At 65.3% G+C, this 57,671-nt stretch carries 47 protein-coding genes, 1 tRNA gene and 1 pseudogene (1 of these 49 running past the window's edge); 24 read left to right on the top strand and 25 right to left on the bottom strand.

The genetic code is table 11. The features are described from left to right. Window positions 1-218, top strand: a pseudogene (locus V8688_RS01095) (keto-deoxy-phosphogluconate aldolase); the annotation flags it as partial. A 196-nt stretch (window positions 219-414) separates the two neighbouring features. Here V8688_RS01095 and V8688_RS01100 read toward each other — a convergent pair. Further along, on the bottom strand, window positions 415-582 hold the full coding sequence (locus V8688_RS01100; protein WP_342799935.1) for a hypothetical protein: 168 nt from the start codon (window positions 580-582) through the stop codon (window positions 415-417). Here V8688_RS01100 and V8688_RS01105 point away from each other — a divergent pair. Continuing rightward, entirely contained in the window at window positions 581-751 is a 171-nt protein-coding gene (locus tag V8688_RS01105; RefSeq protein WP_342799936.1) for a hypothetical protein, read from the top strand. The genes V8688_RS01100 and V8688_RS01105 overlap by 2 nt on opposite strands. Before the next feature lie 105 nt (window positions 752-856). Here the strand turns inward: V8688_RS01105 and V8688_RS01110 are convergent, their stop codons facing one another. The 4 genes from V8688_RS01110 to V8688_RS01125 all read right to left on the bottom strand — a co-directional run bounded on the left by V8688_RS01110 (window position 857) and on the right by V8688_RS01125 (window position 4,615). Next, window positions 857-1,048: a DUF1508 domain-containing protein gene (locus V8688_RS01110; RefSeq protein ID WP_342799937.1), complete on the bottom strand. Its 192-nt coding sequence runs from the start codon at window positions 1,046-1,048 to the stop codon at window positions 857-859. An 831-nt stretch (window positions 1,049-1,879) separates the two neighbouring features. Continuing rightward, window positions 1,880-2,785, bottom strand: a complete 906-nt coding sequence (locus V8688_RS01115; protein WP_342799938.1) for a LysR family transcriptional regulator — start codon at window positions 2,783-2,785, stop codon at window positions 1,880-1,882. A gap of 67 nt (window positions 2,786-2,852) precedes the next feature. Next, on the bottom strand, window positions 2,853-3,788 hold the full coding sequence (locus V8688_RS01120) for a dihydrodipicolinate synthase family protein (RefSeq protein WP_280216606.1): 936 nt from the start codon (window positions 3,786-3,788) through the stop codon (window positions 2,853-2,855). A 41-nt stretch (window positions 3,789-3,829) separates the two neighbouring features. Next, the gene (locus V8688_RS01125; RefSeq protein ID WP_280216605.1) at window positions 3,830-4,615 is read right to left on the bottom strand and encodes an SDR family oxidoreductase; all 786 of its coding nucleotides are present in this window, start codon (window positions 4,613-4,615) and stop codon (window positions 3,830-3,832) included. A gap of 268 nt (window positions 4,616-4,883) precedes the next feature. Here V8688_RS01125 and V8688_RS01130 point away from each other — a divergent pair, with 268 nt between their 5' ends. Together V8688_RS01130 and V8688_RS01135 are read left to right on the top strand one after the other, a co-directional pair. Then, window positions 4,884-5,945: a zinc-binding dehydrogenase gene (locus V8688_RS01130; RefSeq protein ID WP_342800000.1), complete on the top strand. Its 1,062-nt coding sequence runs from the start codon at window positions 4,884-4,886 to the stop codon at window positions 5,943-5,945. A gap of 19 nt (window positions 5,946-5,964) precedes the next feature. Beyond that, window positions 5,965-7,071, top strand: a complete 1,107-nt coding sequence (locus tag V8688_RS01135; RefSeq protein WP_342799939.1) for a DUF3500 domain-containing protein — start codon at window positions 5,965-5,967, stop codon at window positions 7,069-7,071. A gap of 459 nt (window positions 7,072-7,530) precedes the next feature. Here V8688_RS01135 and V8688_RS01140 read toward each other — a convergent pair whose 3' ends face one another. Continuing rightward, a complete protein-coding gene (locus V8688_RS01140) occupies window positions 7,531-8,568 on the bottom strand; it encodes an amidohydrolase family protein (protein WP_280216611.1) in 1,038 nt (345 codons plus the stop codon). Window positions 8,569-8,642: 74 nt separating this feature from the next. After that, window positions 8,643-9,713: a porin PorA family protein gene (locus tag V8688_RS01145; RefSeq protein ID WP_342799940.1), complete on the bottom strand. Its 1,071-nt coding sequence runs from the start codon at window positions 9,711-9,713 to the stop codon at window positions 8,643-8,645. A 209-nt stretch (window positions 9,714-9,922) separates the two neighbouring features. On the opposite strand from V8688_RS01145, the gene V8688_RS01150 reads away from it, so the two are divergent. Continuing rightward, entirely contained in the window at window positions 9,923-10,822 is a 900-nt protein-coding gene (locus tag V8688_RS01150; protein ID WP_280216601.1) for an NAD(P)H-binding protein, read from the top strand. Window positions 10,823-11,377: 555 nt separating this feature from the next. On the opposite strand, the gene V8688_RS01155 is transcribed toward V8688_RS01150, so the two are convergent. Continuing rightward, on the bottom strand, window positions 11,378-12,754 hold the full coding sequence (locus V8688_RS01155) for an MFS transporter (RefSeq protein ID WP_342799941.1): 1,377 nt from the start codon (window positions 12,752-12,754) through the stop codon (window positions 11,378-11,380). Window positions 12,755-13,120: 366 nt separating this feature from the next. On the opposite strand from V8688_RS01155, the gene V8688_RS01160 reads away from it, so the two are divergent. The 9 genes from V8688_RS01160 to V8688_RS01200 all read left to right on the top strand — a co-directional run bounded on the left by V8688_RS01160 (window position 13,121) and on the right by V8688_RS01200 (window position 22,850). Beyond that, the gene (locus V8688_RS01160) at window positions 13,121-14,254 is read left to right on the top strand and encodes a VOC family protein (RefSeq protein ID WP_342799942.1); all 1,134 of its coding nucleotides are present in this window, start codon (window positions 13,121-13,123) and stop codon (window positions 14,252-14,254) included. Then, the gene (locus V8688_RS01165) at window positions 14,251-15,186 is read left to right on the top strand and encodes a fumarylacetoacetate hydrolase family protein (protein WP_342799943.1); all 936 of its coding nucleotides are present in this window, start codon (window positions 14,251-14,253) and stop codon (window positions 15,184-15,186) included. Before V8688_RS01160 ends, V8688_RS01165 begins: the two co-directional genes overlap by 4 nt. Further along, complete coding sequence (locus tag V8688_RS01170; RefSeq protein WP_342799944.1) at window positions 15,183-17,087, top strand: acyl-CoA synthetase; 1,905 nt, start codon at window positions 15,183-15,185, stop codon at window positions 17,085-17,087. The genes V8688_RS01165 and V8688_RS01170 overlap by 4 nt, the downstream gene beginning before the upstream one ends. Beyond that, entirely contained in the window at window positions 17,084-17,440 is a 357-nt protein-coding gene (locus V8688_RS01175; RefSeq protein ID WP_342799945.1) for a DoxX family protein, read from the top strand. Before V8688_RS01170 ends, V8688_RS01175 begins: the two co-directional genes overlap by 4 nt. Beyond that, the gene (locus V8688_RS01180) at window positions 17,437-19,017 is read left to right on the top strand and encodes a bifunctional 3-(3-hydroxy-phenyl)propionate/3-hydroxycinnamic acid hydroxylase (protein WP_342799946.1); all 1,581 of its coding nucleotides are present in this window, start codon (window positions 17,437-17,439) and stop codon (window positions 19,015-19,017) included. The genes V8688_RS01175 and V8688_RS01180 overlap by 4 nt, the downstream gene beginning before the upstream one ends. After that, window positions 18,971-20,185 carry a cytochrome P450 gene (locus V8688_RS01185; protein WP_342799947.1) on the top strand — a complete coding sequence of 405 codons (1,215 nt, stop codon included), beginning with the start codon at window positions 18,971-18,973 and terminating at the stop codon, window positions 20,183-20,185. The genes V8688_RS01180 and V8688_RS01185 overlap by 47 nt, the downstream gene beginning before the upstream one ends. Window positions 20,186-20,201: 16 nt before the next feature. Further along, a complete protein-coding gene (locus V8688_RS01190; RefSeq protein WP_280216593.1) occupies window positions 20,202-20,399 on the top strand; it encodes a ferredoxin in 198 nt (65 codons plus the stop codon). Continuing rightward, complete coding sequence (locus tag V8688_RS01195; RefSeq protein WP_342799948.1) at window positions 20,396-21,532, top strand: FAD-dependent oxidoreductase; 1,137 nt, start codon at window positions 20,396-20,398, stop codon at window positions 21,530-21,532. The genes V8688_RS01190 and V8688_RS01195 overlap by 4 nt, the downstream gene beginning before the upstream one ends. A 292-nt stretch (window positions 21,533-21,824) precedes the next feature. Next, window positions 21,825-22,850: an MlaD family protein gene (locus tag V8688_RS01200; protein ID WP_342799949.1), complete on the top strand. Its 1,026-nt coding sequence runs from the start codon at window positions 21,825-21,827 to the stop codon at window positions 22,848-22,850. A 613-nt stretch (window positions 22,851-23,463) separates the two neighbouring features. Here V8688_RS01200 and V8688_RS01205 read toward each other — a convergent pair. Then, the gene (locus V8688_RS01205) at window positions 23,464-24,996 is read right to left on the bottom strand and encodes an MFS transporter (RefSeq protein WP_280221550.1); all 1,533 of its coding nucleotides are present in this window, start codon (window positions 24,994-24,996) and stop codon (window positions 23,464-23,466) included. A 333-nt stretch (window positions 24,997-25,329) separates the two neighbouring features. On the opposite strand from V8688_RS01205, the gene V8688_RS01210 reads away from it, so the two are divergent. Continuing rightward, window positions 25,330-25,989: a TetR/AcrR family transcriptional regulator gene (locus tag V8688_RS01210; protein ID WP_280221551.1), complete on the top strand. Its 660-nt coding sequence runs from the start codon at window positions 25,330-25,332 to the stop codon at window positions 25,987-25,989. 160 nt (window positions 25,990-26,149) lie between these two features. Here V8688_RS01210 and V8688_RS01215 read toward each other — a convergent pair whose 3' ends face one another. The 7 genes from V8688_RS01215 to V8688_RS01245 form a co-directional block, all read right to left on the bottom strand. Continuing rightward, window positions 26,150-27,460: an ABC transporter permease gene (locus V8688_RS01215; RefSeq protein WP_280221552.1), complete on the bottom strand. Its 1,311-nt coding sequence runs from the start codon at window positions 27,458-27,460 to the stop codon at window positions 26,150-26,152. Between the two features lie 331 nt (window positions 27,461-27,791). Continuing rightward, a complete protein-coding gene (locus tag V8688_RS01220; RefSeq protein ID WP_342799950.1) occupies window positions 27,792-28,379 on the bottom strand; it encodes a helix-turn-helix domain-containing protein in 588 nt (195 codons plus the stop codon). A 378-nt stretch (window positions 28,380-28,757) separates the two neighbouring features. Next, window positions 28,758-29,234 (bottom strand): hypothetical protein, encoded by a 477-nt coding sequence (locus V8688_RS01225; protein WP_342799951.1) that lies wholly within the window; start codon window positions 29,232-29,234, stop codon window positions 28,758-28,760. Window positions 29,235-29,478: 244 nt separating this feature from the next. Next, window positions 29,479-30,357, bottom strand: a complete 879-nt coding sequence (locus V8688_RS01230) for a fumarylacetoacetate hydrolase family protein (protein WP_280221555.1) — start codon at window positions 30,355-30,357, stop codon at window positions 29,479-29,481. A 375-nt stretch (window positions 30,358-30,732) separates the two neighbouring features. Continuing rightward, complete coding sequence (locus V8688_RS01235) at window positions 30,733-32,295, bottom strand: FAD-dependent oxidoreductase (RefSeq protein WP_342799952.1); 1,563 nt, start codon at window positions 32,293-32,295, stop codon at window positions 30,733-30,735. Further along, complete coding sequence (locus V8688_RS01240; RefSeq protein WP_342799953.1) at window positions 32,292-33,188, bottom strand: alpha/beta hydrolase; 897 nt, start codon at window positions 33,186-33,188, stop codon at window positions 32,292-32,294. The genes V8688_RS01235 and V8688_RS01240 overlap by 4 nt, the downstream gene beginning before the upstream one ends. After that, complete coding sequence (locus V8688_RS01245) at window positions 33,185-34,039, bottom strand: alpha/beta hydrolase (protein WP_342799954.1); 855 nt, start codon at window positions 34,037-34,039, stop codon at window positions 33,185-33,187. Before V8688_RS01245 ends, V8688_RS01240 begins: the two co-directional genes overlap by 4 nt. A 552-nt stretch (window positions 34,040-34,591) precedes the next feature. Here V8688_RS01245 and V8688_RS01250 point away from each other — a divergent pair. Further along, window positions 34,592-35,362 (top strand): TetR/AcrR family transcriptional regulator C-terminal domain-containing protein, encoded by a 771-nt coding sequence (locus tag V8688_RS01250; RefSeq protein ID WP_342799955.1) that lies wholly within the window; start codon window positions 34,592-34,594, stop codon window positions 35,360-35,362. 426 nt (window positions 35,363-35,788) lie between these two features. Beyond that, complete coding sequence (locus tag V8688_RS01255; RefSeq protein ID WP_342800001.1) at window positions 35,789-37,084, top strand: MFS transporter; 1,296 nt, start codon at window positions 35,789-35,791, stop codon at window positions 37,082-37,084. 473 nt (window positions 37,085-37,557) lie between these two features. Here the strand turns inward: V8688_RS01255 and V8688_RS01260 are convergent, their stop codons facing one another. Continuing rightward, window positions 37,558-38,961 (bottom strand): amidohydrolase family protein, encoded by a 1,404-nt coding sequence (locus tag V8688_RS01260; protein ID WP_342799956.1) that lies wholly within the window; start codon window positions 38,959-38,961, stop codon window positions 37,558-37,560. Between the two features lie 577 nt (window positions 38,962-39,538). Here V8688_RS01260 and V8688_RS01265 point away from each other — a divergent pair. The 3 genes from V8688_RS01265 (at window position 39,539) to V8688_RS01275 (ending at window position 45,321) form a co-directional block, all read left to right on the top strand. Continuing rightward, a complete protein-coding gene (locus V8688_RS01265; protein WP_342799957.1) occupies window positions 39,539-41,521 on the top strand; it encodes an ATP-binding protein in 1,983 nt (660 codons plus the stop codon). 552 nt (window positions 41,522-42,073) lie between these two features. Beyond that, window positions 42,074-43,306 (top strand): helix-turn-helix domain-containing protein, encoded by a 1,233-nt coding sequence (locus tag V8688_RS01270; RefSeq protein WP_342799958.1) that lies wholly within the window; start codon window positions 42,074-42,076, stop codon window positions 43,304-43,306. 185 nt (window positions 43,307-43,491) lie between these two features. Further along, complete coding sequence (locus V8688_RS01275) at window positions 43,492-45,321, top strand: acyl-CoA dehydrogenase (RefSeq protein WP_342799959.1); 1,830 nt, start codon at window positions 43,492-43,494, stop codon at window positions 45,319-45,321. 452 nt (window positions 45,322-45,773) lie between these two features. Here V8688_RS01275 and pntB read toward each other — a convergent pair whose 3' ends face one another. Genes pntB through V8688_RS01295 form a run of 4 tightly spaced genes read right to left on the bottom strand, consistent with a single transcriptional unit; the run spans window position 45,774 to window position 49,477 of the window. Next, the gene (gene pntB / locus V8688_RS01280; protein WP_280221563.1) at window positions 45,774-47,195 is read right to left on the bottom strand and encodes a Re/Si-specific NAD(P)(+) transhydrogenase subunit beta; all 1,422 of its coding nucleotides are present in this window, start codon (window positions 47,193-47,195) and stop codon (window positions 45,774-45,776) included. A gap of 28 nt (window positions 47,196-47,223) precedes the next feature. After that, window positions 47,224-48,747 carry a Re/Si-specific NAD(P)(+) transhydrogenase subunit alpha gene (locus tag V8688_RS01285; RefSeq protein WP_342799960.1) on the bottom strand — a complete coding sequence of 508 codons (1,524 nt, stop codon included), beginning with the start codon at window positions 48,745-48,747 and terminating at the stop codon, window positions 47,224-47,226. Next, complete coding sequence (locus V8688_RS01290; RefSeq protein ID WP_342799961.1) at window positions 48,744-49,232, bottom strand: acyl-CoA dehydrogenase family protein; 489 nt, start codon at window positions 49,230-49,232, stop codon at window positions 48,744-48,746. The genes V8688_RS01285 and V8688_RS01290 overlap by 4 nt, the downstream gene beginning before the upstream one ends. Continuing rightward, entirely contained in the window at window positions 49,229-49,477 is a 249-nt protein-coding gene (locus tag V8688_RS01295; RefSeq protein ID WP_342799962.1) for an acyl-CoA dehydrogenase family protein, read from the bottom strand. The genes V8688_RS01290 and V8688_RS01295 overlap by 4 nt, the downstream gene beginning before the upstream one ends. On the opposite strand from V8688_RS01295, the gene V8688_RS01300 reads away from it, so the two are divergent. Beyond that, window positions 49,470-49,592, top strand: coding sequence for a hypothetical protein (locus V8688_RS01300; protein ID WP_342799963.1), 123 nt, complete (start codon window positions 49,470-49,472; stop codon window positions 49,590-49,592). The two genes, V8688_RS01295 and V8688_RS01300, sit on opposite strands and share 8 nt — an antisense overlap. A gap of 404 nt (window positions 49,593-49,996) precedes the next feature. Here the strand turns inward: V8688_RS01300 and V8688_RS01305 are convergent, their stop codons facing one another. The 3 genes from V8688_RS01305 to V8688_RS01315 form a co-directional block, all read right to left on the bottom strand. Continuing rightward, window positions 49,997-50,146 (bottom strand): hypothetical protein, encoded by a 150-nt coding sequence (locus V8688_RS01305; RefSeq protein ID WP_280221566.1) that lies wholly within the window; start codon window positions 50,144-50,146, stop codon window positions 49,997-49,999. A 1,178-nt stretch (window positions 50,147-51,324) separates the two neighbouring features. Continuing rightward, window positions 51,325-51,401, bottom strand: a tRNA-Pro gene (locus V8688_RS01310). 377 nt (window positions 51,402-51,778) lie between these two features. Further along, window positions 51,779-53,017: a helix-turn-helix domain-containing protein gene (locus V8688_RS01315; RefSeq protein ID WP_342799964.1), complete on the bottom strand. Its 1,239-nt coding sequence runs from the start codon at window positions 53,015-53,017 to the stop codon at window positions 51,779-51,781. A gap of 158 nt (window positions 53,018-53,175) precedes the next feature. Between V8688_RS01315 and V8688_RS01320 the strand changes: the two genes are divergently transcribed. The 3 genes from V8688_RS01320 (at window position 53,176) to V8688_RS01330 (ending at window position 56,394) form a co-directional block, all read left to right on the top strand. Then, window positions 53,176-54,684 (top strand): NAD(P)/FAD-dependent oxidoreductase, encoded by a 1,509-nt coding sequence (locus tag V8688_RS01320; protein ID WP_342799965.1) that lies wholly within the window; start codon window positions 53,176-53,178, stop codon window positions 54,682-54,684. A gap of 71 nt (window positions 54,685-54,755) precedes the next feature. Then, window positions 54,756-55,304: a nitroreductase family protein gene (locus V8688_RS01325; RefSeq protein ID WP_342799966.1), complete on the top strand. Its 549-nt coding sequence runs from the start codon at window positions 54,756-54,758 to the stop codon at window positions 55,302-55,304. A 574-nt stretch (window positions 55,305-55,878) separates the two neighbouring features. Further along, window positions 55,879-56,394, top strand: a complete 516-nt coding sequence (locus tag V8688_RS01330) for an AAA family ATPase (protein WP_342799967.1) — start codon at window positions 55,879-55,881, stop codon at window positions 56,392-56,394. 206 nt (window positions 56,395-56,600) lie between these two features. Here V8688_RS01330 and V8688_RS01335 read toward each other — a convergent pair whose 3' ends face one another. Then, a protein-coding gene (locus tag V8688_RS01335; protein WP_342799968.1) for a cytochrome P450 crosses the window boundary here: on the bottom strand, window positions 56,601-57,671 show its 3' portion. It continues 105 nt past the right edge of the window; the window shows 1,071 of its 1,176 coding nt (coding positions 106-1,176); the start codon falls outside the window, past its right edge; its stop codon occupies window positions 56,601-56,603.

Below are 57,671 nucleotides of genomic sequence, written 5' to 3' on the forward strand. Positions count from 1 at the left end.
GGAACCAGGTAATTCGCTCTCCGGCTCAGCGGGGGAACCTCAGCCCGACCGGAGGTATCACACCGGCCACCGTCGAGTCCTATCTTGCGCTGCCGAACGTCTGCTGCGTCGGCGGTTCCTGGCTCACCCCAGCACCGGCCATCGAAGCTGGGGATTTCGACTCGATCCGCACGCTCGCCGCCGCAGCGTCGTCATTGCGCGGGTCGAATTCCGGCTGACCGAGACACTTGGCTGGCAGGGCGGTGTGATCCTCGGATGGTCGTGGATGCGGCGCGATCACAATGGCCGCAGCCCAGACTCTTCCTGAGCACCCACCGTTGAGGCCGCGGCTACGGAGTAGACCCCGATCACTGAAAAATGCACTGAAGGATTGGATGACGTACTGAACGATTGGATGACGTCCCACAGCCCAGTTCAACTCCCGCCGCCCGGCAACGGTGCCGGGAATTCGCCCGCGGCAGCCGTCGCGGGTTCGGTCGACAGCAAGCGATCAATGTCTTCCTCGAAGACACCTTCGAACTGCGGGTGTTCGCCAGTTCTCTGAAAACCCAACAGGTCCAAGCGGCTCTCGGCTTCGCCCATGCCTCGGTCGAATACACCCGCACCCCCCGGATCCCGCGACATCGCCCGCGACCGGGGCTGGAATTGGTCGACCTTCATCACCTGGCTCGTCGCCCGCCCCGACTACGCCCGGCTCGTCGCCGAACTCGCCCGGCTCGGCATCGACGGACACCTCGCCCGCGCGTCCTGACGGCACCACGGCTGCCTCACAACCCAGCCTCCGACCCACCTCGCCTATCCCCGGAAAAGACTGAGCCCTGACCGACATCCGGCCAGGGCTCAGTCCTTGCACAGACTACGTCGCGGCCTCGGTGAGGTCGACGATCGTTGCCCCGGCCGCGTTGCTCCGCACCGAGGCGATCCCCTTCTTTGCCGCGTCTTTGCTCGCATAGCCCTGACTGTGGGCGATCACTTCGCCGTTGCCAGCATTGAGACTCCATCGGACTTTGCCCGCGGCGTCGGTGAACAGTTCGAACTTGCCTGCCATGACTACCTCGTTCCACACCTCGAGAACGTGCCTGACAACTCCCGAGCGCAAACGCCTACCTGCGCCAGACCTGCACGGACACGCACCCCACCGCACCCGAACCCGCCGACGGCGATCGTGGTCTGCAAACCCCGATACGCGCCGCACAGGCAGACACCGACGGACACCAGCGGACACCTCCGTCGCCGGCGGAACCACACACCGGCCTGGTGCGTCGATTCTGAGTATGGGAAGACTCGATCGACAGGCCTTGCGCGACGCCGAGCTCGATCCCGACGATCCGGCCGTGTGGGCACACTTCTCTCGGCGTCCATCGGCCGGCGGAACGCACTTCGGGGAGTATTTGCAGCTCAGCAGCATTCCCGCGGGATCTAGCAGATCACTACTTGTATTGCTCAGCGAAGAGCCAACCATGGCAGCCTGACGCGGTCAAAGTTCGGCGCACAAGAAGACCCCTCCGACCGAGGTCAGAGGGGGGTTTCTTCTGTCGGGCTGACAGGATTTGAACCTGCGACCACCTGGCGAACGTTCCGGCTCTCTCGAACATGCTCAAAGCTACTCAATGCCAGCTAGCATCAACATCTTTCGCGAACCCGCCGTGCTCGACGGTTTTCCTGAATTCGCGTTGATTCCGGTCAAACTGTGGGGTTTCTGTGGGGCCGCCAACGTTCTACCTTGCCGGCGAACCGGGCGAGCGTTCCCCACAGTGAATCTGACCCTCGTTACCTCGTCCCTTGCGACGGCGATTCCCTCGGTGCCGTACCTCCATTGCAGCGAACACGCCTCGGCAACGAGACGCTTCGCGGAACTGGATGCCCTCCGGCGACTCGGTCAGCAGCGCAAGGCGCGCGCGGGCACATCGCCCTCCCTGGTCAGTGGAAGTTCGATCTCGCTCAGGAGCTCACGATAGCGTCGAGCCAGTGCAGGCGGATCTTGCCGGCTGTAGGCAACGATCTCGCGGAAGACCCCCGCCCCGACGCGGCGTGTGTGCTCACTCCAGCCACCGGGCACGGCATTGGCGGGGGCGAGAGTGACGCCGAGGCCTTCCACAGCGAAAGACAGTCCTGCTGCGACCTGGCCGGTGCGCGCGACCGCATGGGCGACGAAACCCATACTCGCGCAGAGCCAATCGATGATCTCGCTCATGCCCTGCTCGGGCTCGTACAGCACCCATGGGGCGCTGGCCAGTTCCCGGGCATCCACACGGGCACCGGGGGCGTGGACTTGCGGGCCGACGACGACCAGCTCTTCGAATCCCAGCGACACGATCGGTCCGTCCCAGTCCTGAGGTCGAGGTCCCACCGTCAGATCGCCGTGCCCCGCGCGGGTGGCAGCCTCGAGGTCACGGCGATGGGAATAGTCGTGTAACCGCAGCACCGCGTCCGGGAATCGTGTGTGCCAGCGTGCAGCGCTCGGCGGCAGGATTCCCGCAGCCACCGAGCGCACCGTGAGTACATGGACGTCCCCGCCGGCGCCCGCGAGCACCTGCGCGACCGCCTGCTCCGCGGTGGCGACCTCGGCCAGTATCTTGCGCGCCAAAGGAATCAGAACCCGGCCCGCAGGCGTCAACGACAGCCCGTGGCGGCCTCGCTCGAGCAGCGGAGCGCCCAACTCCTTTTCCAGAGTGCGGATCTGTTGGGACAGCGAGGGCTGCGACACGAACAACTCGCCTGCGGCCGCGCTGAACGAGCCACTGTCCCAAATCGAGACAAGATATTCCAGCTGACGCAACTGCATGCCTGGTGCGGGCTCCTCTCATCGGCGACGCCCCGGGAGTGTGGCATCGATCGTGCCCGACGGGAGCTCAGCTGACGAGCTTGACGCGCTTGTCGCGCCGAGCCAGTCGTTCCAGCAAGAAGTCGACCTCGGCGCGCGCGGAGGTCGAGAGGACAGGCCGCGGCGCACGCTGAGTGTCGCTTGTCAGCAGCCCGCGTCGGGTCATCACATACTTCCGTACCGCCAGGCCGATGCCGGGCTGCTGCTCGTAACGCAACAACGGAAGGTGGGCGTCGAACAGGTCGTGGGCAGCCTCGCGATGGCCTGCGGCCGTCAGAGCGACGACATCGACGAGCAGTTCGGGCACACAGTAGCCGGTCATGGCGCCATCGGCACCGCGTTCGGTCTCGAAGTCCAGAAAGAGACCACCGTTACCGCACAGGATCGACAACCGTGGCATCGCCGATTCTTGTTCGAGGCGGCGCAGAGCCGAGATCTTTTCCAAGCCTGGCCAGTCTTCGTGCTTGAGCATCACGCAGGACGACACCGTCGTAGCGATGCGCGCGATCACCGCTGGGGTCATGACCACCGAGAACGAGAGCGGATAGTCCTGCAATACCAGAGGCACCGACTCCCCCAGTGCCTCCGCCACACCCTGGTAGTAACTCACGATCTGATCGTCGGTACGCAGCGTATTCGGTGGAGCGACCATGACACCGGCAGCGCCGGCCGCCATGACCTGGTCACTGAGAGCACGCATGGGGGCGTATCCCGGGGCCGAGACCCCGACGACGACTGGTAAGGCGGTCTTGTCCAAGACGAACGAGACCAGCGCACTGGATTCGGCGTGGGACAGCTTCGGAGCCTCACCCATCTGGCCCAGCACGGTCACACCGCTCACCCCGGCCGATTCGTAGAACTCGAGCAGCCGGCCGAGCGAAGCATAGTCGATCTCACCGTCGCTGTGGAACGGTGTCGGCGCGATCGCGAAGACGCCGGCGGTATCGCGAGTCAGAACAGCCATGAGTAAATCCTTCTGTGCCAGAGGTGATGTCGAACAGAGACTCAGATGCCCGCGATCAGTCCGCCATCGACGCGCAGCACCGATCCGTTGATGTAGGCGGCGGGAACGCCGGCCAGAAAGGTCACCGCGGCCGCGTACTCACCCGGATCGCCGTAGCGCCCAGCAGGGATCGTGGCCACGCTCTCGGCGTAGACCTGCTCGACGGTTTTGGTTTCCCGTTCGGCTTTGGCTCGGTCGAGGAAGTCGGTGCGCCCGGTGCCGATCCGCCCGGGCACGATCACATTCGCGGTCACGCCGTCAGCGGCAACTTCCCGAGCGAGAGTTTTCGACCAGCCCAGCAAGCTCGAACGCAGAGTGTTGGACAGTCCCAGGTTCGGAATCGGAGCCAGCACACCAGAACTCGTACTGGTGATCACCCGCCCCCAGCCACGGGCTCGCATCCCCTGCACGAGATGGTCGGTGATCGCAATGACCGGAAGCACCATCGACGCGAAGTAGCGTTGCCACACCTGCGCGGACTGGCCGGTGACAGGAGCCGGCGGCGGACCACCCGTGTTGTTGACCAGGATGTCGACTGGACCCAACTCGTTCTCGATCACATCGGCGTTGGCTTCGATCACCGACAGATCACTCAGATCCCATCCCAACGCCACCCCGGCCCCGCCAGCGCGAGCGACCGCTTCGACAGTACGTTCGGCGGCGCCGCGGTCGATGTCGGCCACCGCGACCGCGACCCCCTCGGCAGCCAGCGCCGCCGCGACCGCACTCCCGATGCCGCCTCCGCCACCGAGAACCAAGGCCGTGCGACCCGAAATTCCCAGATCCATTCGTGAATTCTCCTGTTTCGCATCGAACCGCGATCGGCGGGTCCGATATTTCGATCGAAAGTAGCACCGAGTACACCGACTCAGCCAGATCGAATATCCGAAGCCGCCGATAGATGTTTCTTATACACCCTGTTCACAGCAGGCTCAATGAACGAATGCAGACAATTTCCATGGATCTCGACATTTAGACACAGGACTACCCGGGGCCATATATTTGCGTAATTCATCGACTAGACCAGGAGGCCTACAGATGTCGGTTCCGAAAACAATGCTGGCAGCGGTGCTGGGCGAGGCAGGCGTGATCACCACACGCGAACTGCCCGTTCCGCACATCGCGGCCGACGAGGTGCTGGTCCGTGTGCACCGCGCCTCGCTCTGCGGCACCGATGTCAAGATTCGTAGCCGCAAGTTCTTTCCCGACGGTGGGCCGATGCCGTACACCTTCGTCCCGGGTCACGAGTACGCCGGAGTCGTCGCCGCCGTCGGCGACAGTGTGGACGAATTCGTCGTCGGGGACCGTGTCGTCACCGAAGCCCACCGAGGCTGCATGCGCTGCGCCAATTGCCTGTGCGGGGCATACACCGACTGCCTGAACTACGGCAACCGCGACAAAGGTCACAGCACCCAGGGAATGACGGTCAACGGCGGCTTCGCGCAATACGTCGCCAACCCGGTCTCCACGCTGACCAAACTGCCCGAGAACGTCGATTTCGACGCTGCCGTCGTACTCACTACGGTGGGGACGGTCATGCATGCGTTCGACGTGCTGGACTCGCTGATCGTCGGCGCCAGCGTCGCGATCATCGGTCCCGGCCCGATCGGACTGCTCGGCGTTCAGGTCGCCCGCGAGCTCGGCGCTCAGCCGGTCATGCTGATCGGCACCCGCCCCGGCCGCTTGGACATCGGAGCCGAATTCGGCGCCGACACTATACTCAACACCAGCCAGGTCGATGTTGTTGCCGCTGTGCGTGCGGCCACCGGCGGGCACGGCGCCGACATCGTTCTCGAATGCTCCGGCGCTCCGGCCGCGGTCGACACCGCCCTGGCCATGACCAAACGTTCCGGCACCGTCGTGCTCGTCGGCTTCTTCGACCAACCCGTCACCGCGAACCTCAATCACGCGGTCATGAACGGCATCTCGCTGCGTTCTGTCCGCGGCGAAGGTGCCGGGTCGGTCGCACGCGCAGTGTCGCTGGCCGGCCAGGGGCGCCTGCGCACAGAAGAACTGGTGACACACCATTTTCCACTCGAGGCCATCGCGGAAGCCTTCGAGACCTACACCGCTCGCACCGACAACGCCATCAAGGTCATGCTCGATGTCACCGACTGAGCGCGACGTGGCAGTCGCGATGGCGGCGGCCGCCGACGCTTGGCTCAGCTCGCTCACCCCCGGGCAGCGTGACACCGCGCAGTTCGGCTCCGCCCTGACGCCCGACTCCGAGTCCGAACGTCTTCGCTGGTTCTACACCCCCACCGACCACGGCGGCCTGTCGTTGCGCGAGCAGAGCCCCAGCCAGCAAAGCCTGGCCATGCAACTACTGGCCACCGGGCTCTCCGCCGCCGGCTACGCTACCGTCGCCACCGTCATGGGACTCGAGAACATCCTGGACCATGTCGAAGGCTGGGGAGTGCACTGGGGACGCGAACGCGGACGCGACCCGCAGCTCTTCTGGCTGCGGGTATTCGGTCAGCCCGGCGACACCGTCTGGGGATGGCGACTCGGCGGACACCACATTTCGATCAACAACCTCATCGTCGGTGGACGCACCGTCGCCACCACACCCAACTTCCTGGGTGCCGACCCTGCTACCACTGTGCTCCTCGGCTCGACCCTGCGTCCACTGGCGGGACTGGAGGAAGTGGCCAGAGAACTGGCGAGGTCGTTGAGCGGCGAACAATGGCGAAGGGGACTGCTGCATGCCTCGGCGATCTCCGACATCGTCTCGGGCAATCGAGCGCGGATCAGCCACGGCGACACCATGATGCACATGCAAGACCTCTGGCGCGGCCAATTCGACGACCCCGCACTCACCGCACTCGTCGACGACATCGACCGCCGCGCGGAAAGCGCGAGCGGCTACAGTCAGACCGACCACGATACGTTGGCAATTACTCAGGTACCCAAGGGAATTCGCGCGAGCGAACTCGACTCCGCGCAACGCACACTCCTGCGCGCGCTGATCGGGCTCTACACCGGCCGCGCACCCGAGCCCATCGCACATCGCCACAGTGCCTATTACGCCCGCGACACCGTTCTGGATGAAGTCCATTTCGGATGGGCCGGTGCCACCACGGCAGGGCAGCCGCACTACTACCGCATCCAAGGTCCGCGTCTGCTCATCGAGTACGACAACACCCAACGCCACGCCAACCACGCACACTCGGTCTGGCGCGACCCGGTCGGCGACTTCGGCCTGGACACCCTCGCCGAACACCATCGGCACCTCCCCCACTGATCAACCCGCATCAGCCCGTCTCATGCCCGGGGGCCGACGAGCACGAGACGGGCTGGTGCCCTATGTTTCTGGGCGCACCGGGGCGAGGTTTCCGCGGACCGGACGTCGACAGCCGGACGGATCATCCCGAGCGGGTGAAACGGAACGCGGAGGCGACGGCCCATGTGGTCGTAGCGTGTGCCACCACGGCCAAGCGCTCAGGATCGCGACTGACAGCGTTGCCCTGAAACGAAACCAGTAGGCTGGTGGCGACGGGTGGGATGCTGCTGGGCCTGCTCCAAAAGCTCGACGAGTCCAGACGCGGACGGGGCGGCACTCGCCGACCAGATGATCGATCGAGTCCCCAGCGTGTTCGGCATGAACAAGCGTTCCGCGCACCACCTCAGCTCCGGCCCATTGCTCGAACTCCCCGTCGGCCCAACCTGCTCCTGGCGACCGGGCACTGGCATCCTGCTCGGGTCAGGTCCTCTTCGAGGCTACCCGCGCGATCGCTTCGAAGGCGCGATCGCGCAGTTCACGACGCGCCCGAGTCAACAACGGCGCCGTCGGCACCGCGAACGAATCTCCGCCGAAGCGAGAGAACAGCGCGGCGGCATTACCGTGATGGATCGCTTCAAGAGTGTCCGGGCTGACGCCGCCGAACTCGCGCATGCCCGCATCGAACCAGGCCACCGCCGCCTGTGGCGCGAAGGGCCAGTCACTGCCGTAGAGCACGTGACCAGGATCGGCGAAGGCCAGCAAGCTCGGCAACGCCGCCGCGCTCGAGGACAACGCGGTGTCGAAGTAGAAGCCGGCGAACTCCTCGAGCACTTCGATGGGATTTCGGCCGGTCTCACTGAATATCGCCAGCGCCATCCTGTGCGCGGCGTAGGGAACGAACCCGCCACCGTGACCGAGAATGAACCGGATATTGGGGTAGCGTCGGCGAACTTCGTTGCGAACGAGCAGATAGGCGGCGCGACTCGTGTCGAGCAGAAAGTCGGTGGCGAACGGAGGAACGCCGTCCACCGGCGGACCCGGCACGTCGGCCGGATGCACGAATACGATGGCCGCACGCTCATCGAGTACCCGAAACAGCGCATCTTGGCCGCGCTGCCCGATGTAGACACCCCGCGAGTTGCTCAGTAGCACCACACCGTCGGCGCCGAGGGTGTCCAGGGCCCGCGTCGCCTCCGCGGCCGCCGCAGCCACGTCCGGCAACGGCACTGTCGCGAAGAACCCGAATCGGTCCGGCTCCTGATCAGCGATAGCACCGGAGAAGTCGTTGACCGCGCGGGCCAGCTCCGCGGCGTCCTCCGGATCGGCCAGGAAGCTGGTACCCGGCGTCGAAACGGACAGCACAGACGCCCCCATTCCGAATTCGTTCATCACCTCTCGAGCCGAGTCCAGGGACCAAGGTGGAACCTCCCGACCACTGGGAGCGCTGATACCCTTCCCGATCAGCGCCTCCCGGTACACGGGCGGAATTAGATGCTGATGTACGTCTATCCGAACCATTGGCATCACTTCCTGATTCTTCGTTGCCGAGGCGCCCACAAAGTCATACCCACCGGCGTAGGCGCCGGAGTCGTTCAGGCTGGATTGTGCTGGCGTCGACGGCGACTGCGCGGGGCGAGTATGGCGTAGGCGAGGACGGTCGCACCGAGGAAGGCGAGACCGGCAGGGACGACATCGCGAACGGTTGTGACGGTACGACCCAACGCCCTGACTGTGTCCACGACATCGCTGACGCCTTCCGGGGTGCTCTGCACCGACAATCGCATCAGCGGCAGCATCGGAATGGTGGAGTATCCCGTGTTGATTGCGAGCAACGTGGTTTGGTCCTGAGCCAGGAACAGTGGGGCGCTGAGTTGTTCGTCGAGCACGACGGTGTAGACGGTGTGCGAGACGTACGCGAGCATGACCTCGTTGGGCAATTCCGGCAGAATCGTCTGCACCTGGTCGCGGTATTCCAGGGGTAGCCGTGGCGCGATGGCCTGGAGAGCCAGCAAGGGCATAGTGCTGCCGTCCCCGACCGTGGTCATGTTGGCGATCGCGGTGCGCATCGGCGCGAGAATCGTGGAGTTGACGATAGGGGCGTGAAGTAGGCCTTCGAACTGAAAGCCATTGCGGCCCTGTACATCACGGTCCCGGACGTGTTCCAGACGAACAGTGCGGTCGGTGAGAGGGTCGTACATCGCAAAGGGGGACCGATCCGAGCCGATCGATCGAGCCAACACGACACCGCGGCGTTGGTTGGTGACCTCGACCCCGTCCGGAGCCGCCTTCTGGCGGAACGTGGCGCGGTCGATCGCATAGCGGAACTCCGTCTTCAACTCCCCGTCAGGCCGTTGGATTCGGGTGGTCGCATGCAACACCGCGGTGTCGCCGTGGACGGCTTCGACCGCCAGACCGCGCTCTACACGCGCAGGCGCAGGCGGACCCAACGTCATCGTTGCCGGGGCGAGGGTTTCAACGGCGCCATGCATCGACATCGAGGACTCGAAGTCGTCCGGCAGTTTCGACAGTTGTGAATAGAGGACGAACCGGATACCTCCGGCCGCGATGAGCGCGACCGCCGCCAGGACGACCACCATGATGCGGCGCCAAGGCCATCGGCGAGTCTGACGATGGGGAAAAGCGACAGTGTCTTCAGCCTTCATTGTCCTGCTCCGAGAGGTGGCCGCAAGCCGGATCTTCGACCTCGTCCGGCGCATTCCTGGTCGAGAGGAGCGCGTGTTGACGACACCTGCGGGGTGAGTGCGGCCCAGGGTGACCTGCACCACAATGACCGTACCACGGTATCGGCTACTATGTAGCCAATTCTAGGGCGGATTCAGGCGAAGCCGCTCCTGCTGAAGGGCGGAATCAGTTGAACGAGCCGACCAAGACCATTGCCGCGATCGGATGCTCGGGTCGAGTGGCTGAAATCTTCGTGCGTGGGTTGCTGGCCGAAGGGGTTCGCGTACGCCTTTTGGCCCGCGACGCCGAGATCCTGGCGCATCGATACCCCGAGGCGACCATCGTCGCGGGCAGCATGATGAATCCCGAGGACGTCGCGTGCGCAGTCGAAGGCGCCGACGCGGCATTGGTCCTGACCCCGATTGCGCGGCGCAACGATCCGGCTACCGAGTCCAAGGCGGCGAACGCGGTCATCTCTGGCGCCCGGACCGCAAAACTGAAGCACATGATCTATACATCCGCGCTCGGCGCCGGTCGCGCTTCCGGCGTCGGCGTTCTCGAGGCCAAGTACGAGGTCGAACGGTTGCTGGCATCGAGCGGCATCGGATATAGCGTACTGCGGTGCGGATCGTACATGGAGGATGTTTTCGACCCCAGGCTGGATATGCTCGAGAGAGGCCGGTTCTTTCTGCCTATCAATAAATCTCGCCGCATCAGCTATGTGAGTCAGAAGGATGTCGCACCGTTCATCGTGCACGAACTGGTCGGCAAGGGTCGTGTGATCAACGGAGTCGTCGACTTCGTCGAGCCGCGAAGTTACACCGTCCACGAGGTCGAGCGATTACTGACGGTAGCGGCGGGTCGGACGGTCACGGCGCCACCGAGGTTCCCGTTCTACTACCTGTCGCTCGCCGCGCTTCCGCTCTTCCGCTGGCGTGGACATCGACTCTCATCGATTATTCCGTTGGTTCGCCACTGGGACACCCATGGTTCCGTCGCGTCCGACAGTACGGTGGCGGTCTACTCGCCATCGTTCCGCATGACAACACTGAGCGAGCATCTCGCCGGGCTATTTCAGCGTCCGCGGTAGCTCTCACCTGGACTCGATCGGCGTCGCCCGCGCCGATCGAGGCAAGAGACAGGGAGTACCGGCATCTCCATTCCGGTCGTCGGCGTCGAATCCACTGGCAAGCCGACACCCCCGATGAATCTTCTGGCAACAACGGTTGCGTACAACGCCATTGAGAGTCGCCGGTCGGCGGCAGCCCGGTGAGTTCGAGGATCTGCGCATGGCGATTGCCGATCGTATTGTTCGCGGCCCGGACCGGGCCTGGCCAACTGGTGATCCAGGGCGAGATCGTCAAGGCGTACCGGGGTGGCGCTTTACGAAGTCGGATCGCGACATCGAGTAGTTCGCGGGCGATGCTCGCAGCGCCGAAGATGCCTTGCACTGGGACTCGACAGCGACGCCGGCGACCGGGCGACGCGGAGGTCGATATACAGGAGGCCACCACGAAGACCACGGTTCGACATCCAGCGAGCGGCTGTCAACCACGTCGGTTTCGAGTCCACGCCCACGGTTGCGCAGAGCAGGGGTTGGCGCGCAAGCGGTGATTGTGGCGCGGCAGGTCGGCGGGTAGGAAAGTCACCGATGTCGACCAGTGGCGCGCCTGTTCCCGGGAGAGACGTAGCTCCGCAGCAGGCCGAGCCCTGCCAGGACACCCGCCGAGGAGATCGCGGCATAGCCGAGCACTATGCCCCATTGCGCGCTTCGTGGCTGACTGACCACCTGATCTGCTGTCGATGAGACGAATCCGCTCATGCCGAGAACGAAGCCGTAGGCACCCGCGCCCACAGCACCTCCGATCGTCTCGCCGGCTGACCACAGCCCTGCGAGAACCCCCGCACGGCGATGGCCGGACTCGACCGCGTCGGCGGCCAAGATATCAGCGAGCATTGCCTGCGGCAGGATTTGCGCTCCGGCGAAGCCGATTCCGGCGATCAAGATGGCCACACAAGCCACCTCGAACCGCACCGACTGCTCAACGCGAGGCAGCGCGGCAACGGCGACGGTGCCCGCGCCGAGGATCGAAAGCGCCACCGTCAGACAGGATGCTTTGCTCCAGGCAACCGCGGCGCGGCGCCACGCCGGCATCGTCAGCAGCACCGGCCCCACCGCACACAGGAACAGCGGTGCGAGCGCACCGTCCGACCCGAGGAGCTGGATCGCCAAATACGGCAGCCCGGCCAGCGTCACGGAGACAACCACCTCGATCAGCACGAACACGCCCAGCAGCACCCGAAACGGCCGGTTCCGCCAGGCCGTGCTCAATGCTTCACGCAGCGAAGTCACCTTCAGTGCCTCGGCCGCCACCGCAGCGCGGGTCGATCGACGAGCACTGTAGATCGCGCCACTCGCTCCGATGAAAATCAGACAACCCATGACGAGCGCCATCACAAAGTAGCCCTGACGTCCCCCGCTCTCGCTCCCGGTGAGCGCGGATGCCACCGCGGCTACGACGATCATCGCCACGGCCTGCCAGGCGGTGCGCCACACCATCATGGACGTGCGTTCCGCAGAGCTTCCTCCGAGCTCGGCGGGCAGAACACTGTAAGGGATCACGAAGGCCGAAAAGCCGAGCCCCGCCACAACCAGCGCGGCCCCCACCCACAACGCGGCGCCGTTGCCACTGATCGGGGAGAAGAAGATGGCCACAAATCCCGGCGCGAGCACCACAGTTCCCGCGATCATCCACGGTCTGCGAGGGCCGAGTCGCGACACGGTCGAGTCGGACAATCTCCCGATGAGAGGGTTGTAGACAAGATCGAGCAGCTTGGGTACGAGGACAACGAATCCCGCCACTCCGGCAGCAACACCGAGGACGTTGGTCAGGTAGTGCAGGAGGACCAGACCAGGCACCATGCCATATGTTGCTGTCGCCAGGGAGCCCAGGCCGTACGCCACTCGAATGCTCGGTGTGAGGGAGTACCCCGACGAGGCAGCAGCGGCGGTCAGCGTCACGTTCCGCCCCCGCTGCCCTCGAGCACGACCGTCGGGATCCGGCCAGATGTGTAGTTGACGGTGGGCATGTCCCTCCTGCTGCCATGTCGATGCTCGTACGCGCGTTGCTCATGACTCGCTGAACGTCGCGCCGTCGCGCGTGGCCGGCCGTTCAGCCTTCCCGGCGTCGTCCGCACGACGCGGGTACACGCCGTTTACGGTAACAGTGTTGCCGAATTATCTTCGCCGGTCAAACCCCCATGCGTAGGCCGCGCTGTCGATCATTGCCCCGGAGAACTTCTATTCACTTCTGAATAGTTCATCAAACACTATTGACTGACGGTTGCGTCGTGAGTGACGATATCCTCAGTTAGGAAGGAGTGATCCATGGTCGACCTGCACGATCCACACCAGGACCTGCACAGCGAGGCCGGCGCTCTCCCCGGTGAACACCCAGGGAGGGCGCGGAACCCGGTGATCAAAGTGCGCGATCTCGCATGGCTGGAGTTCGAGAAGCCAGATCTCGACGGTGCCGAGCGCTTCGCGCACGCCTTCGGTTTCCGCACCGCCGGCCGCAGCGCGACCGAACTCCATCTGCGCGGCACCGACGCCGGAGCACCATGTGTGCTGATCCGCCGCGGCGGACGATCGCGATTCCTCGGACCGGCCTTCCTGGCCACAGAGTCCGCCGACTTGCACCGGCTGGCCTCATACACCGGATCAACGGTGACAGCACTGCCGGACAGCCTCGGTGGGCTGACCGTCGACCTCAGCGACCCCAGCGGGCTCGCGGTGCGGATCGTCTCCCAACCTCATACGCTCCCCGCTCTGCCCGCGCAGCAGCCACGAACGCTCAACATCGGGCACGATCTCGAACGGGTCAACCACACCCAGCGCCCGCCCCGCACCCCGGCCGGGATCCAGCGCCTCGGGCACGTTGTCGTCCAGACAACGCGCTACCGACAAACTCTCGACTGGTACCTGGACAACCTGGGTCTGATCGTCAGTGACTTCCAGTACTACGCAGGCCAACGCGACCGTGGTCCGGTGATGAGCTTCATCCGCTGCGATCGCGGCGAGACACCCACCGATCATCACACGCTCGCCCTGACGCTCGGCCCGAGAAATCGGTATGTCCACTCGGCGTATCAAGTCTCGGACCTCGACGCTCTCGCCGCGGGCGGGGAGTACCTTCTCGACCTCGGATACCGCCGATCCTGGGGCATCGGCAGACACGTCCAGGGCAGCCAGATCTTCGACTACTGGCGCGACCCCGACGGATTCCTGGTCGAGCACTTCACCGACGGCGACATGTTCGATCACACCGTCGAACCCGGCTGGGCACCGATGACGGCTTCCGGACTATCCCAATGGGGGCCGCCGGCGACCACCGACTTCCTCGGGCTGAGCCCGGGCCGCGAGTCGGTATACGAGGCACGGGCCCTACTCGACGCTTTGCGCGATGACAACGAATTCGATCTCCACCGCCTACGCGGCCTGTTGAAAGTAGCCAGCTCATGAGCATTTCCGTGCTCCGCACCAGCGACGCATGGTGGGTGCAGACACCCGTCGGCGCCGCCCGTATCGATACGCACGCGACAACCACCAAAGAGCTACTCGCCGACCGTATGGCCGTCGAGGCCGCCCGAGCGTCATCCGACCTCGTTCCGGTCGAGAGCCTTTCGCTGATCTCGCCGGTGACCACGCCCTGCCGAGTCGTTGCGCAGATGACCAATTTCGTCTCGCACGTGAAGGATTCCGGCGGTGATCCGGCGACCGTCCCACTGACCTTCTTCCGGAAGGCATCCGGATCCATCAGCGGCCCCACCGACGACATCGAGCGGCCTGCGCACGTGCGCTTGCTGGATTACGAGGTCGAGATCGGATTGGTCATCGGCCGCGAAGTGCCGGTGGGCACCACCATCGATGCCGACAATCTGGCCGAGTTCGTCGCCGGCCTCGTCGTCACCAACGACGTTTCCGCGCGTGACATCCAGCTGCCGAAAACCCAGTTCTACGAGGCCAAATCGTATCCGACATTCACCCCGGTCGGCCCCGCACTCGTTCTCGTCGACGCCGAGGAGCTCAAGCGGTTCACCGACCTTCGGCTGCGGCTGTGGGTCAACGGTGAGGTCAGGCAAGACATGACCGTCGCCGACATGATCTACAAGCCCGCCGAAGCACTCCAGTCGCTCACTCGCTTTCAACGCCTCGACGCCGGAGATCTCGTCCTCACCGGAACCCCGGTCGGCACCGCGATCAGCGCGCCGCCCAAGCCGGTCGAGCTCATCGGATCGCTTCTCCCGACGGCGTTGAAGTGGCGGCTGTTCTTCAAGGGCCAAGCCAAGAACCCGAAGTATTTGCAAGACGGTGACGTCGTCGAAGTCTCCGTCGCCACCGACGACAACGCGATCGATCTTGGCCGTCAGCGCACCACAGTGAGGTACAAGTGATCACCGACAACGCAGCGGCGACCGCGGAATTGTGGCCACAATACGCCGAACCGGGCGACCTGCTGGCCATCGAATCCATCCCACTGGCCGAGCGCGGCCTGCCACAGTCGACATACGCGCTGCTCGCTCGCGCCGCACGCTTGTGGCCCGAACGAGTCGCACTCACCGTTCTGCCCGAAGCGGCCCGCTGGCAGGAACCCTTCCAGCACACATTCGGAGAGCTGCTCGCCGATGTCCATCGGTATGCGAACCTGCTGCGTCGACTCGGTGTCGGTCGCGGTGACGCGGTCGCGCTGATGGCTCCCAACTGTGCCGAGCTCGTTCCCGCCACACTCGCCGCGCAGTTGGCCGGAATCGCCGCCCCGATCAATGCCGCTCTCTCGGGCACACATATCGAGGAACTTCTGCGTCGCTCCGGCGCGCGAGTTCTCATCGCCGCCGGACCTGACCTGTCCCCCGAGACTTGGGAGACCGCAGCGGCATTGGCGACCGATGGTCTCGTCGACGTCGTGCTCGTATTGCGCCCGACCGGCTTCGCCGCGATCCAGCCACTGCCCGTGCTCGAGGCAGCACACCTCGGATACCTGGATGTGCTGGCCTCCGACGAGATCTCGACCGGCTTCTCCGGCGAGCCCCCTCGATCCGAGGACTTGGCGAGCCTGTTCCACACCGGTGGCACCACCGGCCTACCCAAGCTCGCGGCACACACCCACGGCGGTGAAGTAGCCAATTCCTGGATGATCGCCGCCAACTCGCTGCTCGACACCGACGACGTTGTCTTCGCGGCTCTCCCGCTCTTCCACGTCAACGCATTGGTGGTCACCGTGCTCGCGCCGCTGTTCAAAGGGCAGCAGGTGGTCTGGGCAGGACCGCTCGGGTACCGAGACTTCGGTTTGTACGCCAACTTCTGGAAGATTGTCGCGCACTATGGCATTGCCGCCATGAGCGCAGTCCCCACCGTGTACGCGGTACTCGCCAACTGCCCTCTCGACGCCGATATCAGAAGTCTTCGCTACGCAATGGTCGGTGCCTCGCCACTCCCGCCGGCAGTCCGTGACAACTTCGAGCGCCATACCGGAGTAACGCTGGTGGAAGGGTACGGGCTCACCGAGGCGACCTGTGCCACCGCACGCAGCTTTCCCGACCTGCCACGTCCTGGGGCCGTCGGCCAGCGTATGCCTTACCAGCAGGTGAAGGTGGTTCGTGTCGGCGACGATGGCTCGTACGAGGACCTTCCCCCGGAAGCGACCGGTGTCCTGTGCGTCAGCGGCCCGACGGTGTTCGCCGGATACGTCGTCGGCCGCACCGACGACGGACATGTGCTCGACAGTCTCGGCAGCGTGGTGGACGGCTGGCTCGAAACCGGCGATCTGGCGCACATCGACAGCGACGGCTTCATCCACCTGCACGGGCGCGCGAAGGACCTGATCATTCGCGGTGGGCACAACATCGACCCTTCGACCATCGAAGACGCGCTGCTGTCGCATCCCGCCGTCACCGCGGCGGGTGCGGTAGGCCGTCCTGACCCGCATTCCGGCGAGGTACCGATCGCGTACGTGGTCCTCAGCACCGGTGCCACCACCACCGAATCCGAACTTCTGGAGTGGGCGTGTGAGCGGGTCCCCGAACCCGCCGCCGCGCCGAAGGCCGTGGTTGTGCTCGACGCATTGCCTGTCACCGACGTCGGAAAGCCCTACAAGCTGGGATTGCGTGCCGACGCGACGCGACGCGCGGTCGCCGAAGCCCTCTGTCACATCGACGGAGTACGCGCCGTCAGCGCGGCGATCACCGACGGCGAGGTGGTCACGACCATCGAAACCGATCGCGACGCCGATCACGCCGCGGTCGAGACGGCGTTGAGCTCGTTCGCCCTGACATGGAAGGCAGTGAGCCAGGCATGAGCATCCCGACAACTGCGCTGACAGTGGTATTGACTGCGGAATTCACGATATTCGGCATCCTGAAACTCACCGCTGCGAAGCAAATGCGAGACCGGGCCGCCCATGTCGGTATGTCGGTGATGACGTACCGATTGATCGGGGCACTTGAAGTCGTAGGTGCTGCCGGGTTGGTGATCGGGACGGTCTGGTCACCGGTGGGGTTGGCCGCGGGTATCGGTCTGGTTCTGCTGATGGTCGGTGCCATCACGACACACCTGCGAGTACATGACAAGCTCGTGGAGGCGGTCCCCGCGATCATGACGCTCGTCCTTGCGATCAGCTATGTCGCACTCGTCCTGACGGTGGATCGATGACCACCCACGACGCGCCGGTGATCATTGTCGGGGCCGGCCCCACCGGCCTTACCACCGCGCTCCTGCTCGCCCAGTACGGAATCGAAAGTGTGGTGCTGGAACGGTGGGAGACCGTGTACCCGCGGCCACGCGCGGTGCACCTCGACGGTGAGACCCGCCGGATCCTTGCACGTTTGGGCATCGACGACCAGTTCGCCGCAATCTCCCGCCCCGCGCTGGGGCTACGGCTACTCGACCGGCACATGCGGGTGCTGGCTCAATTCGACCGCGACCCCGTCGGTGGTCGAAGCGGCTATCCGGAAGCCAACCTGTTCGATCAGCCAGTCCTCGAAAGCATCCTGTGGGCAACTGTACTTCAGCAGCCCGGAATCACCATCCGCGGCAACGTCGACGTCAACGCGGTCACCGCTGACGATGACGGAGTGCGAGTCGATTTCACCGACCGGGCATCCACCGTTCCCGAGTCGATGACAGCAAGTTTCGTACTCGGCTGCGATGGCGCCAACAGCGTGGTTCGAGCCGGCATCGGCAGTGCGATGAAGGACCTCGGGTTCGAACAAACCTGGCTCGTGATCGATATAGCCACTGATGTCGAACTCGGCGAATGGGAAGGCGTGCATCAGGTTTGCGACCCGTTTCGCGCCGCGACCTTCATGCGGATCGGCGGGACACGATACCGGTGGGAGTTCCGCCTGCGACCCGGTGAATCCGCGGACGACTACGCGGACATCGCCGCCATCCATCCGCTGATCACGCCATGGACCAGACGGACCCCGATCGAAGAGCTCGAGTTGATCCGGGCCGCGGAATACACCTCGCGGGCGTGCATCGCCGACCAATGGCGGAAGGATCGAATCTTTCTGCTCGGCGACGCCGCGCACCTCACACCACCGTTCATCGGCCAGGGTCTGGGCGCCGGATTGCGCGACGCGGCCAACCTCTCCTGGAAACTGGCCGGCGTGCTCGCCTGCACTTTGCCGGCAAGCGTGCTCGACACCTATGAGGTTGAGCGAAAGCCACATGCACGAAGCCTGATCGAACTCGCGAAATTCACCGGTACCGCCATGACCGACGGGGGCGAGTTCGGCAACCTGTTGCGCCGCCTGATCGCGCCACACCTGCTCCGCATCCCTGGTTTCGACCAGCTGGTGACCGGAGGTCAAACGCCTCGGCTACACCGATCGGACCTTGTCGGACCCGCTCGGCTCGGCACATCCCTGAATGGGTCGCTGGTTCCCAACGCCCGTGTCGAGGCAAACCTCCGCTTCGATGCTCTCGTCGACGGTCGATACGCGGTCGTCACAGTCAGCGAGCCGAGCCCTGCCGACGTGGCCGCGATCGAACAGTCCGGCGGCGTGGCCGTGACCGCTCAGCCAGCCAGCGAACTATTGGCATGGCTGCGGTCAGGCCATACCTACGCCGCGCTGATCCGCCCGGACGGCATCGTCCAGCACACCGCTAAACGAGTCTCGGATCTGCGGACTGCTCTTCCCAACTTCGATATTCGTACGTCGCCGCCATCCGCGAACGATGGCGGCGAGACCGACCAAAGGAGCTTCGATGCTGAAGCGTGCTGACGTTCCGACCTATCGCCCAGATCTCTACTCCGAGGCGGCGATCCGTGACACCTACCCCCACTACACCCGTCTGCGAGAGCTCGGGCCCGTGGTGTGGCTGGCGAAACAACGCGCCTACGCGCTGCCCCGTTATGCCGAATGCAAGAAAGTACTTCGCGACGACGAAGCCTTCGTGTCCGGCGAAGGAGTAGGGCTGAATCCGATCACCAATCGCCTCTCCCGCGGAACCACGCTCAACAGCGATGGTGACGAACATTCGCGGCGCCGCGCCCTTCTGTCCCACCGGCTGACCCCACGAGCCTTGCGGTCGATGCACGAGACGATCGATGAACAGGCCACCGCGGTGGTCGCGGAAGCTGTCGCGCGCGGAAGTATCGATGGTGTCGATCTGGCCACCGCGCTGCCGATGTCGGTCGTGCCCGACCTCATCGGGTGGCCCGATCACGGCCGCGAACATCTTCTGCGCTGGGCCGGAGCCACGTTCAATGCTCTCGGCCCGCTGAATGCACGGTCGGTACACGCGGCGCCGGCCGGACTGGAGATGATGCACTTCGCCCGGCGCATCTCCCGCGATCGCGACATCAAGCCCGGCGGCGCGGGTCTCGACGTGCTGCGAGCTGCCGACGAAGGCAAGCTCACCCACGCCGAATGTCCGGCGATGATGGTGGACTACCTGGCGCCGTCGCTGGACACCACGATCGGCGCCATCTCCGCCGCGCTCTATCTGTTCGCCACCAATCCGGATCAGTGGAACCTGCTGAAGGCCGACCCGAGCCTGATCCCCAACGCTGTCAACGAGGCTGTTCGCCTCGAGTCTCCGGTCCGCGCCTTCTCCCGCAAGGTCACCCGCGATACCGAGATCGCCGGTGTCAGCCTCCCTTCCGGTTCCCGGATCGTGGTGATCTACGGATCCGCCAACCGCGATCCGCTCGAGTGGGATGCTCCGGACACCTTCGACATTCGACGTGACGCCTCGCGTCAACTCGGATTCGGCCACGGAACCCACGGCTGCGCCGGGCAAGGCCTGGCCCGCCTGGAAACCCAGGCCATCCTGCGCGCTCTGGTCGATCGAGTCGACCGCATCGAGATCGCCGGCCCCACCGAATGGGCCATGAACAACATCATCCACCGCTTCAGTCGCCTGCCGCTGCAACTGATCCCCGCCTGACAGAGAGGATCCCCCGATGAAAATTACTGTTGACTACCCTCGATGCGAGGGTCATGGGCTCTGCGCCGAACAAGCGCCCACCGTATTCGGTCTCGACGACGAGGGCGAGTTGATCTATCACTTCGACGGCGCGGATATCCCCGATGCGCAGATCGCTGTCGCACGGGCGGCCATCAATTCCTGCCCGGTCGCCGCTCTGCGAGAGCAGCGATGAGCCACCCCGGGGCGGTCGTCATCGTCGGTGATTCGATCGCCGGCGTGACGGCCGCACGCGAACTGCGCGCCCTGGGCCACGATGGCCGGATAACTCTCGTCGGAGCTGATCGACACGGCGCCTACTCCCGGCCACCACTGTCGAAGGCCGTGCTCAAAGACGATTCCGCCGACAACACGCTCAGGTATCACCTCGACGAACTCGACGTCGAGGAGGTTCGTTCGTCAGCCACCAGCGCGGATATCGACCACAAACGAATCGCCACCGTCGGCGGACACCTCGTGGACTACGACGCGCTCATCATCGCCACCGGCGCGAAAGCGCGGCGCCTCGCCCAGTCAGGCCAGCACGGTGAGTTCGTATTGCGGACACTCGACGACGCGCTCGCCCTGCGGACGCGGCTCGACACGGCCGCTTCAGTGATCGTTGTCGGCGCGGGATTCCTCGGTATGGAGGTGGCCAGCGCCTGCGTCGCCCGGGATATCCCGGTGACCGTTGTCGATGTCGACCGCCCACTCGAACGAGTCCTCGGGCCGTACCTGTCGACGCTGATCACCGAACGCGCTGAGCGAAGTGGTATTCGCGTCATCCGAACGCCAGGCCATGTTTCCCTGTCCGGAAATCCGGTACGGGGTGTCGCCCTGCCTGGCGGTACCGAACTGTTGGCGGACCTCGTGGTGAGTTGCGTCGGAGAAACGCCCAACACAGCCTGGTTACAGGGCACCGGCCTGGCCGATCACATCGGCATCGGTATCGACGACACCTGCGCCACCGCCATTCCGGATGTCTACGCCGCCGGCGACGTGGCCTACCTGCGGAAAGCGGCTAACCGGTCCGCTTTCTGGTCCAACGCAGTCGCGCAGGGACGGGTCGCTGCGGCGTCAGCGCTCGGTCACACGCCGACCTCGGCACCCAGTGATGACTACTTCTGGACAGAGATTCTCGGAATGAGCATCAAAGTCCTCGGGTCCCTGCCATTACGCGGCGCACCGAGCAACATCGACGGCGACCCGGCCGCCGGGTCCGCCCTGCTCATCTGGAACCGCGTCGGCGAAAGCCCCACGCTCGTCGCCTATGGCATCCGCAAGCCGGTCACGAGGCTCCGGACGATGGCTGCCTCGCTGACTCCCTGAAGCCCAGGTCATCGACTGCCGCTTCACCGCCGCGACCACCGTCCGATCGAGACGAACGTCCGCGATCCGCACCACCTGCCCTCATCAGATTCGCTGTTGCCGAATCAATCCCAGCGTCCTACCCCCGCTTTCCTGACGTCCTCGCCGTCGACGAGCAAGGTTCGCCGGGCGCCGACGCGTGCTCCGCATCGACGCTGCCGAGCACTCGATCCATGAGCCCACCAGCAGGCAGCTGCGGGCATGCCGTCTCCGTCAATTGGAAGGAACAACAGTGCGAACTCTGCGGTGCTCGATGCCGGACCCCATTCGCATCATTGCGGTAGGCGCGGTGGCCGCAGCGCTGACGAGCTGCTCGGCGTTCTCCGCCGATGACACCGTCGGCCGCACGACCAAGATCACCGCCGATTTCGAGAACATCGCGGGCATGTACGAGGGCAACGAGGTCATGGTCCTCGGCCTCGCGGTGGGCAAGGTCGACAAGATCGTCCCCAAGGGCACCTTCGTCGAGGTCCACATGACCATCGACGCGGGCGTGAAGATTCCCAAGGAAGCGATCGCCGCGATCGTCTCGCCCTCGATCGTCACCGACCGGCACATCGAGATCACCCCGCCCTACACCGGCGGTGAGGAGATGGAGTCGGGTCAGCACCTGACCAAGGCCAGCACCAGGACCCCGGTCGAGCTGGACACGATGATCAAGACCATCGACCAGTTCTCGGCCTCGCTCAAGCCCGAAGAGGGTCAGGAAGGGCTCGGCCCGCTCTCGGGCCGGGTGCTCTACCCGGTGCTCAACGGCAACGGGCAGAAGATCCGCGAGACCCTCGACGCGCTGTCGGCGGCACTGAAGGTCGGCGTCGACAACAAGGACGCGATCTCCAACATCATCATCAAGCTCAACGAGCTGACGACGATGCTGGCCGACAACGACCAGTCGGTGCGTGACTTCAGCAACCGGGTGACCGCCATGTCGGGCCTGCTCGCCGAGCAGGCGCCCGGCCTGCAGGCCACCCTGGACCAGCTCAACCAGTTCCTGGCCAACACCTCGACCACCTTCGGCGAGCACGCCGACGAGCTGTCCGCCTCGCTCACGGGGTTGACCAACGTCAGCAACCAGCTGCGCGCCAACTCGGGCGCGATGGTCGAGATCGTCGACATCGTGCCGCTGCTGATGCAGAACATCGACGGCGCCATGGACAAGCAAGGGCGATACTTTCGGAGCCACGCCCTGATCGGTCCGGCGCTGTCGGGCGAGATCATCAGCGTGTTCTGTGAGCGGNCATGGACAAGCAAGGGCGATACTTTCGGAGCCACGCCCTGATCGGTCCGGCGCTGTCGGGCGAGATCATCAGCGTGTTCTGTGAGCGGGTCCAGATGCGCGCGGACGGCTGCCGATCCGGCGACATGCAGGAATTCGGCCCTGACTACGGACTCACCGCCGCGTTGCTTGGGCTGACGAAATAGTCGAAGTAATGAGGCCAATGATGAGACGCTTGTTGGGGCGGCCGGCATGAGGTTGATCGTGGGAGATACGCGGAATGGCGTCCTAGGTCGGCGCTGATCGGCAAACCTACCCGCCACCAGCGCAAACAGATCATCCGACCCAGCAGCCCACGCAGCAAGGCCCTCATCGAACGACATCAGACCCACATCCACTTCGAAACCCGCTCAGCCGCACCGGAATCACCGGGATCATCTCGTCGGGGGGGTCCCAAACCTGATCATCTGACCCACTGACGTGCGTGGAGCAGGAAATAGCACCGCACCGCAACCACTTTCATCGGCGCGCAACCAGGGGCGGCCGACGACAGGAGTGGCGTTGTCGAACGCTGTCAGCGCCCACGCTCGCGAGTAGCACCCGCCATAGGGCCGAACAGACTTCGACGAGTCCGCACGGATACGTGAGAATCGCGTCCAATCGACCCGGCGAACGGTCACTGCGGGGCAGTCTGCGTTCGAGGCGCGTGGAGCAGTGCGCCGAGCGCGGCGACCGCGACGATGACCGCTACCACGACCAGCGATGCCGACAGTCCTTCGATGAAGGCCGAGCGAACGGCCATGGCCAAGGGCTCACCTTGTGGGCCCAGTTGCGCGGCGGCCTGCAGCCCGCCGGCCGCGGATGATTCGACCGCGTGAGCGGCTGTGGGCGGCAGTTGGTCCAGGTCGGGCAGTGACGATTCGTAGCGACTTGCGTACACAGAGCCCATGAGAGCGATGCCGATCGCGGCTCCCACTTCCCGGGTGGCGTCATTCATCGCGGACGCTACGCCTTGCTGGTCGGAGCGCAATGATCCGACGATGACCGAGGTGCCCACGGCGCTGGTCATACCCACCCCGAGGCCGGCGAGCACGAGCCCACCGAGAAAAGGAACGTAGCCGGAATCAATGTGCAAGAACGACAAGGCATAGATGCCCGCGGAAAGCAGGAACAAGCCTGCGCTCATGACCGCTTTGATCCCCAGCCGTTCGGTGAGTCGGGGAGTCAGCACACTGACCGGCATAACGACCAGCGCAATCGGGACCAGCGCTGTCGCGCTCTTCAAGGCGCTGTATCCGAGGATCAGCTGCAGATACTGCAGGCCGACAAAGAAGAAGCCGAAGATGGCGAGGAACTGGACCAGCACGGTGACCGCTCCAGCACGAAAGCCGGGAATACCGAAAAGGCGTGGATCGAGTAGCGCGTGTTTGTTCCGGAACCCGAGCACGGCGTACAGCGCCAGCGCCGCTGCGGAGATGGCGAAGCTTCCGACTACCAAACCGCTGGTCCAGCCGGCTTCGCTGCCTTCGATGATGCCGTAGACGAACGCGCCGATCGCAACCGCGCTCGTGTAGGCACCGAAGTGGTCGAGAGGACGACCTTCCTCGTCGCGGGTGTTGGGGGCGAGGACCAACGCCAGCAACCCTCCGACCACTGCCATGACCGCGCTGGCCACGAAAATTGATCGCCAACTCCATACTTCGAGAAGCAGTCCGGCGAAGAGCATGCCGAGGATCGCGCCCGCGGCAGCGAATCCGGACCAGATCGCGACGCCATGGGTGCGGCGATCTGCCGGAAATGCCGCAGTGATGGTCGACAACGTACCCGGCATGATCATCGCGGCTCCGATGCCCATCACCGCACGCCAAGCGATCAGCATCGATGTCGTATCGGCGAGTGCCGCCGCGGCCGACCCGATCGCGAAGACCACGGTGCCGCCGATCAGAACGTCGCGGCGGCCGAACTTGTCACCGAGCGCACCGATCGGCAGGACCAGCGCCGCCAGCGCGACGGTATAGGCATCTGCGATCCAGGTCAGCGAAGTCGTCGAGGCCGACAGATCCACCGCCAGCTCGGGCATCGCCAGATTGAGCGCAGACACCGAGGCGACGACCAGCACCAGGCAGGTGCACATCGCCGTCAAGATTCCTCCGGTCCCTGCCCGCCCTGCCGGAGCCGCGTTTGCCGAGTTCGGCGCGGTTTCGTCCACGTCCACTCCTCGATGTCTCGGATTCGCGGCTCTGCCGACTGATGAGCCGTCGACTCACGCGCACATCCTGATGGGTATCACTCGAGCTCTCTCGAAGAGCGACCACACCGCAATCGATCAGTACGGTACCACCACGTCTGACGATTTCCTCATAAGCGTGCCGATGGTCAACGATCAGCACCCCGCGCATCTCGCGAGACGTCAGCAGACTGGCGGGGTAACGTCACCGCCACACATCCCGCCCGCACCCGTCAGCCATTCTATCTGACGAGTTCGTCAGGACTGAACCCAGAGGCTATGCTGGTTGGCGACGTCACGCGAGAGGTGGGCAGGATGGCTGAGCGAACCGAAGTACCCAACCGCTTGGAACGGCGTAAAGCTCGCACCCGGGCGGCACTGGTCAAGGCGGCGCAGGGATTCCTCGCTGCGGGAAAACCCAATGTGCCCATCCTGGAGATCACGCAGGCTGCCGACGTCGGAATGGGTTCGTTCTACAACCACTTCCAGACGCGTGAAGAATTGTTCGAGATCGCATTGGAAGAAGCCCTCGACCTACACGGGGCGGCATTGGATGCGCTGTGCGAACAACTCGACGATCCAGCCCAGGTCTTTGCCCAGAGCTTCCGGCTCACCGGACGCTTGCACCGCCGCGATCCAATCCTCAGCAAGGTGCTACTGAACAACGGCCTACAACTCGCCCGCTCAGATAAAGGCTTAGCCCCCCGTGTCCGACGGGACATCGAGGATGCGGTTCGGGCGGGCCGATTCTCGGTCGTTGATTGCGAGCTGGCGATGACTGTCGTGTCCGGCGCCGCCATCTGCCTCGGCCAGCTGCTTCACGCCCAGCCAGAGCGCGACGACGGGGAGGCGACCGACCTGGTTGCAGCCGACCTCCTGCGAATGCTCGGTCTCTCCCGCGCGGATGCCGACGAAGTTTGCGGCCGTCCTCTTCCCGCCCTGGACATGATCCCGCCTACCGGGACGGCCGCCTGAACGGGCGCGTTTCGGGCGGCATTCCCGAGCAGTGCGGCCGCCCGCCCCGAAGTCAGCGCTGTAAATCTGTCGCAGGCCATGGATATCGACTACGACCACGCCGGCAATGAGCACGCCCTGCACCTCGAACACTCGCTGATTGCCGGCGCGCGGCGTTCCGTCACTGCCCGGTGTCGGTAGGTGCGCTGGGTTTCCTGGTCAGCCCTTTGAGGTCGTAGGCATGAGTACCCAGAGCTCCGACGAGGAGGCCGAGGACAATCGCGAGTGCGGCAGCGAGCACGCCACGCGCCAGCCCCGAATCCCAGGTGGCCCCGAAGTACAGGATCGAGCGCGTACCCAGATAGATCTGATGCATAGGCTCGAACGAGCTGAGGAAGCGGACGATGGGAGGCATGGCCTCGAGCGGTGTCGTGCCACCGGAACTGGGAATCGACAGCACGATAAAGAGGAAGAGACTGAACACCATACCCAGACTTCCCAGCAGAGCCAGAATTGCCTGGGCAACCACTGCGACCGCCGTGATGCTCAGCACACTGAACAGCCACAGCTCCCATGGATGATCCAGCGGCATGCCGATCCAGTTCGCAATCCCCAAATAGACACTGCTGACGAGCACCGCGATAACCGTCATGATTCCCCACTTCAATGCCAGGGTAGCCAGGCGGCTGCGACCGGAGTGCCTTTCGATGTGATAGAGCGGACCGATCTCAGACGGAGTGAAACCGAGCTGGGAGTCGACGAGACTGGTGGCCATCAACGAGCCCGTGAAGCCCGCCAGCACCAGCAGGAGAGCGTAGTAGAAGGCAGAGATGCCGCCGCCGGTCCCGTTAGGAACCTCCTTGAACGGCGTGACATTCACCAGCATCGGTTCTGACAGAACGATACGTGCCGATCCCGTGACGTACTGGGTGTCAGATGCCGCCGGACCCCCGGCCTGCGTTGCCGTGGCGAGCAGCTGCCTGCCGACGGTCTGGTTCGCCTCGTTCAGCGCCTGAGAAGCGAAGGAATCGAATATGGACGCGCCCGAAGTGTTCGCGAGAGGATTGGTGTACACAGTGACCTCGGGCCGCTCCGCGGCCCCACCGGACACCGCACTTTCCGTGAGCGCCACCAGCTTCCCACTCAGGTCCGAGGGCAGAACGATCGCGCCGTACAGCTTTCCCTTGCCCATATCCTCCTCCGCCTCGGCAAGACTGACGAAACGAAGAGCGAACTTGTCGTCATCGACCCCGTTGCGCAGGCTGTCGGAGATCTGCTCGCCGACGTTGATGGGCCGCCCGGAGGGGTCGGTCGCTCCGGTATCAGCGTTGACGACCGCTACGGGAAAGTCGTTGAGGTCTCGGGTCGAGTTGACCGTTCCGCCCAGATACAACGCCGCCAGGGCGGCCATGACCACGGTGACGATGACTGCCGGGGTGAGCCACAACCGCGGCCCCAGCCCGCCAACTACGGGTTTGTTGTCGTTCGGCATGGTGAGCACATTCCTTCGAGTGACCATTTTGGTTACAATGTAACCAGTATGGTCACCGCCGACGACAAAGTCAATCGCGAAGGTGAGCGGCAAGGGCCGGGCCGAAGGCGCCGACCGTCAGGCTGTCCAGACCGCACCCGGCACGAGTGCGCCAGCCGCAGTGAGCACGCCGACCGCCCACCGGGGACAGGACATCGCGGACCCCTGGGCGCGAAAAGTGCCAGATGGCCGCGCCGGAAACCGCGTCGACGCCGCGCATGTCGAACCGATCGCAGTCCGCACGTCCGGGCCTACGGCAGCGGCCTGGGCCTCGCTCCGCATCGCGGTGGTGTCACTCACCCGTGCCCGCATCACCGATGCCTTTGTGACCCAGTGCGCCAAGGCCCGCCGCGATCACCACATCGATGCGCTCGGTCCACTTGGCCTCACGGTTCGCCATCATCGTGACAATCACCGCGCCGATCGCTGACACCACCCGCACATGCCGTCTGTCATCAGTCCATACATCGGGATCGAACGCTTCCATCAACATGCGTTGCGCCCCGGCGAGGCGCTCCATTATCTCGGGCTCTCGCGTCAGCCAGAAGGCGCCGACAATGAGCGCACCAGCCCCCGGCCACTCCTCGATCAGTTCGACCAGCGCAGCGAGCAGGGCGGCGTCCCGCTCAGGCCCGACCGCGAGGCCCTCGCTCGCAGCCGCCACTCGCGCGGCATGCGCCTCCGCACGAGCCACGACAGCGTCCTGAATCCGCTCCTTCGAGCCAAAGCGCTTCAGCACAGCCGCCTTGGAGTAGCCGGCACCGTCAGCGATCGCCTGCACGGTACCCTGAGCGAACCCGTGCCTCGCAAACACGAAGGCCGCCACGTCGATCAGAGCGCGATCGATCTCCTCACTACTAGGCCTCACAGTTGGCTTCATGACCGAGACGTTACCGTTTTGGTCAACTCGGGTTACCGTGGAGCTGGCCGCGAGTTGTGAACGCCGCCGACAGTTCTCACACCTGCGGCATGACCAGGGTCGGTGACGGCACCACTATGCCGTTGGCCATCCAGACCATCGCGCCACGACTACCTCATGAATGCCGCGACCAGATGCAGCAGATTCTGCCGGAGTTGCCCAGGGGGTGTGCGTCGAAATCACGGGCCGCCCACCACGTGAACACGAGCACGGGCGTTGGCCTCCCACGACTGCTACGACAGACGCCTAGCACCTACCGCAATGTTCTCCATTCAGGTTCGTTGATGCGCCCGGCTGCAGGACGCCGAACCACTCGCGCCGAAAATGATCCGACAAGTCCTACGGGTGCGGCGGCGCGGTAGGGCTGACATGCGGAATCCATTCAGGCCTTGTCGTTTCCAGCACAGTCCGAACTCGGGCGAACGATTCACCGGTCTGACCCAGCAACCACCCCTTGGCCGCAACCCTGTGACCACCGAGGCGCACCCGGATCGGACCCCTCGTATCAGAATCGCCCTCCAGATCAGCCTCAGCGAACAGACCGTTGCGGCGTTGCAACGCACCGGTTTCGACGTCGAATCGGCAAGCGGGCACAAGGAAGAGCCTCGATCCTGAGGCTTCACCAGGTCTGTCGAAGAGGTGCGCTGTCATCAGGTAGATCGTGTTCTGCCGCGAGGCTCCCTCGGTGGTGACCGGTTCGACGTGCTGGGCACCGTCAAGGTGAAAGGAACCGTCCGGCCTCGCCACCGCTATGGCGGGAACCACATGGTGGTGCAGTGCGTCGACAGCAAGCCGCCAGTTGCGCTGAGCAGCCACCTGTAAGCACTGCAAGGCTGGCTCGCAACGCCCCCGGTAGACCACCCGGGCCGACGGACTGCAGGCCCAGTCGAGAGTGGATCCGCAACCAGTCATGCTCCGGTCACCTCGAATCCCCGGTCGCATTCCAACCGAACCCGGCAGCCCGTCGGCCATTCATCGCAGCCGAAGCCTTAGATGATCCCGAACCTTGTTTCGGCTCGACCCCCTCGATCGCCGCGTCCTGCGCAGAGGTACGGCACGGTCAGTTTCGATCACGAGGGCACCCGTCGACGATTCGATTGCGCAGCCCGCCGAGCCCATGGATCTGGGAACAGAGCAGATCTCCGGGCACGAGAAATCTTGGCGGTGTGCGTGATTGCCCTACCCCCGGAGGGGTGCCGGTGAATATGAGATCACCGACACGCAGCTCGCAGATCTGCGAAAGATGGCTGACGAGCGCGGAAACGCCGAAGATCATGTCCGAGGTGCGTCCGGCCTGCACGTTCTCGTCACCGATGCTCGCCTCGATGACCAGGTCCTCCGGATCGGCCAGCTCGTCCAGTGTGGTCAGCCACGGCCCGATGGGTGCGAACCCACGGTGGCTCTTGGCCATGGAGAACTGGGGCCGCTCACCAGCCGTCTGGGAGCTTCGTTCGGAAATATCTTGTCCGACACAGTATCCAGCGACATGTTCCAGTGCGTTCTCGAGCGGAATATGGCGGCCAGTGCGGCCCATGACGACAACCAGTTCGACTTCCCAATCACAGGTCTGTGTAGGCAGAGCAATGGTGTCGCCGGGGCCGGCCAGTGCGGAAGCAAACTTGGTGAAGACCAGCGGCGTCGTTGGGAGGCGGCGGTTGGTCTCAGCGGCGTGGGCCGCGTAATTCAGCCCGATTGCGAAGATCTGGCTGGGCCGCGCCACTGGTGGGCCCAGAAGAACGGGATCGGCCGCCAAGCTGAACGCAGTGTGAGAGGGGTCCAGATCGGGGCGTTCCTGCCGGTACCAGCGACCGACTTCGGCGAGATTCTCGACTGCCCGGTCCGGGTCGCAGGGCAACAGCCCGTCGGAGGAGTCGTGGATATCCACGATTCCGTCATCGGTGACCAGGGTGGCTCTGCCTTCGAGGTTGGCGAGTTTCACAGGTGCGAAGTTCCTTTCGATGGCACAGGACCGTGGGCCCTGCTGGCTGATCGAGCTTCTCCGCGCCGCAGACACCTATCCGAGCATCCGGTTGGTCGGGATTCTTGGTCACAGGGGCGGATTCAGGCCGCTCCACGGAGAACAAGCTTTGACAGAGCATCGCCGGATATCTCTGGTCGACCAGATCGTCGACGGCGACCGCGCGAGCCCACCGCCTGCGACCGCCTCCCACGCAAAGGCAAACGGCAGCCGCATGGAAGGCAACATGATGCGAAGGTCGACCAAGGCGCGACCGCCCATCACATCGCGCATCGCGTTTCGCCCTGTCAAAGCCTACTCAGGGGTATCGCGCGTATCGAGGCTCCTGGTACCGGACTACACCGAGGGGTGGACGGCTGGGATCATCGCCGCGGCGTGCGCCTCAGTCGCCGGACCCATGTCCTCGGTCGCGATGGAGCCGATATAGCCATCGGGACGGATCAGCAACAGAGCGGGACGAGACACACCGTACGCCTGGACGAAGGAGTCGGTGATATCGATGAGTGCCACGTCGGCGCCGACCTCATCGCCGCCGTTGACGGCGATCTTCTTCAGGCCCGCTCCCGACGAGGGCCACGCCACCTTCGCCAGTTCTTCGGTGGCCTCGGGGCCATACGCGAGCGCGGTGAAGTGCGATCCGGTGAAGAGGTCGAAAAGCCGTCGGGCTCCCCCGTTCGCGTCCAGTAGTTTCGCGTCCGGGGCACGATCACCGACCCACAGTGTCGCGGTGTGGTCAGAATCGGCCGGCACAAGCGGGCCGACCCGGTAGTGGAGCCTGAGCTGGCGCTCGTCATCGCCACGTTTGATCGCCGACGGGTCGAACTTGGCCAGGCCTTCGTACTTCTTGGTCGCCAAACCCAGCACTCCGGCAGCGATCGGTTGCCGCTCGGCCTCATAGGTGTCCAAGAGGCTCTCCGGCGCCCCGGCGAGCACCTGGCCGAGTTTCCAGCCCAGGTTGTAAGCATCCTGCAGGCCGGTGTTGAGGCCCTGCGCGCCGGCGGGAGGATGCACGTGCGCGGCATCTCCGGCTAGGAATACTCGACCTGTCCGGTAATGCTCCGCGAGGCGAATATTGGGCCGGAACACCGACGACCATCCGATATCGTGCAAGCGCAGGCTCTTGTCGCCGGTATGCTTGCGAACCCGGGCATTCAGACTCGCCGCGTCGAGAGCGGGCTCCTCACCGATCTTCAGGCGGATCATCACCTGGAAGCGATCGGAATGCGGGATCGGGCAGGCACCCAGAAAGCGGCCACCGGGCCGCGGCCACACGTGCCACCGGTTCCGGGACAGACCGTCGATCGCCGCGTCGACGATGATCATTCGATCCGCTTCGTCCGTCTTGCCATCGAAGCTGATCTCTGCTGTTTTGCGGACGGCACTCCCACCGCCGTCGGCACCGACAAGGTAGCGAGCGCTGATCTCCTCGTCACCAGCCGGGCTGGTGACCGTCGCCACGACGCCGTCCGGACCTTGCTCGAATCCGGTCAACGCACAATCGGTTTCGATGGTCACACCCCGCCGCTGCAGTCCGGCACGCAGCGCGGCGTCGGTACGGAACTGGGGAATCAACCATGTATTCGGGTAGGGCACATCGGATGTCTTGTCGTTGCGCGAGATCATGTGCCACGGAAGCGTCAGCGGGCCCGCGTGGATACCCAGAGGCGGGTATGTCGATCCGCCGGCGAGGACATCGTCGAGAACACCGAGGTCCTCGAGCACCTCGAGACTGCGGGGCTGAACGCCCTTCGCCCGTGAGCCTTCGAACGCGTTCGCAGCCTTGTCGATGATCCGCACTGCCACTCCACGGCGGGTGAGATCGATAGCCAGAGCGGTACCGGTCGGCCCGGCACCGACAATCAGGACGTCGGTCGATCCGGATTTTGGCGTGGTCTTCATCGCGACGACTCTTTCCTGACAGCTGTGACGAATTCAGCGAACCGAAGCGCGGTCTCGGTCGGCTCTTCATAGGGCACCATGTGCCCGCAGGGTGAAACTATGTGCGATTCGGTTGGCGCCAAGAGGGCCTCCACCTTGTCGAAGCTCGCGATCGGGGTCACTTCGTCCCGGTCGCCCCATAGCAACATCTTCGGGAACGACAGACTGCCGACCTGCCGGTAAAGGCCTTCGCGGCCGGCCAACGGGAAGGCGGCGATCGTGGAGGTCAACGCGTAGATCGAGCCTTCGTACCGATAGGACTCACGCACCATCGCCGCAAGCACCGCAGACAGCCGTGGATCTCGGACATTGTGCGACAGATGCCGGTCGAGCATCTTACTACCCAGCTTCCTGGCGAGCAAGCTGCCCAACGTTTCGTTGCGCAGCAGGAAGGCGAATGCGGGCGCGGGCTGCAGCCCGGCGGGACCGGCGAGAGTGAAGGTGGCGATTCGGTCGGTGTTGTCCCGAGCGAACGCCATCGCTACCAGCGCGCCCATCGAAGCTCCGACCAGATGAAAGGGGTCGGTGACATTCAAGCGCTCGGTCAGGTCGGCGATTTGCCTGACGAACAGCGCCTCGTCGTAGATGCCCTGTACCCGGTCCGAATAGCCGCGTCCGTACGCGCTGAATACCAAGGTACGAAAGCCGCGGGCATGCAGTTCGCCGACGAGTCGATCCCAGTAGAACAGAGGGGTGGTCAGACTACCCGCGAACACCACGACCTGACCATCCGCGGGCCCGGTCATCTCGTAGTGGGTGATCCCATCGCGGCATCGGATGAAGTCACCGCGCAGTTCCGCACGGGTGGCCTCATCCAAGCGGCGAGTCTCGCCGGCCGCCACGAAGTACTTCATCGCCGTTCCTCCTTCAGTGGGGACGCCTCGGCCGTCAGGAAGTTCAACAGCTCACTGGTCACCCACTCCGGATCTTCATCGGGGAGGAGATGGCCGGCGCTCGGGTGCGTTCGTTCGAGGCTGCCCGGGATATCGCGCGCGAAATGCTGGGCATCGACGGATGCGCTGCGCAGCACCAGTGTGGGAACTGTGATCGCAGGGATCTCGGCGGTGCGATCGGCCTGCTCGGTGTTGGCGAAGTCGATGAACGCCCGTTGATTGCCAGGCCGTGTCAGCATCGCGTACACCCGGTCGACCATCGCATCGTCGACCACCGACTTGTTCGACCCGACGGTCGAGCGCAGATTGCGTTCGGTGGCCGATCGGGACGACATCGTACGAATCAACACGCGCCCGATCGGGTTGCGGGCAAGTTTCAGCGCCAAGGGAAGCGACTTACCTGGATAGCCGGTAGCGTTGATCAGCACCAGGCGCTCCAGGCGCTGCGTGTGATCGAGCGCGAAGTTCCAGGCGATATTGCCGCCCATCGAGTTACCGACTACCGAGGTCCTGTTGACGCCGATAGCGTCCAGAAAGACACCTACCGTGTCGGCGAAGGCTGAAATACGGTAGTCCCGGTCGAGGCGCGGGCCGGTTAGGCCGAAGCCGGGCAAATCCGGGCGAATCACGTCGAATGACGGCGACAGTGCGGCGGCCACACGGTCGAAGCTGTGCAGCGAGGAGCCGCTGCCGTGTAGAAGAAGCACCGAGGGCCCGGTCCCACTCCGCTTGTAGTGGATATTCTGACCGTCGACGGTCGTGAAGCGCGAATCAGCGTCGATGTAGTCGTCTGGGTCTGTTCGTCTACTCATAATGGTTACAGTGTTGCCGTTACCTTCCTCCAGGTCAAGGCATATTGGCAACAATGTTACCTATATGATGCCGCCACAGCGATTCCCGAGAAGCGCCACCCGATCCTCCGAAACGACTTACCCGACAGGATCAGCCTTCCGCCCCATCGGCGACGACATGGCGCGATGCCCGCAGGATCCAGCACGACTTTGCCGTCCATGGCCATGAACGAGCCCGAATGACGGAGCCGGATCGGCCACACCGGCCCAGCCGGCACGGGAGCAAGGAGCCACCGCCGAAATTTGGCGAGACCTCAGGATCCGAAAGCGGTCCGCGATTGCGGCCACGGCGACGACGACAAGAAACGCCGATCTCCACAGAGGCCCGACACCGACCCCATCGCCCCACCTTCGGCCAGCCCTTGCCAAGCGACTCGAAGCCCGCGTATGCCGCGAGCCCCTTCGCCGGGCCCCTGCCCACCCTCCATCGCCAGCCCATATTATCGGCAACACCATAGCCGATATGTTCGACTCTGGGCAATACCGGAAACGGCGTAACCGTATACTGGTCACATGACCGAAGTGCGGATCAGCGACAATACAGCCATGGAGAGCAGCACCGAATCCGATGGCAGCCAGGGTCGTCGCCCACCCGGCCGTCCACGCATGCCGTTCGACAAGATCATCAGCGCGGCAGTCCTGCTGGTCGACGAGGAGGGCGCCGCGGCCCTGACGATGCGCAACCTCGCTCAGCGCCTCGATACCGGCACAGCAGTCCTATATCGAGCCGTCAGCGGCCGAGCCGAATTGGTCGGATTCGTTGTCGACCGCGTTTTCGGTGAGGTAGATCTCGAGCTTGACGCACACCAAGAAGGTGACTGGCAACGAGCATGCCAGGCGGCCGCGCAAGCGATGTTCGACACGCTCGCCCGGCATCGCGGGATCGCACCGCTACTGATCGAGCAGGTTCCCACCGGCCCCCATGCCCTCGCGCTTCGCGAACGCTTCCTCACGATACTTCTCGACGCGGGCTTCACCCCCGAGGCGGCGGCCCGCACATACGCGACATTGGCCCGTCATGTCATAGGGTTTGCGGCTCAGCTCCACGCCGCCGGCAGCCCCGATTCCGAGCCCGCTCGCCTCACCACCCTCTTCCAAGCGCTCGATCCGGACCAGTACCCCGCCACCCTCGCAGTCGCCCATTGCCTGCCAGAGCAAAGGCTCGAAGAGGAGTTCCGATTCGGCCTGGACATGATCATTGCCGGACTAGGCAACCAACATCCCGCTTCCCCACCGAAAGATCGCACCACGGCTCGACAACGGCGAACTCCATCGAAAGCCTAACGGGCCGCCACCCGACCTGTTCGCGGACGACGGCTCCAGTATGACCCGTTACAGGTAGCCGGGACCGAGGCGGGAAATGCGTGCAACCTCGGCGGCGCCACCGGCCCCGACTCACGGGCGCTCGAGCCCGCCAGATCCCAGCGCGCCCGCCGGACGACATCACGACGCAGTCGACCCTCGGACTCGAGCACCCCACTGCTGACCGACCCCACACCGGCGACGTTCGGTGTCGTCGCTGCGAGAGAACGTCCAGGCCTTTGACGTGATATCGCCCGGATATAATATCGGTCACATCGTTGCCGTTATACGTTGACGCGGGCACTTCGATCACGCACTGTTTGCGCCATGAGCACTGGGCCGGCATCGGAAACCTGCAAGGACGGACACACTCGCACCTGCGCACGAAGCGGGCCGTCGGCCAGAGACATGTCACTGGTCTGTTACGCATTCGCAGTCGTCATGCTCGGCACCACGCTGCCGACACCGATGTACACCCTCTACGCGACCGAATTCGGGTTCGCCATCGGCACCTCCACGACAATCTTCGCGGCGTATGCCATGGGCGTCGTGACAGCCCTGATTCTCTTCGGTCGATGGTCCGACACGCTCGGACGGCGACCTGTACTGCTCGCAGGGCTGAGCTGTTCCGCGACAAGCTCGTTGGTGTTCTTTACGGCCGGGTCGGTCGGACAGTTGCTGATCGGACGCGGATTGTCCGGGCTGTCCGCCGGACTCTTCACCGGGACGGCGACCGCAATGATCGCCGAGATCGCGCCGCCACCATGGAAGGCCCGCGCCATGGTCGCGGCCGGGGTGGCGAATATCGGCGGACTGGGGATCGGGCCGACGATGTCCGGCCTGCTGGCGCAGTACGGCCCTTGGCCGCTACACCTCGTGTTCGCCACTCACATGGCGATGGTCGCGTCGGCCGTGCTGGCAATCAATCAGGTGCCGGAAACTGTTGCTCAGCAACCGCATACCCGGCTCGAGATACAGAAGCTGTCGATTCCGCCCGGAGCCAGGCCTGTCTTCGTCCGGGCCGCCCCGGCGGCTTTCGCCGGATTCTCAATCGTCGGACTGTTCACCTCGGTCGTCCCGACATTCTTGAATCAGTCGCTACACACCCACAACAAGGCCATCGCCGGAGTGGTGGTCTCCACACTCTTCCTCGCCTCCGCAGTTGCTCAAGTAGCGACCAGAAGGCTACCTGCCCGTGCCGCCCTGATCCTGGGCTGCACAGCCCTTGTTCTCAGTGCAGTTCTCGTTGCAGTAGCCTTGGCTACCGAGTCCTTACCCGTGCTGATCGCGGCGGCGGTGAGCGGCGGTGGCGGCCAGGGCATCAGTTTCAGCAAGGGCCTCGACGCCGTGGTGCAGGCAGCCCCGGTGTCGCGCCGCGGCGAGATCGCGTCCAGCTACTTTGTCGTCGCCTACCTGGCAATATCCATTCCGGTTGTCGGCGTCGGTCTCGCTGCCCAGCGTTGGAGTCTGCCTGCCATCGGACTGACCTTCGGTACATTCGTCGCAGTAGTTGCCATGTCGTCACTAATGGGGACTTTGCTCACCGGACGTTGCCCCGCCCCTTTTGCGCACCCTCACAGCGCGAACCGGTCATCGGTATCGCAATTCCGGTTCAATCTACGGCGTAGAGGGTTCCGGCGATATCACAGATCCCCGGCCACGGAAGCGATGGACTCGCGGTTACGGGAACGGAGTCGCCGTTGAGCGCAACCGCGGCCGCGTCAGCCCTTGTCCATGCAGAATGTCAATCCGTGACGCCTTCTGCGGGCGGAGTCGAACCGGATGCTCTGGACGAGATCGTGCCGCGCGCACACCAACTACACGCCGACCGCATCGAACTCGCGGGAAAGCCGGAGCGGGCACACAACAACATCATTCACCGATTCGACACTCTGCCGGTGCGGTCGGCGCCCAAGCGGTGACGGAGGCAGAATCGGCGGGTGCGTAGCGCCGCAGCGGGCTCAGCGCCGCCAGAACCCGCACCGAGGAGATGGCAACGGCACGCCCCCCCGACGGCATCGTCAGCACCATCCGGCACCCCTCGGAGTATCTGCGTGCCGCCGACGTCCGACGATCTATGCACGAAAGACAGCACGTTAAGGCGGCGGCAGAAGCAGCAGACCGAAGGACCGATACTCCGCTTCGCCGTTTGATCACTCGCGCGGCGGCTTTCACATCTACGGCTCCGCTTGGAGCCGGGTTTGGTGCCTGAGCTGCCGCCGCACCGCGCGTCCGACTACGTTCCGTCGTAGACGGGCGAGCCGACCGGAGTGGCGGATCTTGGCGACGATTCGACTGCCCGAATCCTCCAGCTCTTCCCGGATTCGTTCAGCAGGTTCAGTGTGCAGAACAGAGTGATCGCGTTTGCGCCACGTACCGCCGATCATCACCGATTCGATATTGCCGGCATTCGCATGGAGCGCAGCGGCGACTGGATCGTGGAAGGACCAGAGATTGAGCATCCGAGCGTCGATGACCACCAGGTCGGCTTTCATGCCTGCGCGTATGCAGCCGATCTGGTCGGCCAGTCCCAGCGCCCGGGCTCCTTCGACGGTGGCCCACGACAGTGCCTGCTTCACCGTGATCGGGGCACGCGACAGCCCCAGGCCGGACTGATCGTACTCCGCTCGGTGAACTTCTCCTCTCTCGCGCGCGAGGGCCAGCCGAGCGCTGACGAGGACCTCCCCGGACACGACCACCTCGGTGTCGGTGCCGAGCGACGGTGCAGATCCGAGCCGCAGCAACTGCTCGGTGAGCCGCGTGCAATGCCCCTGGCCGAGTTCATTTTCCGGCGTCGAGGTGAAGGTCGCTCCCGCGTCCGTCAGAGTCCTCACCCACGCGTCCGACAAGCCGGTTCCATGGACGATATTTGTGAGTGGGCTCCAAAGTCCCACCGAACGAACAGCTTCCCAACCCGGACCGGGTGTACCGGCACTCTGATGCATCGATGCCAGCAACCCACGTTCGGCTGCGGCTCGCAGGTCAGCGATCGCCACAGCAGGTTTGGACAGCTGCGGCCCTTTGATGGCCATCCCGGCCGACAGCAAGTCGGTAGCCCCGATCGGTCCACTCAGTAGACGATCGATTTCACGGACGTCGTGTTCGCGGTCCAGGAGCGCGTGTGGAGTCCCGTGCATGAACACCGCCCGAATCCCGGCCTGCTGAAGTCCTTCGATCGCCGCGTCGGTATGGTCCGGTGTCACACAATTGTGGCACCAGTCACCGATCGTCGTCACTCCAGAGTTGATCTGGCCGAGAGCGCCTGCCAAGGTACCGATTCGCATGTCTTGCGGCTGGTAATGCCGCGCCGCATCACCGTGGGCAAGGGCCAGATACTCCGGCAGAGTCCAATCCGCGCCGGCAAGCCTCATGGCGGTCTGCCAGGTGTGCAGGTGCGCGTTGACCAGCCCGGGAATAATCACTCGTCCCCGGAGCTCGACGAGCTCAGCCTCGTCAGCATCCAGACCGGTGCCGACCGCCACGATCTCGCCGCCGTCGACGAGAATGTCTACCCGTTCGGAATCGGGCCGCCCCGGCGCCATCGTCACGACCTGCGCGCCTCGCAGAAGTGTACGGCTCATCGTTCATCCTCCTGCCAAGCGAGGCAGAGTCGGCGATCGGCGCCGGCACCAGCGGACTCGCGAATCGCGCGATGTACGCCGCCGCCCCTCCACCATCGGCTCGCGCGCACGGCATCTCGCACTACGGCGGCGCCGCGCCGATATCGCCTGGCCTCCTGCAGCGGACGCGTCGTGCCGTGCAGTGCTACGACCACCGGGCCGGGCCCGACGTTCGCGACGTGATTGCTCGTACCGCGCACCATGTCGAAGTTGATGTCGTCGCCAGTTATCACCATAATGGATACAGTGTTGCCGCAATCACAATGTGTGTCAAGCCTCGCCTCCGGTCACTCTGGCCGCCGTACCGAGACCCACGGCAACGACTACTCGACCAACTATCGGCAACATTGTTGCCTATACGGCGCTGGTGTGTCACAGTCATGACCTCCAACACAGTGATTACATCGCGCGTCGGCAGGCTTGGATTGATCGTTGCCCTCGGTTTGCTCTGAGGCACTCGATATCCCTACCGGCTAGGCGAGCATCACGTCTACTCTGTCCGCCGCAGTAGACGCTCTAGTCGTGAGGACGCACCTCGGTGACAACCCAGTCGAACATTGCAGCAGCGCTCCGCCGAGCCCGATTCACGCGCGGCGCCGGAGTCCGGGCACGCATCATGGCAGTCGCGCTCATTCCCGGCATCGTCCTGCTCAGCGCGGGAATCGGTTCCGCCGCGTACCTGGTCAGCGATGGAAAGCGGGCCGCACGCTGGGCACAGCTGGGTGTCGAAACCTCGCGGCCGGTAACGACTCTGACGCAGGCCGTTCAAGAAGAAAGGCGGGTCTCGCTACTCCACCTGGCCGGCGACGAGTCCGCCGGGCGTGGGTTACCGGCGGCCAGGACGGCCGTGGATGCCGCAGCCGCCGCTCTGCGCGAAGCAGCCCACGAAGCCGCGATCATCCGAACCGATCTCGCCGACGAGATCACCTCATTTTTGGAAGTACGCGAGGAACTGGGTCCGCTACGTCGAAGCATCGATGCACGTTCGATCCCGTTGGAGCAGGGCTACTCGGCCTTTGCGATCTACTTCGACAACATCGTGCGTATCGCCGCATTGTCGCCACGGATGGCCCCAGACGCCGCGATCGCAGCCCGATTGAGTCAAGGAAACCATCTGCTCCGCGCCGCCGAAGCGGTCACGAGGTCGCAACTCATCGTCGAGATCGCCCTGCGCCGAGAGCAGCCCCAGCCCACAGAACGGATCGAGTTCGAGCACCGCGTCGGTGAGGCCCAGGGGGAAATTGCCTATCTCAGGTCGATCATGGAAGGTCCCCACCGACAGCGCCTGCTCTCCTTGACCTCGAGCACCGAGTGGAACCTGTTGCTGGACAACAACCAAGCTCCGTTGACGAGGTCATCGCCCGGCCGAATCGACTATCGAACCGTGGCCGCCGAGCTGTCCAGCGACTTGCTCGGGATCTGGGTGGACGAGACCACGGATTCGCATCACGATGCCGAGCGCAAGGGCCAGGAACTGGCACGGCGATCCGTCTGGGGTGCAGCCGTGGCGTTGACAGCCACTGTGGCCACCGTTCTCCTTGCAGTCTATCTGGCCAACCGCTTGATCGGCCGACTACGACGACTGCGGCGCGCAACGCTCGACACCGCAGACCGCCGGCTACCAGAAACCATCAAGAAGCTGGCCGCAGGCGGCGAGTTGGACACCGCCGACCTCGCTCCCCTCCACTTCGGATTCGACGAGATCGGACAGGTCGCCGATGCGTTCAACCGCGCACATGCAGCAGCTGTTCATTCGGCGGCAGCCGAGTCGAAGACTCAGGCCGGAGTACGCGCCGTGTTCCTCAACATCGCGCACCGTTCCCAGGTGATCGTGCACAAACAGATCGAGCTGCTCGACCGCGCCGAACACAGGGAACAGAACCCGGAACGGCTTGACCTGCTATTCCAACTGGACCACCTCGCCACCCGTGCCCGACGCAACGCAGAGAATCTATCCATTCTGGGCGGCGACGCGCCCGGGCGACGATGGCGCCTTCCGGTCCAGCTGTTGGACATCGTAAGGGGAGCTGTCGCGGAGAGCGCGGACTACAAGCGGATTCGTATCAATCGGGTGCCAGACCTCGACATCGACGGTGCCAGCGTTGCCGACCTGATTCATCTACTCGCCGAATTGACCGATAACGCAACCATGTTCTCCCCGCCGGAGACCGCTGTGAACATCTCGGCCCACGTCGTCGGCAATGGAATCGCCATCGAGATCACCGATCAGGGCATAGGCATGTCTGCTGCAGAGTTGGCCGAGCGCAACGAATCGTTGGCCAGGGTTCCGGACTTCAGCGTCGCAGCGCTCTCCGGCGATACCCGACTCGGCCTGTTCGTAGTCGGCCGGCTGGCTGCGCGCCAGCGAGTCTCCGTACATCTGACGGAATCAGAGTACGGCGGCACACGGGCAATAGTTCGGATTCCGAGCATGCTCGTCGCCGATCCGGGGCCCGTCGAATCGGCCCCGAGTGACTACCGTCCGTCCATCCAGGCCTCACCGGATCTCAGGGCCAACTGATGTGCTCGAAGCAAGCGGGTCCACAGCACATGGATCACGTCACTACTCCCGCACACGGGAGCCCGACACCGGTGACCCTCCGCTGGTGTGCCCAGTGCGCGGTCAGCGCATCCGAGAAGTCACGAGCGCTGTCGCCCGGAGACGCCGGGGTTGGACATCGCGCAGCCGGCCTCATAGTCGGCGGCACTGCCAGATCCACAAATCAACCGGCGAGCGAAAGGGGGGGCTCCGCGCTGACGCACGACCGCGGGCCAAGAGAACATGCCAAGGGGAGGACGAGCACGTCACTGTGATCGGCGGCCGCGATATCAGCGTCGACCATGCTTCCGACACATCGCCGCGTTCTGCATCGGTCAAGACCTATCCGAGCGGGCATCCCGGATGGCGGGAAGCTCACCGTCTTCAGCCTCGCCAAGAGCTACGGGAGGACTTCGATCGCCACGCGCACGGCTACCGCCGCCAGCGCGGGCGCGTCCTGGAGCGCCCGCGATAAGTGCACGCCAGGGCCGCCCTCCGCAGGCAGCGGGTCTGGATGGGCCACACTGGTGGCCGATGAACAACTCCCGCCAGCCAGATCGCCCGATCCGACGCCGCCCGCGCGATCGGCGCACAACCATCTTGACCGCTGCCACCGACGCTTTCTCCCGCGACGGCTATCACGGCACCTCGATGGCCGACATCGCATCTGCCGTGGGCATCTCTCCGGCAGCCCTGTATCGACACTTCCGCAACAAGCAACTACTGCTGGGCGAGTGCCTGCTCTCTGGACTGGATGCGACCGTCGCCCGGCTCGACGCGGCCGCGACTGCGGACCTGTCTGGAGAAACGGTACTGCGCGAACTCGTCACAATGGCGCTCGAGCTGCGTGGGCTGCCACGCCTATGGCAGCTCGAGTTCCGCAACCTCACCACCGAGCACCGCCAGGCCGTGCTGATGCGCGCGGCCCGCCTCACCGGCTACCTGCGCCGTGCCGTGCGTGTCAAGCGGCCCGACCTCGCCCCGGCAGATATCGAGATCATGAGCTGGTGTGTGCTCTCGGTAGCGGTCAGCCCGTCCTACCACCACCTCGATCTGGCGTCGGAGGAATTCTCCGCGATCCTGGGATCGGCGATCGAGCGCATGCTCACCGCCGAACTCGCACCCGGCACAGCAGGCCCGTTACGCCCCAGCGCCATCCTCCCCGTACCACAGGGCGGCGACTTCGAACGCGCAGTGCGTGCTCAGCGACTCGTTGCGGCCGGCGCACGCCTGTTCAACACCCGCGGATACGCCGCGGTGGGCATCGAAGACATCGGTGCCGCCGTCGGCGTGCGCGGGCCGGCGCTGTACCACCACTTTGCCAGCAAGGCCGACCTGCTCAACGAGATCATCGAACGCAACGAGCAGTGGATTGGCCTCTATACCGACCGAGCCCTGTCCGAGGGCCGCACCGCTCACGAGTCCGCCCGCCTACTGCTCGGCTACTTCGTCGAGTTCGCTCTCGCGCAACCGGATCTGGTCGGGACAACCGTCAGCGAGGTCGGCCATCTACCCGAGACGCACGCCGCACGCTACCGCCGCACTCACCGCGACGGAGTGCTGGCGTGGGCCCGGTTGCTCGCGGCGGCCGATCCCGCACTCACTCCGGTCCAGGCCCGGGTGCTCGTCCAGGCGCTGAGCATCGTGGTCATCGACGCGGTGCGCAATCCACGCCTACGACGCCGGGAGAAGCTCGCGGATGTGCTGACCGCTCTCTGCGCTCGACTGATCCTGAACGATACAAACGATCCGATGGTTATCGGGTAGTAACTTATATCGAACAGAGGAGGTAAGACCGAGCTCAGGACCCCATCGCTGCAATTATCTACTTAGCCGCCATTAACTTACGGTTGCGTAGCGACCATCGCGGCGACCACAATGACCACCGGTGCGCAACAGACCGCGTTCCCCGTTTCCGGCCGGGCGCCGGATCGCGCAAAGGGGCTACCCCAGTGGGCCATTACAAGAGCAACGTCCGCGATCTCGAGTTCAACCTGTTCGAGGTGTACGGCCTCGACACCGTTCTGGATACGGGCGCCTACGGTGATCTGGACGGCGACGACGTCCGGACCATGCTGAGCGAGGCCGCCCGCCTCGCCGAAGGACCCGTCGCGACGTCCTTCGCCGAGACCGACCGCACGCCACCGACATTCGACCCGGAAACCAACACCGTCCGACTACCCGATGGGTTCAAGCGCTCGGTACGGGCATGGCAGGACGCCGAATGGTGGCGGATCGCCAAATCCGAACGGATCGGAGGGACTCCGGCCCCGAAAATGCTGTCCTGGGCAATTCAGGAGTTCTTGCTCGGTGCCCAGCCCGCCGCCTACATGTACCTGTCCGGACCCACGATGTCCGACATCATCGCCCGGATCGGCACCGCCGAGCAGCGCTCCTGGGCCCGCCTCGCTGTCGAACACAACTGGGGCGCAACGATGGTGCTCACAGAGCCCGACGCCGGCTCGGATGTCGGCGCGGGCCGCACCAAGGCCGTCAAGCAACAAGACGGGTCCTGGCATCTCGAGGGCGTGAAACGCTTCATCACCTCCGCCGACTCCGACGATCTTTTCGGCAACATCATCCACCAGGTCCTTGCCCGCCCCGAGGGCGCTGGTCCTGGGACGAAGGGCTTGAGCCTGTTTCTGGTCCCGAAGTTCCACTTCGACCCAGACTCCGGCGAAATCGGCGATCGCAACGGGGTTTTCGTGACCAACGTCGAGCACAAGATGGGCCTGAAGGCCTCGGCAACCTGCGAGCTGACCTTCGGCGGCCACGGCATTCCGGCCAAGGGCTGGCTGGTGGGCGAAGTCCACAACGGCATCGCGCAGATGTTCGAGGTGATCGAGGAAGCGCGCATGATGGTCGGAGTCAAGGCCATCGCTACGCTGTCGACTGGCTACCGCAACGCCCTCGACTACGCCAAGACCCGTGTGCAGGGCGCGGACCTGACCCAGATGACCAACAAGACGGCCCCCAAGGTCACCATCACCCACCATCCCGACGTGCGGCGTTCGCTCATGCTGCAGAAAGCCTACGCCGAAGGTCTGCGCGCGATCTATCTCTACACTGCCGCCCACCAAGACCCGGTCACCGCCCTTGCCGTCTCTGGAGCCGATCCCGCCCTGGCTGCCCGCGTCAACGACCTGCTGTTGCCCATCGTCAAGGGCGTCGGCTCCGAGCGCGCGTATCAGTACCTCACCGAATCCCTGCAGGTCTTCGGTGGCTCGGGGTTCCTGCAGGACTACCCGATCGAGCAGTACATCCGCGATGCCAAGATCGACTCGCTCTACGAGGGCACGACCGCCATCCAGGCGCAGGACTTCTTCTTCCGCAAGATCGCCCGCGACCAGGGCGTGGCCCTGGCCCATATCGCCGACCAGGTCCGATCCAGCGCCGAAACCGACTCCGGCAGTGCTGAGCTGAAGGCCGAGCGTGCCCTGCTGTTGAGCGCACTCGAAGACGTGCAGGCCATGGCGGCGACGTTGACCGGGTACCTACTGGCCTCCAGCGACGATTCCACCGAACTCTACAAGGTCGGCCTCGAGTCGGTGCGCTTCATGCTCGCTGTGGGGGACCTGCTCGTGGGCTGGCGCCTGCTCGTGGCCGCCGAAACCGCGACCGCGGCGCTGAGCTCTGCCGCCGCGGACAAGGCGTTCTACGAAGGCAAGATCGCGGTGGCCTCGTTCTTCGCGCGCACAGTGCTGCCACGCCTCAATGCCGACCGTGCCGTGATCGCCGAAATCGACTGCTCAATCATGGAACTCGACGAAGCCGCGTTCTGAGGCAGCGCGGGCGGGCACCACGTCACGGACGCCGCGGTGCCCGTCCGGCGCTGCGCCATGCAACGCTCCCCAACCCGCGCAGCGAACCAAGACATTCAGCCGAGGCTCGCCTCGCCCGCGGGAAACCCTCGCCGGCGCCATACAAATCTCGCCCATCTACCCATTGCCTGACCGCAGCTGACCATCCGTCATGGCCGGACGAAACATGCTCGCCTCGTCAAGTGCCCGCCACATCCTGTCCAGACGTCGCCGGGCCGCGATCGGCGGCACCACAAATTCTCATCGGATCGGAGAGCAGACAACGCACTTCGTTCACCAGGCATCCCGGCGACTTCAAGTGAGCTACCCCAGCTACATCGGCAGCCAGAAGAGCCACTGACCAGCCGCCGACAGATGCGCCGATACCCGCAAGCGGGTTCGCACCGAGATCCGCGCGTGTCTTCAGGGCACGGTCACAGCGCCTTGACGATATCGTCGACCCGGTCCCGCGCGTCGCCGAAGAGCATCGCGGAGTTCTCTCGGAAGAACAAAGGATTCTGCACACCGGCGTAGCCGGAAGCCATGGATCGCTTGAACACGACGACATTCTCGGCCTCCCATACCGTCAGCACAGGCATGCCCGCGATGGGGCTGGCCGGGTCTTCGGCGGCCGCCGGATTGACGGTGTCGTTGGCGCCGATCACCAGCACCACGTCGGTGCCGGTGAAATCGTCGTTGATCTCGTCCATTTCCAGCACGATGTCATAGGGCACCTTCGCCTCGGCCAACAGGACGTTCATGTGACCGGGCAGCCTGCCCGCGACCGGATGCACGCCGAACCGCACGCTCACCCCGCGCGCGAGCAGTTTGCGGGTGAGCTCGGCGACGCCGTGCTGGGCTTGAGCCACGGCCATGCCGTAACCGGGGGTGATGATCACCGATTCCGCGCCGGCGAGCAGCTCGGCGACGCCGTCGGCGGTGATCTCGCGATGCTCACCCAGGTCGGTGTCGCCCGCCGGACCCACGGTGATGCCGAAGCCGCCGGCGATCACCGACAGGAACGAGCGGTTCATCGCGGCGCACATGACATAGGACAGGTACGCGCCCGACGAGCCGACCAGCGCGCCGGTGATGATCAGCAGGTCGTTGCCGAGCAGGAATCCCGACGCCGCCGCGGCCCATCCGGAGTAGCTGTTGAGCATCGACACCACGACCGGCATGTCCCCGCCTCCGATGGAGGCGACGAGATGCCAGCCGAGCAGCAAGGCGACCACAGTGATCGCCACCAGCGTCCACAGGCGTGGATCCACGACGAACCACACGGTCAGGGCGGTGAACACCACCAGCGCACCGAGATTGAGAATGTTCTTGCCCGGCAACATCATCGGCGCCGAGGCGATCCGCGCCGAGAGCTTGAGGTAGGCCACGATCGAACCGGTGAAGGTCACCGCGCCGATGAACACGCCGATCGCGACCTCGGCCCCGTGGATACCCAGCAAGCCCGCAGCGCGGAGCGCGTCGGCGTCGGCGTCGGCGGGATGCCGTTCGACGTGCAGATAGCCGTTCCAGCCGACCAGCACCGCCGCCAGACCGACGAACGAATGCAGCAGCGCGACGAGTTCGGGCATCCCGGTCATCTCGACGATGCGGGCCCGCCACAAGCCGATCACCGCACCGAGCGCGGTCGCGCCGGCCAGCATTGCCAGGCCGAGGGACTCGATATCGCGACCGATCGCCAGCGCGACGGTGGCGCCCAGGGCGATCACCATGCCGGTGATGCCGAGAGTGTTGCCCAGCTTGGCGGTATCGTGTCTGGCCAGCCCGCCCAGCGCGAGGATGAACAGCAACGCCGCGACGATGTAGGCCGAATCGGCCATGGTCTCAACGGAAATCATGGGTATTCACTCCGAGGTCGGGCGCAGCTCAGCTGCGGGAGAACATGGCGAGCATGCGGCGTGTCACCGCGAAGCCGCCGAAGACGTTGATGCTCGCCAGCAGGATCGCCGCGCACGACAACCCCGTGATCCATGGATCGCCGTGCCCGATCTGGAGCAGCGCGCCGACCACGATGATCCCGGAGATTGCGTTGGTGACCGACATGAGCGGGGTGTGCAGCGCGTGGTGCACGTGGCCGATCACGTAGTAGCCGATGACGATCGACAGCGCGAATACGGTCAGGTGCCCCTGCAACGCCGGCGGTGAGATCGCGATCAGTCCGAAGACCGCGGCCGCCGCGGCCCCCACCAGCCCGAAGCGGCGCCGGGCGGACATCGGTTCCCTCGTCGCCACGGGTTCGGGCGGGGCGACCGCTTGGAGTGTCGGCGCCGCCGAGACGGCGACAGGAGGTGGCGGCCAGGTGACCTCACCGCCGCGCACGACCGTGACCGAACGCTGCACCACATCGTCGAAGTCGAGAACCAGTCGCCCGTCCTTGCCCGGCGTCATCAGCTCCAGCAGGTTCACCACATTGGTGCCGTACAGCTGGGATGCCTGTGCAGGCAGGCGACCGGCCAGATCCGTGTAACCGAGGATGGTCACACCGTTGTCGGTGACGACGGCGCGGTCGATGACGGTGCCTTCGACATTGCCGCCGTTCTGCGCGGCCATGTCGACGATGACGCTGCCCGGCTTCATCGAGGCCACCATCTCGGCGGTGATGATCCGGGGTGCCGGGCGCCCGGGAATCAGGGCCGTGGTGATGATGATGTCGACATCGGCACACTGCTCGGCGTAGAGCTGCGCCTCGCGGGCCTTGTAGTCCCCGCTCATCTCCTTGGCGTAGCCCGTGGCCGACACCTCCGCCTCGGTCGAGTCGATCGACAGATATTCTCCACCGAGGGATTTCACCTGATCGGCGACTTCCGGCCGCGGATCTGTCGCGCGCACAACGGCACCGAGGCTGCCCGCGGCGCCGATGGCGGCCAGTCCGGCCACCCCGGCGCCGACCACCAGGACTTTGGCAGGCGGTACCTTGCCGGCGGCGGTGACCTGCCCGGTGAAGAAGCGGCCGAACGTGTGCGCGGCTTCGACGACCGCGCGGTAGCCCGCGATATTGGCCATCGAGGACAACACGTCCAGTGACTGGGCGCGCGAGATGCGGGGTACCGCGTCCATGGCCATTGCTGTGATCGGCCGTTTGCCGAGGTCGGCGAGCAGATCAGGGTCGTTCATCAGCCCGAGCGAGCTGATCACGGTGGCGCCGGGGTTCATATCGTCGAGCTGATAGGTCGCCGGCGCGTTGACACCGAGCACGACATCGGCGGCGCGCGCGTTGCCGATCGTGGCGCCCGCCGCCACGTAGGCGTCATCGGAGAAGGAGGCGAGACTGCCGGCACCGGTCTCGACCACGACGTCGTAGCCGAGCCGGACGAGCCGGGTCACCGTCGCCGGAGTGGCGGCCACCCGGGTTTCGCGCGGGCGTGCCTCACGCAGGACACCGACGATCATGAGCGCGGAACCTCCACCAGTTCAGCCGGCCGCGCCCGCTGCGCACCGGCGGTGGCGAAGGCGAGCTGATCGGCCTTTGCGCGCGCGAGATACTGGTGGGCCGGATACTCCCGCGTCGTACCCACGCCGCCGTGCAGTTGCACCGCCTCTTCACCGGCGTAGACCTCGCGGTAGCTGCACAGCGGACGCAGGAACCGCCGCTTCTGCTCCTCGGTGCCGCAGGCGAGGATCGTCGGGCCCGCCATGCCGAGCCCGATGACATTGGCACCCGGATTGTTGTCCGGCGCACCGGCTTCGGCGAACAAGCGGTCGACCTCGGGCTGCAGACTCCGCGAAAGGCCGAGCCCGCCGTGCCCGACCGGGAAGTACACCCAGGCCAGTCCGGCGTCGTAGCGGGCGCGCAGGAAGTCGAGGCGGTCACTGCCGGCCGGGTCGTTGGCGGCCAGGAATTCCTCGATCCGCCAGGTCAATTCGTCGAGGGTCATCGCGTCTCCCGCTGCCTGCTCAGCTCGCTCTTGGCGAGCGCGTTCTTGTGGACCTCGTCCGGGCCGTCGGCGAAGCGCAACGTCCGGATACCCGCGTAGGCCGCGGCGAGCGGGAAGTCCTGGGACAGCCCGCCCGCGCCGTGGACCTGGATGGCCTTGTCGAGAATCCACTGCACGGTCGACGGAGTGGCGATCTTGATCGCCTGGATCTCCGTGTGCGCGCCCTTGTTCCCGACCGTGTCCATCAATCAGGCGCTCTCGAGCACCAGCAGCCGCAACTGCTCGAGCCTGACCCGTGACTCGGCGATCCAGTCGCGGATCACGCTCGCCCGCGCCGACGAGCACGTCACCTTCGGCTGAGTAGAAGCCCTCACTGTCGCCGACGATCGGATCCGCCGCGCACACCCGGACATGCGTGAACGACAGTTCGCCGTAGCCGTCGCGCTCGATGCGGGTCGCCGAGATGGTGGTGCCATCGGACGAGGCCACATCGGGCTCGATCGTCGCGAAGGCGGACCGGATCCGCCCGTCCAGCAACGGTTCCGGCCATTCCTCGCGCTGGCGCTCATCGCCGAAGAGCGCGAATACGTCCATGGTGCCGGTGTCGGGCGCGGCGCAGTTGAGCATGACCGGGGCCAAACGACCACTGCTGCTGATGATCTCGGCCAGCGGTCCGTTCCGCAGGGTGACCAGTCCGGCACCCTCTACACCCGGCAGAGACAGATAACACAAGCCGCGGCGGCGGGACTCGCTCCGCAGCTCGGTCATGATCGGCGCCGAATCCCGGGCTCAATGGTGTCGAGCTCGAACAGCTGTTCACGGAACACCGGTTCGGCCGAGTAGACGTGGTTGCCCATGGAATCCAATAGCGAGGAACGCAGTTCTGCGGTGGGGGCGTCGATCGCGGAATCCATCAGTGGTGCTCCTTCTGTGCGGTGAGGCCGGTTTCGAGAGAGGCTCGCGCCGCGCCGACCGTGTCGAACTTTCAGCTCACCCGTCGGCGATGGGCCGCCCTCCATCCGGACCAACATGTGAGTGGCGTAGGTGGTGGGCGTGCCAGCATGCCCACCCGCGGTCACCAACAAACGCCAAGGCAGTGGCAGTACGACCAGAAGGCCTCGACCCACCCCGCTCTACGCGCACTCGTTCTGTACGAAGATGTCATTCATCGCGTTCGAATGCGACGCTAGCACGCCGGAACCATTATCAGCTCATACCTATTTCCATTGAAACATATAGGGATTGCTTATACACGCAGACGAGATGCTGCGGGATCAGGAATTTCCTACTTGCATTCGAAGAGCTTTCCACGGATGGATGTGACAGGCTATTCCAACCGCCTCGACGTGGCCAGCCCGCTCCGGCTACAACCTTCGGACTCGAGGCGCGCGCACCGCATCAACGTTATCCTGTCGCCCCGGAACAACTGACAGCGTGGCAGGCCCTCATCTCGACGGTTCAGGCTCGCCGATGCTGGTGGGACACTCCGCCGAAGGAAATCTTGTCCCGGCTTCGCGCACCCGGCCGGTGTCGCCCTCTTCGCGGCCTGCGCCGCAGCGCGAATCGGCGAGGTGAGCGGTGTCCGGGTGAAGGACATCGACACCGACGAATGGATCTGGAACCTGCGCTGCCAAACCTCGCCCGGCCCCGGCGGCATGAGGAACAAAGGCGCTAAGGGCAAACGTCTCGGCGAGTTCTGATCATCGAAGAACTCCGGCCGATGCTGACCAACCGAATTCGGGCGCGGAAGGACAAGCCAGACGCGCGCCTGTTCGTCGCTCCGCGCGGCAGGCGGATCCAGACCGGAGTCCGGCAGACGGCGACGCGCTGGGACGAGTGGTGACTGCGCCATACCGGGCTCACCGGGTTCGCCGAAGTCGGCGTGCCCCTTCACCGGCTCCAGCAGATCGCCGGGCAGACCGACCCGCGGATCACCCAGCGATACCTGCACCCCGACATCGTCGCGCTGCGGAAGGACGGTGACATGCTCTCCGCGCACCTCAAAATGCCGAGACGGTCCCCAAGTGGTACCCAGCTCCGGCTGGTCCGATACGAAAAATCTCCTCCGACCCAGGTCGGAGGGGATTTTTCTTGGTCGGGCTGACAGGATTTGAACCTGCGACCACCTGACCCCCAGTCAGGTGCGCTACCAAGCTGCGCCACAGCCCGTTCTTGCCCCCGTCGCCGGGTGCTCGAAAAGATTACCGCACCACTCTGCGTAGGAACTAATCGGCTGGTAGATGGCTGTTTTTTGCAGGTTTCCGCTGCGGATCCAGTGGAGGTAGGGCGCGGGCGCCCACCCCTCCGAGCGGGTCGACGACTGAGCGTAGGCCGACTCCGGCGGATCGGAGATCGTCGAGCTCGGGGCGGCGTCCGGTGGATGTTCGTCAAGCGGGCCGGGGATCGCGCCGAACGCACTGCTACCCCTCCGGATTTCGCGCACTGCGGGAGAGGCCGCTGGGTACCGACCTTTTCTCCGCCATCGGAAGTTGATCGGTGGCAGGTCAATTCAGTGGCGTTGCGGGCGAAGGGGTTCGGCGGTGAGTTCACCGTGTCCAGCGGAGTACCTCGAGGGCAGCGCCGATGGCGATCGTATTGCTCGCCAGCGGGCGGGGCAGCAGTTCGTCGGCGCGGGACAGGCGGCGGACGACGGTGCTGCGGTGGGTGTAGAGCCGGTCGGCGGTGCGGGTGGTGCTGCATTGTTGTTCGAGGTAGGTGGTGACGGCTTCGATCACGTCCGGTTCGGCGGTGACCAGGGCGCCGAGGGTGTCGGCGACGAATTCGTCGGCGCGGAGCGGGTCGGCGGTCAGGACGGTGACCAGTTGGACGTCTTCGTGGCGGGCCACCCGGCGGTGGGAGGTGAGGCGGGTGAGCATGCGCTGGGTTTCGAGGGCGTCGAGGTGGCTGCGCCGGAATCCGGGGATGCCGAGGCCGGGACGACCGATGGCGACGCGCACGTCCGGTGCGTCGGCGAGCCCGGCGTGCACCGGGTCCAGTTCCGGTGCCGCGTCGACCGGCAACCACAGCCACAGGGCGGCGGCGCCGGCCACGATCGTCAGGCGGTGGGCGGCGCCGGCGACTCGCAGGAGCAGTTCCGCCGCCGCTTCGAGCTGGTCGCTCGCGCCGGGTGAGGTCGCCCAGAGGACGGCCGCGGTGTGGGGGCCGGTCAAGCGGTAGCCGAGTTGGCGTTCGGCTTCTCCGCGCCGGATCGGCGCCCCTTCGAGCAGTAGTGAGACGGTGGCGCGGCGTTCGGCGTTGGTGCCGCGGGTCAGGTCCTCGCGTTCGGCCTTCATCTGCTGGGTGACGGCGGCGACGGTGTCCTCGACGTAGGTCGAGATCGACAGCGACGCCAGTTCCAGCAGTTCGCGGAGTTGAGCGGGGTCGTCGGTCAGCCCGAAGCAGATCTCCATGCAGCGGTTCCAGACGACGCTGTAGCTGGAGCGATAGGCGTCGAGGGAGGTCTCGTCCAGGCCGCGCCGGACCAGGTCACGGGCCGCGGAGAGGGCTTCGGGGCCCAGGTTCGGTGGGACCCGGCGACCGGGGTGCTGCACATTGGACCAAGCCCAATGGGTGATGTTGGCCAGGTTCGCGCGGCGCACCGCCGCGGCGAGGACGGGGTCTTCGGCGATCCGGCGCATGCGCTCGCCGGCGAGCGAGGCCGCGTGCAGTTCCTCCAGCCACTCCCCCGACGGCCGCAGTGCCGACTCGGCCGCCTGCCGGATGAGGGTGACGATCTCCGGACCGGGCTCGGGCCAGCGTGCGTCGCGTGCATCAGTTTGCCGCATCAGTCGATGATGCTGCGTCGTTATGTCGTAGCGCAAGCACGTCGTGTTGCCCGACTCTGGACAACACACCCCGCCCCGGCGCAGTTCCGCCCGGCGCGGCCACGTACCTCGCCCTCCGCGCAGGCACTCGCGCAACGGAGCCGGACCAAGGAGCCGCTATGACATCCACGCCGACCGCCGCCGATCATGTCGACGTCCTGATCATCGGCGCCGGGATCTCCGGTATCGGCGCGGGCCGATATCTGCGAACCCTGCTGCCGCACAAGACCTTCACCATTCTCGAAGCCCGCGCGGCCCTCGGCGGCACCTGGGACCTGTTCCGTTACCCCGGTATCCGCTCGGACTCCGATCTGCACACCTTCGGCTACGAGTTCAAGCCCTGGCGCGACGAGCAGTCCATCGCCGACGGCGCGCGCATCCTGGACTACCTGCGCGAAACCGCCACCGAGAACGGGCTCGACGAGAGCATCCGCTACCACCACAGGGTCGTCAGCGGGTCGTGGTCCTCGGAGCGGGCGCGCTGGACGGTGCAGGTCGACCGCACCGATACCGGCGAACGCCTCGAGCTGACCGCGAGCTGGATCTTCTCGGCCGCGGGCTACTACCGCTACGACGAGGGATTCACCCCCGAGTTCACCGGCCGGGACCGGTTCCAGGGCACCGTCGTGCATCCGCAGCAGTGGCCCGAGGACCTGGACTACACCGGCAAGCGTGTCGTGGTGATCGGCAGTGGTGCGACGGCCGTGACCCTGGTGCCCGCGATGGCGGAGTCCGCGGCGCACGTGACGATGCTGCAGCGCACCCCGACCTACATTCTGCCGGTGCCGAGGAAGGACGCGATCGCCAACGCGATGAAGCGGGTGCTCGGTGACGAACGCGGCTACGCCCTGACCCGGCGCAAGAACATCGCCCAGCAGAAGCTGGTCTGGAGCCTGTCGCAGAAGTACCCGAGCGTGATGCGGCGGATCATCCGGTGGACCAACGCCAAGCAGCTGCCGGCAGGCTATCCGGTCGACGAACACTTCAACCCGCCCTACAACCCGTGGGAGCAGCGGCTGTGCACCGTGCCCGACGGTGACCTGTTCACCTCGATCAGGCGGGGCCAGGCCTCGGTGGTCACCGATCGCATCGACACCTTCACCGAGAACGGGATCCGGCTGGTCTCGGGCCGGGAACTCGACGCGGACATCATCGTCACCGCGACCGGCCTGAACGTGCGGGCGTTCGGCGGTATCCCGGTGACGGTCGACGGCCGCGCGGTCGACGCGGCGAACACGGTGGCCTACAAGGGACTGATGCTTTCGGGTGTGCCGAATCTCGCGTACGCCATCGGCTATACGAATTCCTCGTGGACGCTGAAGATCGGCCTGCTGTGTGAGCACTTCTGCCGCCTGCTGGCCCACATGGACGACAACGACTACCGGATCGCGCGCGCCGAGGTCGCGGACCCGTCGATGCCGACCCGGCCGTTCCTGGACTTCGCCGCGGGCTACATCCAGCGGGCCGTGGCCGAGCTGCCCAGCCAGGGCGACCGGATGCCGTGGCGGACGTCGATGAACTACCAGGACGATGTGAAGCTCCTGCGCGAGGCCGCCGTTCTGGACCCCGAACTGCATTTCGAGACCGCGCGTCAGCGGGCCCGGCGCACGGCGACGGTCCCCGCGTAGCCGCCACGTGCGACCGGCCCGCCGTCCGCGTGGTGGGCATAGGACTGCGCGGCGCGGGGTTGGCAGTGGACGTGTCTTCCGAACATCCCCGCCCCACCCGCTTGCATCCCCTGCTGGCCGACCGCTACAGCCCGCGCGCGTTCGATCCGGCGGGAACCGTCGACGACGAGAGCCTCGAATTGCTGCTCGAGGCGGCGCGGTGGGCGCCCTCGGCGGGCAACTCGCAACCGTGGAGCTTCTATCCGGCTCGGCCGGGCGAGGTCGAGCACAAGCGGATCGCCCGGTATCTGGCGCCGAGTTCGGCGCGCTGGGCGTCCGCCGCGGGACTGCTGATCGTCACCCTGACCCGGCGATTCGTCGACGACACCGATCTGCCCTACTCGGAATTCGCCGACTACGACCTGGGGCAGGCCGTCGCCCACCTCACCGTGCAGGCCCAAGCGCTCGGGCTGGCCTGTCACCAGTTCCGCGCCTTCGACCGTGACGCGATCACGGCCGAGCTCGCCCCGAACCCGGGCTGGGTCGTGATGTCGATGATCGCGGTCGGTCGCGCCGCCGACACCGCGAGCGGACGCACCCGACACGACATCGCCCAGCTGCGCGCGGCACCCTGGCAGTGAGTCGGCGCCGCCAACGCTCCGCCTTGTCGCGATCCCGCTGGGCCGCTGGTCCCGCAGACCTTTCCGAGCTCCCCGGGTCCAGCGGTCGGCGCGGGGCAGGCGAACGACGAGTGCGATCGAGCCGGTCCGGGGGCCGCCACAGTCCGCGCCCGGCCGCCTGGCCAGGATGTCCGGACTCGTCCGCGCGACCGCCCACGCGGACGAGTCCGGGTGATCGAAGTCGTCAACCGGATGCAGGCGTCTTCGACGCGCTGCAGGCCGGTGCCGGCGCTGCGGGTCACCCGCGGCCTCCTCGGGCAGTTCACCGCGCAGCGCCGGCTGCCGCGCCCGCGGATCGGCTGTCGGTGCTCACCCGACCGTTAACGCGAGGTCCTCGCCCTGGTCGGCCGGGGCATGAGCAACGACGAGATCGGGGCGGCGATGTTCCTCAGTCCGCCACCGCCCGCACCCACGTCGGTCGTGCGATGACGAAACTCGGTGCCCGGGACCGCGCCCAGCTCGTGCTCGCCGACCAGACCGGACTGACGACCCCGACGGGAAACCGGCGCTTTCGGCCGGTCGCTAAGGTGAGTCGGTGCAGCGGATTCTGATCTCCGGGATCTCAGGGGCGGGGAAAACGACATTGGCGGGCGTGGTTGCCGAGCGGCTCGGGATACCCCGGCGGGAACTGGATGCGTTGCATCACGGGCCGGGATGGGTGAAGCGGCCGGAGTTCGAAGTAGAGGTCGAGGGGTTCACCGCGGGTCCGCGGTGGGTGACCGAAGACCAGTATCGCCGATGGCTGGGCGATCTGCTGTGGACGAGGGCCGATACCGTTGTGTGGCTGGACCTTCCGAAGCGGACGGTGATGCGGCGAGTCCTGTGGCGTTCGTTCACGCGCGCGATCACCGGGCAGGAATTGTGGAACGGTAATCGCGAATCGTTCCGCAACTGGCCGGCTCGGGACCACCCCATTCGGTGGGCGTGGGACCAGTACGAGGCCCGGCGACTGCGCACCGAGGAACTGATCGCCCGCTTCCCCGAGGTGACCGTGGTGCACCTGACATCGGCCGCCGATGCGCGACGCTGGGTCCACGGCCTGGGGTCGTGATGACGGAAACGTTCTCGACCCGTGCTGCGCGGTCTCCCGAGGCCCTGCTCGGCGATCGTGACAGCGTGAAGACCGCTCTCCCCTCGAGCCGCCTCCGCGCGCACGACTCCCATCGACCTGCCGAGTGATCGGTCGGTGGGGCTGTTCGCCCTCGAGGCGCTGCGGCTCGGCACGGCGGCGCGGGGCTGACGCGGCAGCGGCACCGATCAACTCCGGACGCGGTCGAACTGGAGGTGCAGTTCGCGGGGCGCGCCGACGCTGATGCCTACCGAGCGAGCGATCTGGGTGCCTGGGGCGAGGCGGAAACCGGTGAGGCGGTCCAGGAGGCGGGTGATGCCGATGTCGAGTTGCATGCGGGCGAAGTGGCGGCCGACGCAGCGATGGATGCCGATGCCAAAGGCCAAGTGCGGGTTGTGGTTACGGTCGAAGTCGAGCTGTTCGGGATTGTCGAAGCGGACGGTGTCACGGTTGGCGGAGCGCCAGTGCACCGCGATCCGATCGCCCTTCACCAGGGGGACGCCGAGCAGGTCGTTGTCCTCGGCCACTACTCTGCCCATGACGCTCACGGTCGAGGTGTAGCGCAGGATTTCGTCGAGATCGCGTGTCGCCCAGTCGGGTTCGCGCAGTCGCGCTTCCAGGCCGGGCATTTCGGTGAGATATTCGGCGATATAGGCCAGGGCGCCGCGGGTGGTGTCCAGACCGCCCAGCAGGAGCACGGTGACGACTCCGAGCCGTTCTTCCATGGTGAGTGGACGGCCACCCTCGACCGTGGCATCGACGATGGATTGCAGCAGGTCATCGCGGGGTGCCGCGGCCCGCTCCGCCATGAGTTCGGCGGCCAATCCCGCGACAGCGGCGAAACTTTCGGGTGTGTTCTGCACCGAGACCTGGGTGACGGCATCGACCGCGCGGGCCAGCCGCTCCTCGTTGTCGTCGTCGAGCACGATCTTGGCCAGTGCGCCCGCGGTGAACGGGATGGCGAACTCGCTCACGAATTCGACCTGCCCGCGATCGGCGAATCGGTCGATGAGTTCGTCGGCAAGCTGCCGCAGCACGGGTTCGTACCGGCGCAGTGCGGGCTTGGCGAACGGGCCGTTCAGAAACGCCCGGAAGTCGTGGTGCAGTGGCGGATCCACGTCGATGGGCGGCAGCGCGACCGGGACCGTCGTCAGTCCGGGCATGGCCGAACTGAAGATCTTGGGATGCGCGGCAACCGTGACCAGATCCTCGTACCGCGTCACCACATGCATGCCACCGCCGAATCCGGTGTGCACGAC

The organism is Nocardia sp. No.11, from assembly GCF_038752175.1.
Taxonomy (GTDB): Bacteria; Actinomycetota; Actinomycetes; order Mycobacteriales; family Mycobacteriaceae; genus Nocardia; species Nocardia canadensis.

Excerpts from the sequence above, each read along its gene's own strand:
- V8688_RS01295 (WP_342799962.1), bottom strand. The coding sequence starts at position 49,477 with ATGGACACGGTCGGGAACAAGGGCGCGCACACGGAGATCCAGGCGATC.
- V8688_RS01135 (WP_342799939.1), top strand. The coding sequence starts at position 5,965 with ATGGCGGCGGCCGCCGACGCTTGGCTCAGCTCGCTCACCCCCGGGCAG.
- V8688_RS01245 (WP_342799954.1), bottom strand. The coding sequence starts at position 34,039 with ATGAGTAGACGAACAGACCCAGACGACTACATCGACGCTGATTCGCGC.
- V8688_RS01195 (WP_342799948.1), top strand. The coding sequence starts at position 20,396 with ATGAGCCACCCCGGGGCGGTCGTCATCGTCGGTGATTCGATCGCCGGC.
- V8688_RS01255 (WP_342800001.1), top strand. The coding sequence starts at position 35,789 with ATGTCACTGGTCTGTTACGCATTCGCAGTCGTCATGCTCGGCACCACG.
- V8688_RS01165 (WP_342799943.1), top strand. The coding sequence starts at position 14,251 with ATGAGCATTTCCGTGCTCCGCACCAGCGACGCATGGTGGGTGCAGACA.
- V8688_RS01285 (WP_342799960.1), bottom strand. The coding sequence starts at position 48,747 with ATGATCGTCGGTGTCCTGCGTGAGGCACGCCCGCGCGAAACCCGGGTG.
- V8688_RS01290 (WP_342799961.1), bottom strand. The coding sequence starts at position 49,232 with ATGACCCTCGACGAATTGACCTGGCGGATCGAGGAATTCCTGGCCGCC.
- V8688_RS01215 (WP_280221552.1), bottom strand. The coding sequence starts at position 27,460 with ATGCCGAACGACAACAAACCCGTAGTTGGCGGGCTGGGGCCGCGGTTG.
- V8688_RS01100 (WP_342799935.1), bottom strand. The coding sequence starts at position 582 with ATGGGCGAAGCCGAGAGCCGCTTGGACCTGTTGGGTTTTCAGAGAACT.
- V8688_RS01105 (WP_342799936.1), top strand. The coding sequence starts at position 581 with ATGCCTCGGTCGAATACACCCGCACCCCCCGGATCCCGCGACATCGCC.
- V8688_RS01110 (WP_342799937.1), bottom strand. The coding sequence starts at position 1,048 with ATGGCAGGCAAGTTCGAACTGTTCACCGACGCCGCGGGCAAAGTCCGA.
- V8688_RS01175 (WP_342799945.1), top strand. The coding sequence starts at position 17,084 with ATGAGCATCCCGACAACTGCGCTGACAGTGGTATTGACTGCGGAATTC.
- V8688_RS01145 (WP_342799940.1), bottom strand. The coding sequence starts at position 9,713 with ATGAAGGCTGAAGACACTGTCGCTTTTCCCCATCGTCAGACTCGCCGA.
- V8688_RS01260 (WP_342799956.1), bottom strand. The coding sequence starts at position 38,961 with ATGAGCCGTACACTTCTGCGAGGCGCGCAGGTCGTGACGATGGCGCCG.
- V8688_RS01115 (WP_342799938.1), bottom strand. The coding sequence starts at position 2,785 with ATGCAGTTGCGTCAGCTGGAATATCTTGTCTCGATTTGGGACAGTGGC.
- V8688_RS01185 (WP_342799947.1), top strand. The coding sequence starts at position 18,971 with ATGGCGGCGAGACCGACCAAAGGAGCTTCGATGCTGAAGCGTGCTGAC.
- pntB (WP_280221563.1), bottom strand. The coding sequence starts at position 47,195 with ATGATTTCCGTTGAGACCATGGCCGATTCGGCCTACATCGTCGCGGCG.
- V8688_RS01270 (WP_342799958.1), top strand. The coding sequence starts at position 42,074 with ATGAACAACTCCCGCCAGCCAGATCGCCCGATCCGACGCCGCCCGCGC.
- V8688_RS01160 (WP_342799942.1), top strand. The coding sequence starts at position 13,121 with ATGGTCGACCTGCACGATCCACACCAGGACCTGCACAGCGAGGCCGGC.
- V8688_RS01220 (WP_342799950.1), bottom strand. The coding sequence starts at position 28,379 with ATGAAGCCAACTGTGAGGCCTAGTAGTGAGGAGATCGATCGCGCTCTG.
- V8688_RS01240 (WP_342799953.1), bottom strand. The coding sequence starts at position 33,188 with ATGAAGTACTTCGTGGCGGCCGGCGAGACTCGCCGCTTGGATGAGGCC.
- V8688_RS01190 (WP_280216593.1), top strand. The coding sequence starts at position 20,202 with ATGAAAATTACTGTTGACTACCCTCGATGCGAGGGTCATGGGCTCTGC.
- V8688_RS01140 (WP_280216611.1), bottom strand. The coding sequence starts at position 8,568 with ATGGTTCGGATAGACGTACATCAGCATCTAATTCCGCCCGTGTACCGG.
- V8688_RS01180 (WP_342799946.1), top strand. The coding sequence starts at position 17,437 with ATGACCACCCACGACGCGCCGGTGATCATTGTCGGGGCCGGCCCCACC.
- V8688_RS01250 (WP_342799955.1), top strand. The coding sequence starts at position 34,592 with ATGACCGAAGTGCGGATCAGCGACAATACAGCCATGGAGAGCAGCACC.
- V8688_RS01235 (WP_342799952.1), bottom strand. The coding sequence starts at position 32,295 with ATGAAGACCACGCCAAAATCCGGATCGACCGACGTCCTGATTGTCGGT.
- V8688_RS01315 (WP_342799964.1), bottom strand. The coding sequence starts at position 53,017 with ATGCGGCAAACTGATGCACGCGACGCACGCTGGCCCGAGCCCGGTCCG.
- V8688_RS01125 (WP_280216605.1), bottom strand. The coding sequence starts at position 4,615 with ATGGATCTGGGAATTTCGGGTCGCACGGCCTTGGTTCTCGGTGGCGGA.
- V8688_RS01130 (WP_342800000.1), top strand. The coding sequence starts at position 4,884 with ATGCTGGCAGCGGTGCTGGGCGAGGCAGGCGTGATCACCACACGCGAA.
- V8688_RS01320 (WP_342799965.1), top strand. The coding sequence starts at position 53,176 with ATGACATCCACGCCGACCGCCGCCGATCATGTCGACGTCCTGATCATC.
- V8688_RS01305 (WP_280221566.1), bottom strand. The coding sequence starts at position 50,146 with ATGGATTCCGCGATCGACGCCCCCACCGCAGAACTGCGTTCCTCGCTA.
- V8688_RS01210 (WP_280221551.1), top strand. The coding sequence starts at position 25,330 with ATGGCTGAGCGAACCGAAGTACCCAACCGCTTGGAACGGCGTAAAGCT.
- V8688_RS01120 (WP_280216606.1), bottom strand. The coding sequence starts at position 3,788 with ATGGCTGTTCTGACTCGCGATACCGCCGGCGTCTTCGCGATCGCGCCG.